Genomic DNA, 57,671 nt, shown 5'->3' on the forward strand with positions numbered 1-57,671 from the left:
GCCGAACGGGTGGATCCTCTGCCAGGTGTACCGGGGATTGCTGTAACCGGAGAGGAAATTCCTTTTCTTCCAGGTAAAGAGGCGCGTTTTAAAGTCGGAAAAAATGTAGTGATCCATCCAGAAGGTGTTGCGATGTATGCGGCTATTGACGGACTGGTGACTACGACTGAAAAGGGCAAACTTAATGTATTCCCCGTATATGAAGTGAACGGGGACGTCGATTATAGTGTCGGTAACATTGATTTTGTTGGAACCGTCGTCATTCGTGGGAATGTTTTGACAGGTTTTCGCGTTCGGGCGGCTGGTGACATTCGTGTCATCGGTGGTGTGGAAGGCGCTGAAATTGAGGCGGAAGGTTCAGTGGAAATCACTGGCGGTATTATCGGATATCATAAGGGGTTCGTGAAAGCTGCACAAAATGTCAAATGCTCATTCATACAAGATGGTAACGTGATTGCCGGAGGCGATATACTTGTATCCCAGAGCATCATGCATTCCCAGATTAAAGCGAGTGTAAATGTACTCTGCGAGGGGACCAAAGGGCTTATCGTAGGTGGCAGTGTACAAGCTGGTAAAAAGGTAGTGGCTCGTACCATCGGTAATACGATGTCCACAGCTACTGTTATCGAAGTGGGTGTGCTTCCTGAACTGCGCGATGAACTGACAGAACTCCGCGCACGTTTGAAGCAGCAGACAGACAGCCAGGATAAAACGAATAAGGCCCTTACCATATTGGATCAGCTTGCCGCCGCCGGACAGCTTGCACCTGAAAGAATGGCTATGCGAATCAAGCTGACATCTACTAAAAAATCTAATGAACAGGAGCTTTTGGAAACCAAGTCCAGAATGCTTGAAATTGAACGAACATTAGAGGATACAAGCCGGGCACGGGTAGAAGTGAAAAATGTGATTTACGGTGGTTCTAAAATAGTTATCGGCAGATATACAAAATTTATTAAAGATTCAGTGGAAAGAATGGCGTTTTATTATCATGAGGGAGACATCAGCATGTCCTCCTACGTGTAATTCGGCACACTGATAAACAACATTCAACATTGTATTCCTTGGAAGACAGATACGGATGCCCAATCGGAAAGGGTGTGGTCCAATGAGCTTGAAGGCTGTTGAATTGCAAATTGCCGTACCTCGCACCAGCGAAGCAGGAAAATACCAAAGTGAGTCCCAACAGCGGCCGATGAATGATCAAGCATTGCTTGGACAAAAGGCCGCGCTGGAGACGGAGAACATGCGTCAGCGAAGCAGTGCCGTAGATCAGTCTGCGGAAACATTCGTTGGTGAGCGGCAAACAGGAGGGCAGAGCAGAGATTCTTCCCAGCAGAGCCGCTCCCAATCAGATGAGACTGAGGTGTCTAAGGAGCATCCGGCAGAGCATCCGTACAAGGGACACCATATTGATTTTTCGCTCTGATCCGACAGGTGGAGAAGCGTTATTAAAGGAGACGATGGGCAGTGGATCAACCATGGATTTATATTGTTCTGCTGGGCGCTGCAGCTGTTGTCTACGCCTGGCTTCTGCCAAAGCGCCAGCCAGGCCGGGGAACAGAAGGGGCCGTCGTTCAAAAGGTCGAGGCCACATTGGAGCAGTATATGGCCGATATTGAAAACGACAATGACGAGCTGATTGAGCTCGTATCTGGTATGAAGCAGGAGCATACAGTTAAGCAGGCGGCATTACAGGAACAAGTAGCTGAGCTTCGGAGCCGTATTATGGAGCTTGAGCGCCAGGCTATGTTTGCTACTGTCTCTATGCAAACCGAGCCTGTATCTAAGGAAATACAACATACAGCTACTTCTCATCAGGCAGCGGTTGCATACGGTCAATTTCAAAGTCCGCAACCTGGAATGTCTGTGCAGGAAGGCTACTCTGGTTCAGAAGCTCCCCTCATAACTATAGAGGAGCAGACGGCATTACAAGACGCTGAAACTGAGCAGGAAGCAGAGTCCATCCGTGATCGTTATCAAGAGTTGTTTGCGCTGCATGAGCAAGGCAAGTCGGTGGACTATATAGCCAAGCAATCAGGCATTCAACGGGGTGAAGTACAGCTTATATTGCAACTCGCGGAGCGGGAGGATGTAACGTGATCAAAAACCGTTCATTTATGCTAGGCATGGGTACTGGTCTTATAACTGGGGCATTGCTGTTGCAACTGGCAATGATCGGTCAGGGACAATCACAGCAATCTTCCACAGACCCGAAAAACATGACGCGAGAGCAATTAGAAAAGGCTGCAGCCGAATTAAATCTTCAGATCAGTGACAGCTCTGATCCGAAAATGACAGAAGAGGAATGGCGTAATAAGGTGATCAAGGAAGGTAATAAAACTCCAGTTGCACCCCAAAAGGCTAAACCAGCTCAAACGCCGGCAACACCAAAGGCACCTACAAACAGCACATCCTCGGATGCTTCTAAACCTTCGACCAGCGCATCGGTTCCACAAAGTCCGAATAAGCCGCAAACTCAAAAGTCTGGCACTACAACGACTCCCAATATCCCCAAACAGCCTGCCACCCCACAAGTGCAGTATAGCATTGCATCGGGAAGCAATTTGAGAAGTGTGGCATCAGGATTGCAACGGGCAGGGGTTGTATCGGATGCTAGTGCATTTGAGGCAGCAGCTAAGGCCCAAAAAATCAATACCAAAATTCGTACCGGTACCTATCAGTTTGCTAAAGGTGAGGATTTCAGCTCTATCATTACTAAAATTACGAAAAAGCCGTCCAACTGACCAGACCGGGAAGTGGACGGCTTTTATTCATGCTGACAAGTTCGATAAGAGGCGTAAAACGTCACATTTTGCGTTGTTCCAACTATTGTCGAAAAGTTGGTTGCAACGATGCAAGTGTTATGGTATATTAATTGACGGTGTTAAAAACGCACGTCGGTTAATTTTATAGAGGGTGCTTTCCCGTGGAAAGTCTTTATGAAAAATGATGTCGGCGGAGGACACACAAAAAACCAAACTTAGGAGGTGCGTGAAGATGGCAGTAATCTCCATGAAACAGCTTTTGGAAGCTGGGGTTCACTTTGGTCACCAAACACGTCGCTGGAACCCGAAAATGGATCGTTATATCTTCACTGAAAGAAACGGTATTTACATCATTGACTTGCAAAAGACAGTGAAAAAGGTTGAGGAAGCTTACAACTTCGTAAAAAGCATTGCAGCTGAGAATGGTACAATTCTGTTCGTAGGCACGAAGAAACAAGCACAAGATTCCGTTAAAGAAGAAGCAGCACGCGCTGGTCAATTCTACATTAACCAACGTTGGTTGGGTGGTACGCTGACTAACTTCCAAACGATTCAAAAACGTATTGACCGTTTGAAACAACTGGAAGCTTGGGAAGAAGACGGTACATTCGCTGTTCTTCCTAAAAAAGAAGTTATCATTCTTCGCAAAGAAAAAGATCGTCTTGAAAAATTCTTGGGCGGTATCAAAAACATGAAGGGCCTTCCAAGTGCTCTGTTCATCATTGATCCACGCAAAGAACGTATCGCGGTTGCTGAAGCTCGCAAATTGGGTATCCCAATCGTAGGTATCGTTGATACAAACTGCGATCCAGACGAAATCGACTATGTTATCCCAGGTAATGACGACGCAATCCGCGCTGTTAAATTGCTGACAGGTAAAATGGCTGATGCAGTTATGGAAGCAAACCAAGGCGAAGAAACTACAGCATAATATTTCCATTAGGAAATACCTATATGAATTAAATGAAAAGGGTGGTTGGCAGGTGTATAACCTCTCACTACCCTTTTTTTAAGGAATAAAGCATGGTATACCACTGAAAATCAAATTTGGAGGGAAATAATATGGCAGTTAATGCTAGCGCAGTAAAAGAGCTTCGTGAAAAAACAGGCGCAGGAATGCTGGATTGTAAAAAAGCGCTTGAAGAAGCAAACGGTGATTTGACAAAAGCGGTTGAAGTTCTGCGCGAAAAAGGACTTGCAGCTGCAGCCAACAAAGCAGGTCGTATTGCTACTGAAGGTGTTGTTGAATCCTACATTCATGCTGGCGGCCGTATCGGCGTACTGGTAGAAGTAAACTGCGAAACAGACTTCGTAGCTAAAACAGACCAGTTCAGAGATTTTGTACGCGACATTGCAATGCATATCGCTGCATCGAACCCTCGTTATGTTCGTCGTGAAGAAGTGCCACAGGAAGAGATCGAAAAAGAAAAAGAAATCCTGAAAGCACAAGCTCTGAACGAAGGTAAACCAGAAAAAATCGTTGAGAAAATGGTTGAAGGCCGCATTGGTAAGTTCTATGAAGAGTTCTGTTTGCTGGAGCAATCTTTCATCAAAGATCCGGACAAAACAATCTCCACGCTTATCAACGAAAAAATCAGTACAATTGGCGAAAACATCTCCCTGCGTCGCTTTGTTCGTTTTGAACTGGGTGAAGGTCTGGAGAAAAAAGAAGACAACTTCTACGAAGAAGTTATGTCTCAAGTGAAACAATAATTACCAACGAACGGTAATTGCATATGGAAAAACGGAAATGGAACACATCAGTGTTCCTTTTCTTGCAACAGGACACCTATCCTGTTACATAAAGTATAAATGATATTGGAGGGTGATCATTTGGAAAAACCTGTGTTTAAGCGTGTTGTCCTGAAAGTTAGTGGTGAATCGCTGTCAGGTCCTAACGGCTACGGTATTGATGCGGATACGATTGCGTCCATTGCCGAACAAGTCAAAGACGTAGTGGAACTGGGAGTAGAAGTTGCTATTGTGTGTGGAGGCGGTAACATCTGGCGTGGTATTGCTGGAAGTGCCAACGGAATTGACCGGGCCACAGCGGATTACATGGGTATGCTGGCAACGGTAATGAACTCACTGGCCTTACAGGATGCTTTGGAACAGATTGAAGTACCTACGCGTGTACAAACATCCATTGCGATGCAACAGATTGCAGAACCTTACATCCGCCGTAGAGCTATCCGTCATTTGGAAAAAGGTCGGGTTGTTATTTTTGCAGCAGGTACAGGTAATCCGTTCTTCTCGACTGATACTACTGCTGCACTACGTGCCGCTGAGATTGAAGCGGAAGTGATTCTGATGGCTAAAAATAAAGTGGATGGCGTATATTCTGCTGATCCGTTTAAAGATAGCACAGCCGAGAAATATGAGCAGCTTACGTATTTGGATGTGCTCAACAAAAACCTCGGTGTCATGGATTCTACTGCTTCCTCGTTGTGCATGGATAACAATATTCCGTTGATTGTCTTTGCTATTACAGAGCAAGGTAACATTAAACGTGTCGTGCTGGGTGAGAAAATTGGTACGATCGTCAAAGGGAGTGTAAATTAATGCCACAATCTGTGAAAAAGAGTGCTGAGGAACGCATGCAAAAAGCAATCCAAGCATTGCAACGTGATCTTGCATCTTTGCGTGCAGGACGGGCGACACCAGCTTTACTGGACCGTGTACAGGTAGAGTATTATGGTGCAATGACTCCAGTCAACCAGCTGGCGAATATCAATACACCTGACAGCCGGACCTTGATGATTCAGCCTTGGGACAAATCTTCCTTGGCCGATATCGAGCGCGCTATACAAAAATCCGATTTAGGCTTGACACCTTCGAATGATGGTAACACCATTCGTCTGAGCATTCCTGCTTTGACGGAGGAACGCAGAACTGACTTGGTGAAGTTGACGAAGAAGAACGGTGAAGAAGCGAAGATCGCTATTCGTAACATTCGTCGTGATGCCAATGATGACATCAAAAAATTGGAGAAAAGTGATATTTCCGAGGATGAATCACGCAAACATCAGGAAGATATCCAGAAAACAACTGATAAGTTTATCGCTGAAGTGGATAAAGTTTTAGCTGCAAAAGAAAAAGAAATTATGGAAGTTTAAAAGATTGGCAGCCCCTCCCTTACGGTGGGGTTTGTCTCTTTTCAAGCCTGAGGCACATTTTCAGAGAATGCTGGAGGAACTGGAATGATCAAACGGGTTCGGTCTTGGTGGAACGGGGAACAAAAACAGCAAACACCGGCCATTTCAAAAGACAATATTCCGCAGCATGTTGCTGTCATCATGGATGGGAACGGCAGATGGGCCAAACGGATTGGAATGCCGCGGATTGTAGGGCACCAAAATGGAATGAAGGCAGTGAAACGCACAGCAATTGCGGCGGATGAACTGGGTATTAAGTATTTGACTTTGTTTGCATTTTCAACTGAAAATTGGACGCGTCCAAAGGACGAAGTTGATTTTCTAATGCGCTTACCGCAGGAATTTCTGGCTATTGAGCTAGATGAGCTGATTGAAAAAAATGTGCAAGTGCGTATGATGGGAAATAAGGAACATTTACCTTCCCATACCGTTGAGGCGCTGACTGAAGCGACTCGACGAACTGAAAATAATACCGGACTTGTTCTTAATTTTGCATTAAATTATGGAAGTCGGTTGGAAATCACAGAATGCATGCAAACATTGGGCCGTCAAATTGCGGATGGGAAGCTTAAAACAGAAGATATAACATCTGAGCTGATCGGTAATACGTTGCTTTCTAGTGGGATGCCAGACCCTGATTTACTGATTCGAACAAGTGGTGAGCTTAGACTTAGTAATTTTATGCTCTGGCAGCTTGCCTACAGTGAGTTGTGGTTTACTGATATTTATTGGCCTGAGTTTAAGAAAGAACACTTATACGAAGCAGTGATCGAATATCAGCAAAGAACACGGCGGTATGGCGGACTGAAGTAAATGGAGGATGAAAGCCGTTGAGACAGAGATTAATTACCGGTATTCTGGCAGGCATATTCTTTTTGGCGATGGTCCTGTGGGGCGGCTTGGCCTACCATTTGCTTATATTGGCGATGGCCCTAATCGGATTTTATGAGTTCGCACGAATGACGCAGGTATCGCCTTTTGGAGGTACAGCAATACTTGGATACGTAAGCATATTAGCTTTTGTATTCCCGTATGAACCTTTAGGTTTGCACTCCCCCTTACCCTTTGCCAGTATGCTTTGGCTGGTAATGATAGCTTTTATGATCATCACGGTAGGAACAAAAAATAAAATCCCGATTCAAACGGTAGCTATATTGTTTCTTGGTACCGTTTATATAGGGTTTGGATTTTCGTATATTGCGGAATCACGTCATATGGAACATGGGCTGTTGTGGACATTTTTATTATTGGCTTGTATTTGGGCAAGTGATGCAGGGGCATATTTTGTAGGCAAAATGGCAGGAAAGACGAAATTGTGGCCTGCGATCAGTCCGAACAAAACGGTCGAAGGATCCATTGGCGGCATCGTTTTAGCGTTGGTTATAGCTTTGGTATTCGCTGGATTATCAGGTGGACTGCTGCCATGGGACAAAGCCATAGGCATCGGTTTGTCATGTGCAGTTGTGGGACAACTGGGTGATTTGGTACAATCTGCATACAAACGAGTGTACGGCATCAAAGATTCCGGTAATCTGCTGCCAGGGCACGGTGGTATACTAGACCGCTGCGACAGCTGGATTGTCGTTTTTCCATTTGTACATATGCTGATGCTGCTTCCATGAGTCTATTGATTACAGTTTATGCTCAGGCTAATCTCTATGCTGCTCACTCTGCGCTACTAGAAGGTTGGAACCAGTATCATAGCTGCCTGAATAACAATCAATGAGCTCCTGGATAAAAGTGATTTTCAGGATAGGAAGGTGCATCATGAAAAGAATTACGGTACTTGGTTCAACCGGATCTATTGGAACTCAAACGCTGGATGTAGTGTCCATGCACCCGGATCAGTTTACTATTGAGGCTTTAGCAGGTGGTTCTAATATAAAGTTACTTGCTGAGCAGGCGCATCTTTATAAACCCAAAAAAGTGTCTGTGGCTACTCGGCAGTTGGCGGATGAAATTCGTCCTTTACTGCCTTCTGGAATGGAACTGTATTGGGGAAATGAAGGACTCGTTGAGCTTGCTGCGAATACAGAGGCGGATATGGTTGTGACGGCTGTAATGGGCAGTGTCGGATTGCACTCCACGCTGGCCGCGATTGAGGCTGGAAAACAGATCGGTTTGGCCAATAAGGAAACACTGGTTACTGCTGGTCATCTGGTCACAGCGCGGGCTCGGGCGAAAGGAGTGCCGTTGCTGCCGATTGACAGTGAGCATTCAGCTATTTTCCAATGCTTGAATGGTGAGCGTATGAAAGATGTGGCACATATTACTCTCACAGCATCAGGGGGTTCTTTTCGAGATTTGACAAGAGAACAGTTGCGTGAAGTTACAGTGGAAGATGCACTCAAGCATCCCAATTGGTCAATGGGGGCCAAAATTACAATTGATTCAGCAACGATGGTAAACAAGGGGCTGGAAGTCATTGAGGCGCATTGGCTATTCGGACTTGATTATGAGCAGATTCATGTGTTGCTTCATCCGGAAAGCATTATTCATTCCTATGTTGAGTTTCAGGATACAAGCATTGTTGCTCAACTTGGGAATCCGGACATGAGAGTACCCATTCAATATGCATTGACTTATCCTGAGCGTATGAAGTCCCCGGCGAAGCCGTTGTCACTGGCTGAAGTGGGCAGACTCCATTTTAAGGAAATGGATTATAATCGTTTTCCTTGTTTAAGGCTTGCCTTCGAATGTGGTAAAATGGGTGGTACAGCACCGACCGCATTTAATGCAGCTAATGAGATTGCTGTTGCCCGTTTCCTGCGTGGAGAAATTTCTTTTCTGCATATTGAAGCTATTATTGAACGTGTGCTGGAGCGGCATGTCAATGTGGCTAATCCTGATCTGTCTGCGATTGAAGCATGTGACGGAGAGACTCGTAGCATAGCTGAGGGGTTGTAGGCTAATGTTGGGTTAGAAACGAAATGTGATTCTCTTGTGCGGGATCGGAGAATAATGATAATCTAGGAAGACAAACTCGATCTCATTGAAAGGGGAACGGAAACGATTGGAAACGATTCAAATAGTGTTGATGACGGTGCTCATGTTTTTCGTCATAGTGACGGTGCATGAATGGGGGCATTATTATTTTGCCAAGCGCGCCGGGATTCTGGTACGGGAGTTTGCGATCGGTTTCGGTCCGAAACTGTTTTCTTATAAAAGAAACGAGACGCGATTTACGTTGCGTTTGTTGCCGTTCGGTGGCTTTGCCCGCATGGCGGGAGAGGATCCGGAGGTCAATGAAATTGAGACCGGACAAACGATTGCTGTACGCGTAACGGATGACGTTGTGAAGACCATCTATCTGGATCAACTGGATAATCGCAAGAATGTGGTGCGCGGCGAAGTGTTGGATATTGATCTGGAACAGTCGTTAACTTTAAAATTGGATGTAGATGGCGAAGATCAGCAATACACTGTGCACCCGCAAGCGATGATGGTAACCAAAGGACAATCCATACAGATTGCACCCAAGGATCGGCAGTATGGGAGTAAAACAGTAGGACAGCGTGCGTTGGCTATTTTTGCTGGACCACTGATGAATTTTATTCTTGCCTTTATTTTGTTTGGTCTGCATATTCAGATGGTCGGCATACAAGTGGACAACCCGACTTATGTCCAAATTAGTGAAATTACAGCAGGTATGCCTGCTGCTGAAGCTGATTTGCATAAGGGAGATATCATCGAATCGGTGAATGGAGTAGCCATTGGTGCGAATGTTGAAAACATGATCAAATTGATTGCGGATTCTCAAGACAAGCCGATGAAGTGGACGGTTCGCCGTGATAATAAGACCTTTGATCTTACTATTACACCTCGCGCAATGGAAGGACAAAAGGGTGGCAAGGTGGGCATTGTGCCTGAACTTCCAAAACGTCAAGCAGGTGTGGGGGAAACGTTCAAATTTGCCGGACAATCCATGGTCAGAACGACTGATATTATTTTCCAAGGATTCAGTCAGCTCATTCAACGTTTTTCTATCAATGACCTGGGAGGCCCGGTACGTACTTTTGAAGTGACGGGGCAAATTGCCAAGCAGGGGATTGAGCAGTTGACGTATTGGACTGCTATAATGAGTCTTTACTTGGGGATATTTAATTTATTGCCTATTCCGGCGCTGGATGGAAGCAGACTTGTTTTCCTTGGTGTGGAGGCGGTAAGAGGACGTCCCGTTGATCCGAGCAGGGAAGGTATGGTCCATTTCGTTGGTTTTGCTATGCTATTCCTGCTTATGATTGCGGTCACGTATAACGATATTTTACGCTTAATTAATGGTTAATTAGAGACGGACTTATATAAAAATGGTCTGTATGGGAGGACATGCATTTCTATGTCGAACGATAAACAGTTTGTCGAGGAAATTACGCCGCAGAGCGAAGATTTTTCCCGATGGTATATTGATGTTATTAAAAAAGCAGAACTGATGGATTATTCCCCTGTTCGCGGATGTATTGTATTCCGCCCCGATGGTTTTGAAATTTGGGAGCATATCAAAGAAGCTATGGATGTGCGCTTCAGAGAAACAGGTCACCGTAATGCCTATTTTCCAATGTTCATTCCAGAAAGCTTTTTTCAAAAGGAAAAAGAGCATGTTGAAGGGTTTAATCCTGAACTGCCTTGGGTAACCGAGGCTGGCGGGGAAAAGCTGGAAGAGCGTCTTGCAATTCGTCCGACTTCGGAAACCATGATTGGTCATATGTACTCCAAATGGATTCAATCCTATCGTGATCTACCCGTGCTTATTAACCAATGGGCTAATGTAGTGCGTTGGGAAAAACGCACGCTGCCTTTCTTGCGCACAAGTGAATTTTTGTGGCAAGAAGGTCACACGGCCCATGAAACAGAAGAAGAAGCACGTGAAGAAACGATGAAAATGCTGGAAGTATACCGTGAGGTTATTGAGGAAGTTCTGGCTATTCCGGTTATTACTGGACAGAAAACACCTTCTGAAAAGTTTGCAGGTGCGAAGGATACATTTTCACTGGAAGCGATGATGAAGGATGGACGGGCGGTACAAGCTGGGACCTCCCACTATATGGGAACTAATTTTGCCGTTGCATTTGACATTAAATATTTGAGTCGTGAAAACAACTTGGAATTCGCGCATACGACTTCATGGGGAACAAGTACACGTTTGATCGGTGCACTGATTATGGTCCATGGAGATGACCGTGGTCTGGCATTGCCTCCTAAAGTTGCGCCTACGCAGGTTATTATGGTTCCAATTGGACCACCTAAGAAGCGTGATGCCGTTATCGCTCGTGCAGATGAACTATTTGCTGAGTTGAAACAAGCGGGAGTGCGTGTTAAAATGGACGACCGCAGCGATGTAAGTCCAGGTTGGAAATTTAATGAATATGAAATGCGTGGTGTGCCGGTTCGTCTGGAAATCGGGCCTCGTGATATGGAAAACGGTGTCTGTGTGCTCGTATCTCGTATCAGCGGTGAGAAAAAAATCGTGCAGCAGGATAATCTGGTTGAGGAAGTACACGCGATGCTCGCACAGGTACAGCAGGAGATGTTTGATCGTGCGAAAAATTTCATGGAAGAAAACTTCTATTCCGTCGATACGCTGGATGAAATGAAGACTCTCATGGAAGAAAAACGAGGCTTTACTTTGGCAGGCTGGTGCGGATCTGAAGAATGTGAAGACAAAGTTAAAGAAGTAACAGGTGCTACAAGCCGTAACATACCGTTTAAAACAACCGAGCAAAAGTCCACATGTTTGTGCTGTGGCAAACCTGCCAAGCACACAGTAGTGTTCGCACGGGCGTACTAATATAGAAGTAGGGCAATATCACTATACTCACTTCATTCTTTTCGCTGACATGGTAGCTGTTACGGGACAATGTTCCGAAGGATCTATGTCGTTGTGAGAAGGATTGAAGAGGGCTACGAAAAGCTTTTGCGGTCGGAGATGTTTTTGACGCAGAAGCTTTTCATGTTTTCAAATTGGTAAATTTAAAACTGGGGGGAGAGCCATGGGCGGAGCTGAAGAAAAGAGAAAGCGGCTGGAACTGCTGATGAAGCAAGTTGGGATGCCAGCGGGAGTGGTTGAACCTTATTTTTTGGACGGTTGGATTGATCAAGTGGAGATTAGCCGTACCAATAAGGATTGGAATATCACCATTGCCAAGGAGACACTGGTCCCCGCTCAGGTGTATCGTACGTTCTGTATTCAAGTACAGGAAAAAATGAGTCACATCGCAAAAATTACGTTCCGTTTTCAGTATAGTGAGCAGATTCAGCCTGGTGATATCATCAGTGAATACTGGAAACTTTTTCTAGAGTGGGTGCATCGTGAGATCCCATCTGTTAACGGTTGGATGAGTCGGGCTGTGCATGAGTGGGAAGACGGTCTTTTATTGCTGACGATGAGCGACAGTATGTCATTGGAACTGGCGCGTAAAAAACAGATAGATCAAGCTATCATCAAATTTTACGATAAATATTTTGGCCTCTCTATGCGTATTAAAGTCCAGGTGGGTGAAAGTAACCAGGAGGCATTACAGCAATTCCAAGAAAAGAAGATGCAGGAAGAACGCGAAGTTATTCAGCAGATGATGGAAAGTATGGAATCCGAAATGCCGCCTTTGGATGAAGAAGAAGGAGATGTACGCCTTCAATTTGGTTATGACATCAAAGAACCGGCTGTTCCGATGCAAGATATTCAGGACGAAGAGAAAAAAGTCACCTTACAAGGAACAATCTTCGGTTTGGATAGTAAAGAATTGCGCAATGGCAGTACGTTGTTTACGTATTATTTGACCGACTTTAGTGATTCCCTGCAAATGAAAATGTTTGCTAAAACTAAAGAAGATCTGAAGATCCTCAGTTTGTTGGCTAACGGGAAATGGGTCAAAGTGCGGGGGCGAGTTGAATATGATCGTTTTATGCAAATTCCGGAGCTGGTTATGATTCCTTCTGATCTAGTTGAAGTACAGGCTCCACCCACACGTAAGGATAATGCAGAGGAAAAACGGGTTGAGTTCCATCTCCATACAAAGATGAGTGCAATGGATGCTGTTGCCTCGATTGATCAATACGTTAAAACAGCCGCCAAATGGGGGCACAAGGCGATTGCAGTCACCGATCATGGCGGTGTGCAGTGCTACCCTGATGCCGCTAAGGCTGCAAAGAAAAACGGCATTAAAATGATCTACGGTGTTGAGGCCAATGTGGTTAATGATGCCGTTGAGGTTGTAATGCAGGCACAGCCATTAAATTTGAAAACAGCGACTTATGTCGTTTTTGATATTGAAACCACCGGTTTATCGGTTACACAGAATAAAATCATTGAGATTGCGGCTGTAAAAATGCATGATGGCAAAGAAGTTGATCGTTATGCTACCTTTGTTAATCCGCATGAGCGCATACCATACAATATCCAGCAACTGACCAACATTAACGACGAAATGGTCAAGGACGCGCCGGATGTAGAACCTGTTATGAAGGAGTTTGTAGCTTTTGCTGGCGATGCTGTATTGGTTGCCCATAATGCGCGGTTTGATGTCGGCTTTATCCAGGCCACCCTTCGAAATATGGGTTTGCCTGAAATGACCAATCCGGTACTGGATACGCTAGAATTGGCTCGTTTACTGTTTCCAACAATGAAAAACCATCGTCTAAATACGCTGACGACTAAATATAAAGTGGCGCTCGAAAGCCATCACCGAGCCATTGACGATACAGTCGCACTGACTGAAGTGCTGAATGGCTTGCTGAATGATGCAGAACAAATTAAGGGTTTAAAAATGCTCGATCGTCTGAATGATTATGTGGGTAAGGATTTATCGACCGTACGTCCTTTTCACTGCTGTATTTATGCCCTCAATCCGATTGGTAAAAAAAATCTGTACAAGCTGGTTTCGATGTCTCATACCGAATATTTCAAGCGTGTGCCTTGTATTCCTAAATCAAAATTGTCAGAAATGAGAGACGGACTGCTTATTATTTCTGGCTGCGAAAAAGGAGAGTTCTTCGAGGCTGTGTTGAACAAGTCCGAGGAAGAGGCCGAGGAAATTGCACAGTTTTATGATGTGTTGGAGATTCAACCTTTGACGATGTATATGCATTTAGTAGAAAAACAATTGGTAAGCGGGCCTGATGCTCTGAAAACGGCAATACGCAAAGTATGCGAAATTGGACGGCGACTTGATAAGCCCGTGATTGCCACAGGTAATGTTCACTATTTGGAAACTCGAGATAAGTTGTACCGTGATATTACGATACACGGCATTACGGGATTTAGCCCGCTAAAAGATATTCGTAAGCCAGATGCGCATTTACGCACCACAGACGAAATGTTGGCAGAATTCGAGTTTTTGGGCGAGGAAAAAGCCTATGAAGTCGTTGTGAAGAATACCAGTGAGCTGGCGGATCGATTTGAGGAGCTGGAGCTGTTCCCTGACAAACTGTTTACACCTTTGCTGGATGGGGCGGACGAGGAAATCCGCAACACTTGCTACGAGACGGCTAAATCCATCTATGGTGAGGAATTGCCCGAAGTGGTCGTAGCCCGCCTTGAAAAAGAACTGGAGCCGATTATTAAATACGGTTTCTCTGCCAACTATCTCATTTCCGAGCGTCTGGTTAAAAAGTCAAATAAGGATGGATATCTGGTAGGTTCACGGGGTTCTGTTGGATCTTCTGTGGTCGCTACCTTCCTCGGTATTTCCGAGGTTAATCCACTGCCTGCACATTATATCTGCGGTAATCCTGAATGCAGACATAGCGAATGGATTTTGGACGGTAGTGTGCCGAGCGGATTTGACTTGCCGGACAAAAACTGTCCGAAATGCGGTGGCAAACTGAAGGGTGAGGGACAGGATATTCCGTTTGAAACGTTCCTTGGGTTTAAAGGAGATAAAGTTCCCGATATTGACTTGAACTTCTCTGGCGAATATCAGCCTGTCGCACATAACTATACGAAAGTACTGTTTGGTGAGAAAAGTGTATTCCGTGCTGGAACCATCGGTACCGTTGCCGAGAAAACAGCCTTTGGCTTTGCAAAGAAATATGAAGAGGCGCATCATAAAAAATGGCGTGGGGCTGAGTTGAACAGGCTGGCTTCGGGCTGTACAGGGGTCAAACGCAGTACCGGGCAACATCCAGGCGGAATTGTCGTTGTTCCCGATTATATTGAGGTCGAGGATATTACGCCGGTACAGTACCCCGCCGATGATACAAGCTCGGAATGGAAAACAACGCATTTTGATTATCACGCTTTTGATGCGAATCTACTCAAACTCGATATTCTGGGTCATGATGATCCGACCATGATGAGGATGCTTCAGGATTTGACTGGTGTCGATCCTACGACCATTCCAATGAATGATCCTAAGGTGATGAGCATGTTCAACTCCACGGAGGCGCTCGGTGTAACACCCCAGCAAATCCGCACGCCTGTAGCTACCTATGGTGTACCAGAGATGGGGACGAAGTTTGTACGCCAAATGCTAGTAGAGTCGCAGCCAAGTTCTTTTGCCGATTTACTGCAAATATCCGGACTGTCTCACGGCACGGGCGTATGGCTGGGGAACGCACAGGAACTGATTAAGAATAATACCTGTAACATCAAGACTGTAATTGGTTGCCGTGATGACATCATGCTGTTTTTGATTTACAAGGCAGGCATGGACGCAGGTCTGGCCTTTAAAATTACGGAGAGCGTACGTAAAGGTAAGGGGCTTAGTGCTGAATGGATTGAGGAAATGAAAAAATGCAAGGTGCCACAGTGGTACATTGATTCCTGTCTGAAAATTCAGTACATGTTTCCGAAGGCGCATGCTGCAGCCTATGTTATTTCAGCAGTGCGCACAGCCTACTTTAAGCTGTATCATCCGATTGAATATTATGCGACTTACTTTTCAGTACGTGCAGCCGATTTTGATATTGAGCTGTGCTGTCAGGGATATGATGCAATCGCACGGAAGATTGTCGAAATCGAGCAACTCGGCTTTCAGGCACCTCCCAAAGAAAAAGGGATGCTTCCGATCCTGGAAATGGCTCTGGAAATGACGGCTCGCGGGTTTAGTTTTAAATCCATTGATTTGTACCGCTCCGAAGCTACACGCTTCAAGGTGGATGGAGATTCACTCATTCCGCCATTCGGAGCTCTTCAGGGAATTGGAGACAATGCAGCACGTAACATCGCCGCCTCCCGTGAACATGGTGAATTTTTGTCTGTCGAGGATTTTCAACAAAAATCGAAGGCTAGTAAAACCATTGTCGAAATGCTGTCTCAGATGGGTTGCTTTCGAGGTCTGCCAGAGAGTAATCAGCTGTCTCTGTTTTAATCGGAACCACAGTAGTCAAGCTCTGGCACTTGTCACATAACTATGGTTATGTTATAATTTTTTTGGTAATCATGGAGATAAAACCGTTGCTAAAAGAGTGGGGAAACCCACTCTTTACTGTTTGATATACAGTTACAACGTGAAAAGGTTATTTTTGGGCACGAAACCGGTACGCCGGTTTATTTGCAGTGAGCCCGAAATGAACATTACATCAAATGAAAATGAAAATGCCGGTGATGGAGAAGCAATGTCCATGGTAATAGGGCGTCTTTTTTTCACCACAGGAAAGTTCACTTTTGGAGGTTATAATCTTTGAGCACACCAAAGATCAAATCAGTAGTAGAAGAAATGGCCCAACCTTACCTCGATGAGCATGGTTTTGAACTGGTCGATGTCGAGTATGTCAAAGAGGGCAGCAATTGGTTTCTTCGCGTTTTTGTGGACAAAGACGGAGGAATTGATCTGGACGACTGCAGTATGATCAGTGAATATCTGGGTCAAAGGTTGGATGAAAATGACCCTGTTTCTACAGCATATTTTCTGGAAGTGTCTTCACCAGGCGCCGAAAGACCGCTGAAAAAAGCGGAGGACGTTACTAAAGCGGTAGGCAAAAACGTATTCGTTACTACATACGAGCCGATCAACGGCCTGAAGGAATTCGAAGGTCGTTTGCTTTCTTTTGAAGATGGGGAACTCACCGTTCAAAGCGGACAAAAGAAGCACGCCATACCTTATGACAAGGTAGCTGGTGCAAGGCTCGCGATCATATTTTAATTCAGATTTGACTGTTGCTGTTTGACATGTACTACATGTTTTTTTGCCTCGTGTGCCGACCAGTACGCAGGTGCATCATTTGAAAGGGGGAGCAGTAATCCATGAGTATGGATTTTATTGAAGCAATGAACGAGTTGGAAAGAGAAAAGGGGATCAGCAAGGATGTGCTGTTTGAGGCCATTGAAGCAGCCTTGATTTCCAGTTACAAACGGAATTTCAATACCGCACAAAACGTGCGTGTTGATATGAACCGCAACTCGGGAGTCATTAAGGTATATGCCCGCAAGCTGATCGTTGAGGAGGTATTGGATCCTCGCACCGAGATTTCGTTGCCTGCGGCCCGTGAGATTAACCCGCATTTTCAGTTGGAAGATATCGCTGAAATCGAAGTCACACCACGTGATTTTGGACGGATTGCTGCACAAACTGCGAAGCAAGTCGTGACCCAGCGTATCCGCGAAGCGGAACGGGGACTGATCTACAACAAGTTTGTGGACAAGGAAGAAGATATTGTAACAGGAACTGTACAGCGCCAAGACCCACGTAACATTTATATTGATCTTGGTAAGGTGGAAGCGGTTCTCCCGTTAGGTGAATTGATGCCTAATGAGAAATTTAGCCATCTGGATCGAATTAAGGCTTATATTACCAAAGTAGAAAACACAACCAAAGGACCGCAAATTATGCTGTCCCGATCACATCCGGGTCTGCTTAAGCGTTTGTTCGAACTCGAAGTGCCTGAAATTTTTGATGGTGTTGTAGAGATTCGTTCCGTAGCGCGTGAAGCAGGCTTCCGTTCTAAAATCGCGGTTCATTCCCGTAACGCCGAGGTTGATCCGGTTGGCTCTTGTGTGGGTCCTAGAGGAACACGTGTACAGACCATTGTAAATGAGCTGCGTGGCGAAAAAATCGACATTGTACGGTATTCCGATAATGTTGATGAATACGTGGCTAATGCGCTGAGTCCATCCAAGGTGCTCGAAGTGCAAGTATTTGAAGAAGAGAAAATGGCGCGTGTTATTGTGCCTGATTATCAGCTTTCTCTTGCTATTGGTATCAAAGGACAAAATGCTCGCCTTGCTGCTAAGCTTACGGGCTGGAAAATTGATATTAAGAGTGAAACACAGGCGGAGGAAGAACTCGGCAGACCGAGAACATCCACCGATGAAATGCATCAGGATTCCGTTTCTGTAGATTAAGCGGAGTGTAGGGGGGTTAATGCATGAAACAGAGAAAGATACCTTTGCGCAAATGTGTGGCCTGTCATGAAATGATGCCAAAGAAGCAGTTGATCCGTGTCGTCAAAACCCCTGAAGACGAAGTGTTGATTGACTTGACTGGAAAAAAGTCGGGACGCGGCGCTTACTTGTGCGGCAAAGCCGCCTGCTTCAAGCTGGCTCAAAAGAGCAAGGCACTGGATCGAGCCTTGAAGCACTCGGTTCATCCTGATATTTATGAGCAGCTAAGTCGTGATTTTGCTGCCGTCGAGGAAGAATTCCTGGCGGCACAAGGCAGCGTGCAGGATGAATAAGGCGCTGTCTGGATTGGGTCTTGCCATGAGAGCTGGCAAGCTGCTAACAGGTGATGAGATCGTTTTTAAAGCGATCAGGTCTTCAGAAGCCAAGCTGGTCATTCTTGCGAAAGATGCTTCAATGAATACTCAAAAGAAATTCCGCGACAAATGCGGGACGTACAAAATCCCCTTATTGATAGGATTTGACCGGGAAAGCTTGGGAAGCAGTATCGGCAAACCTGAACGGGTTGTGCTGGCTGTGACGGATCAAGGATTCGCGAAATTGATCAAGAAACATGCGGGGATAATGTCGGAGGTGGAGTATATTGAGTAAACAAGAAAGCAAAGACAAAGTGCGGGTATACGAATACGCCAAATCGTTGAACATGAGCAGCAAAGAAATTATCACCATTCTTAAACGGCTGGATATTCCCGTGAACAACCATATGAGCGTCATGGAACATGATGCCGTAGGTAAAGTGGAAAGTTTTTTTAAGAATATTAAATCCAATGCTGCGGCCAAGCAAGGCGGAGCAGGTACGGCGCAAGTAAGCTCGAATCAGGCCGGTTCAAGCCAGAATAGTAATCATTCAACTGAGCAAACCAAAAATCAACAGGAAAAGCAGGTAAGTATGAATAGGACAAACAACAACCAAAACAGTAACCGAAGCAGCGCTCCAAAAGCGCAAAGTAGTCAGCAGGGCGGTCAAAACCGCAGTCAACAAAGTACTAGCAGACCCACTGGCCAGCAAAGTACACAAAACCGCAGTAATGGTCAACAACAGGGAGGACAACAGCGTCCTAGTGGCAACACAGGTTCGCGTCCTCAAGGTAACCAAAGCACTAACTCACGCCCTCAGGGAAGTAGTCAGGGTGGTACAGCTGTAAGAACATCATCCTCCACAGGTAGCAACAATGCGAACCGTAGTGGTGGCAACCGTACAGGCAGCAACTCCAACAACGGTGGCAACCGTCCCGGTCAAGGACGTTTTGATGATAACCGTCAAGGCGGCGGACGCGGTGGTAACGGTGGTCGTGGAGGCAATAATCGCGGTGGCAGTAATCGTGGCGGGAAATTTAACAATCGTGGTAAAGGTCAACAACAGGAACGTCGCGAGAAAATCGACAACACGCCTAAGAAAATTATTGTGCGTGGTGAGATGACCGTAGGCGAAACAGCCAAGCTTCTTCATAAGGATGCGTCAGAAGTCATCAAAAAGCTGATTATGCTCGGAACGATGGCGACCATTAACCAGGAACTGGATATGGATACCATCCTCTTGCTTGCCGGAGACTTTGGCGTCGAGGTAGAAGTGAAAATTCCGGTCGAAGAAGATCGTTTTGAAACCGTGGAAGAAAATGATGATCCTGCGGATCTGAAAACACGTCCACCAGTTGTAACGATTATGGGTCACGTCGATCATGGTAAAACAACTTTGTTGGATGCCATTCGCTCGACTAATGTAACCGGTGGCGAAGCTGGCGGTATTACACAGCATATTGGTGCATACCAAGTTGAAATTAATAGCAAAAAAATCACTTTCCTGGATACACCGGGTCACGAAGCCTTTACCGCTATGCGTGCACGTGGTGCTCAAGTGACAGATATGACGATTATCGTGGTTGCAGCTGACGACGGTGTTATGCCACAGACGGTCGAAGCTATTAACCATGCGAAAGCGGCAGGTCTGCCAATTATCGTAGCTGTGAACAAGATCGACAAACCGGATGCCAACCCGGATAAAGTGAAGCAAGAACTCACTGAATATGAATTGGTACCTGAAGAGTGGGGCGGCGATACGATTTTCGTCAACGTTTCCGCGAAACAAAGAATGGGTCTGGAAGACCTGCTCGAAATGATTCTGCTCGTAGCTGAAGTGAATGAGTACAAAGCGAACCCGAACAAACGGGCACGTGGTACCATCATTGAGGCAGAACTGGATAAAGGCCGCGGTTCTGTAGCCCGTATCCTCGTTCAGAACGGTACACTGAAAGTCGGCGATGCTTTCGTAGCGGGTAACTGCTTCGGACGTGTGCGTGCCATGGTCAACGATAAAGGTCGTCGTCTTAAAGAAGCGGGTCCTTCCACTCCAGTTGAAATTACTGGTTTGACAGAGGTTCCACTTGCTGGCGATCCATTCATGGTGTTTGAGGATGAGCGCAAAGCTCGTGCTATTGCTGACAGACGTGCAATCACGCAACGCCAATCTGATCTGGGCAGTAATACCCGCGTAACACTGGATGACCTGTTCCAACACATCAAGGATGGCGAAATGAAGGATCTGAACGTCATTATTAAAGGTGACGTACAAGGTTCCGTCGAGGCGTTGAAAGGTTCCTTGAACAAGATTGAAGTAGAAGGTGTGCGCGTTAAAATTCTTCACAGTGGTGCAGGAGCAATCACCGAATCCGATATTATTTTGGCAGCAGCTTCCAATGCTATTGTTATTGGTTTTAATGTTCGTCCGGATAACCAGGCGAAATCTACAGCGGAAGCTGAAAAAGTGGACATTCGTCTACACCGTGTCATTTACAATGTCATTGAAGAAATAGAGCAAGCCATGAAGGGCATGCTGGATCCTGAATATAAAGAAAATGTGATTGGGCATGCTGAAGTACGTAACGTATTCAAAGTTACTAAAGTCGGTACGATCGCTGGTTGTATGGTGACATCCGGTAAAATTACCCGTTCAGCAGAAGCACGCCTGATTCGTGATGGCATCGTCATTTTTGAAGGTAAAATCGACTCACTGAAACGCTTTAAGGACGACGCAAAAGAAGTTGCCCAAGGTTACGAATGCGGTATTACCCTTGATGGCTATAATGATGTTAAGGAACTCGACATTATTGAAGCGTTCGTCATGGAAACAGTGGAGCGCTAACGGCAGAGAGGTGAGCATCCATGGCTAAAATACGTACAGGTCGGGTTGGCGAGCAGATCAAGAAGGAGCTAAGCCAACTCATACAAACTGAATTAAAAGACCCCCGCATCGGTTTTATCACCGTAACGGGTGTCGATCTTACAAATGATTTGTCCCAAGCGAAAATATACTTGAGCGTGCTCGGGGATGAAGAACAAAAAAATTCTTCCCTGAAGGCATTGGACAAAGCGAACGGTTATCTTCGTTCTGAACTCGGCAAACGGATACGGCTGCGCCATATTCCTGAGTTGATTTTCAAAATTGACGAATCTATTGCTTACGGCAGTCGAATTGAAAAACTGTTGAGTGATATCGACAAGGACGAAAAATAAAACTTTTAGTTTGTCTGAAGGAACCATGAACTGAATGTAAAGGAGAAGGCAATGCATACCTATGAACAGGCGCTTCAACAAGCGAAGGAATTTATTCTGGAGCATGATGATTACCTGATCGTATCGCATGTACAGCCGGACGGAGACGCAGTCAGCTCCACCGTAACGGTGGGCTGGCTTCTCTCATGTCTGGGGAAGAAATTTACCATGCTGAATGAGGGGCCTATTCCCAAACGTATGGATTTTTTATGGCATGCCGATGAGATTATGGATATGAGCCAGCAACCGCCAGAACGGAAATACAACCGGATCATTTGTGTAGATTGTGCGGATTACCGTCGTGTTGGTTTGACAGAGCAGTTTTTTTCGGAAGATGCCATTATCCTGAATATTGATCATCATCCAACGAATGATGCTTATGGTACAGTTAATGTGATTAAGCCGGATGCTGCGGCAACAGCAGAAATTCTTTTTGACCTACTGAAAGAGTTTGCAGTAACCTGGGATGTCGAAATAGCAACGGCTTTATATACAGGGTTGCTAACGGATACAGGAGGTTTCCGTTATTCCAACACTTCACCGAAAGTGATGTCTACTGTGTCACAGCTACTTGCTTACGGTGTAGATGGTCCATCTTTATCCGAGAAATTGCTCGAGGAAATGACCTTTCCACAAATGAAGGTGCTGACAAAAGCATTGCAAACGCTCACGATGTCGGAGGATGGAAAAGTTGCTTGGGTCGTAGTATCACCTGACGACATGACAGAATGTGGCGCTGTAAATGAGGACTTGGAAGGCATTGTGAATTATCCAAGAAATATTCGTGGAGTTGAAGTGGGTATTTTCTTTAAGGTTATTAATGATCAAGCGGTCAAGGCCAGCTTGAGATCGGCAGGAAATGTTGATGTAGCTGCGCTGGCTCAATCATTTGGGGGCGGTGGACATGTACGTGCAGCTGGCTGCCGGCTAGAGGGTAAGCTGGGAGATATCATTGAGACAGTTGTAGGGCGGGTGAAATCTGAGCTATGAACCCGATGAAGAAGGAACAGGCAACTTGGGAAGGCATTCTACCTGTCTATAAACCTGCTGGATTTACCTCTCATGATGTGGTGGCCAAGGCTCGCCGTTTATTAGGTATGAAGAGAATCGGACACACTGGAACGCTTGATCCGCAGGTAACCGGTGTTTTGCCCTTGTGTCTGGGACGTGCTACCCGTGTGGTGGAATACATGCAGGAGCGGCCCAAGGAATATCGGGCTACTCTGCGATTAGGAATCGCCACGGATACCGAAGACCTGACTGGGAAAATCACGGAAGAGAGTGAACGTCCAGTAGAGGTGACGGAAGTTGAAGTCAAAGCGGTTCTGAAGCGTTTTGTTGGTGCGATTTCCCAAGTGCCTCCAATGTACTCCGCGCTAAAAGTGGACGGCAAACGTCTATATGAACTGGCTCGAGAAGGCAAAACCGTGGAGCGCAAAAGTCGTGAAGTGAGCATTTACGAGTTGGATATGACGGGATTCGCGGAGACGGGGGCGTATGTGGATATTTCTTTTCGAGCCCTATGCTCCAAAGGTACTTATATCCGTACACTATGTGTTGATATTGGCCGTGAATTAGGATATCCTTCAACGATGGTTAAGCTGGAGCGAACCATGTCTGCGGGAATTCCTGCGGAACGTTGTCTGACATTCGAAGAGATAGAGCGTTTCGTTGCGGATGGCAGTCTTGGAGAGCGACTTATTACAACGGATCAGGCGATTGACTATATGCCTGAGCATATAGTGGCTGAAGCCAAGGTAACTGCGGCTCTTCAAGGCCAACGCCTGTCGCTGAATATGATTTCACCACCTGTGACGGACAACCAGCCCTTCCGTTTGTATAAAGAGGATAAAACGTTTTTAGGCATATATGGTCGGGATGAATCAGACGCGATCGCTCCCATTAAAGTTTTTTTACCTTGAATTGTGCTATAATTTTGACGAAGTTAGTCAAATGATGTGAAATGCAGGTGAATTAATAATGATTACCGTATCGTTATCTTATCCATTGAGTGATGAGCTTTTGCAGCAATGGGGACGTCCACAGGTCACGGCAATCGGTCAGTTTGATGGTCTTCATCTGGGACACGCAAGCGTGATACGGAAGGCCGTTGCGCTGGCTCGTGAACAGCAAGTGCCGGTATCTGTCATGACATTTCATCCTCACCCGAAGGAAGTCATGAAAAAAGGTGATTATGAAGGTTATTTAACACCGCTTGCGGACAAGCAGACTATTCTGTCTGATATGGGTGTGGACGTACTTTATATTTTGAGTTTTAACGAAGAATTTTCCAAGGTCAGCCCTGAGGCGTTTATGAGCGACGTGCTGCTTCCATTACAAATTCAAACAGCGGTAGTAGGCTTTGATTTTCGGTTTGGCCACCGGGGAGCTGGGCATGAGGATACACTTCGCAAGCTGGGAGGAGAGCTGATGTCTGTGCACACCGTACCACCGTTCGAACTGGATGGGGACAAGGTGAGCAGTTCTGGCATTCGCCGTGCTTTACAGGCCGGGGATCTAGCACATGCCTCTCGCTGGTTGGGACGTCCTTATCGTATCCAGGGTACTGTAATGGATGGAGAGAAGCGTGGACGTACGATCGGTTTTCCGACCGCTAATCTCAAATTGGATGATACTTATGTGATTCCGATTAAGGGTGTATACGCTGTACGGGCGCTTGTAGGCGATCGTTGGATAAATGGTGTAATGAATGTAGGTGTTAAGCCTACTTTTCATGAAGGTGTGCTGAATCCGTCGTTTGAGGTACATTTATTTGATTTTAATCAGCAAATTTATGGAGAGTCTGTGCTTGTGGAGCTTCACCACTACATCCGCCCTGAACGCAAATTCTCTTCGGTGGATGAGCTGATCAGCCAAATTGGCAATGACGCACAAACGGCTAAAAAGCTATTAGGCTAATTTATTTACATAAGACAGGCGCTGTGTTATACTGACTTATGTTGTGTAAACAACGATGAACCTTAGCTTGGTTGTCCGCTTTCACCGGCGGCTACGAGGCTAATGGCGATTATAATGAAGGAGGTGAACAGGATGGCATTGACTCAAGAGCGTAAACAGCAATTGATCGAGGAGTACAAAACTCATGAATCCGATACAGGATCACCAGAGGTACAAATCGCTATCCTTACTGAAAACATCGTCAACTTGCAAAGTCACTTTCGTTCGCACAAGAAAGACCATCACTCCCGCCGCGGGTTGTTGAAAATGGTCGGTCAGCGTCGTAAACTTTTGGCTTACCTGAAGAAGACTGATGTTAAACGTTACAGTGCGTTGATCGAGCGTCTCGGACTGCGTCGTTAATTTTCAGACATGTAATGAGAAAAGAAGCCTGGTTGTTCACCGCTTGTCCCTGCTAAGGCGACGGCGGACAGCAGCCGGGTTCTTTTTTGAAATGAGGAATCTTTTTTTGAATTACATATCCTGATTTGTCTGCTAGCTTCTTATGAATAAGACCTGCGCAGGAAATACTGGATATGTATAGAACTTTTACAATGAAATGAAATGGAGGGATACCATGGAGCAACGCGTAGAAATGCAGCTCGGCGGAAGAAAGCTGGTGTTGGAAACAGGACGTCTTGCGAAACAAGCCAATGCGGCAGTTAAAGTGAGCTACGGAGAAACAGTTGTGCTTTGTACCGTGACCGCTTCCCGTGAACCGAAAGATTTGGACTTTTTTCCTCTGACCGTAAACTATGAGGAAAGATTGTATGCTGTGGGGAAAATTCCTGGCGGATTTATTAAACGTGAAGGACGTCCGAGTCAAAAAGCGATTTTGTCCAGCCGTTTGACAGACCGTCCAATTCGCCCATTGTTCCCGGAAGGTTTCCGGAATGATGTACAGGTGTTGAACCTGGTTATGAGTGTCGATCAGGATTGCGAACCTGAAATTGCAGCAATGATCGGAACCTCGGCAGCACTTAGCATTTCGGATGTACCTTTTAATGGGCCAATTGGTGGAGTCGCTGTAGGACGGGTAGACGGGCAATTTGTGATTAACCCGGATATTGCACAGCAGAATGCAAGCGATCTGTACCTGGTTGTAGCCGGAACGAAAGATGCCATCATGATGGTAGAAGCCGAGGGCAATGAGATTCCAGAGGAAGTTATGCTGGAAGCTATTATGTTCGGTCATGATGAGATTAAGAACATTGTGGCAGTCATTGAACAATTGGTGCAAGTAGCAGGTAAAGAGAAAATGCAGGTTAAACTGCATGCTGTTGATGAAAAAGTGAACAGTGAAGTACGTGCTTATGCAGCTGAACGTTTAATGGAAGCTGTTAAAATTGCAGAAAAACATGCCCGTCAAGAGGCAATTGATGCAGTCAACGAAGAGACAGTTGCCCATTTTGAAGCACAATACATAGAGACACCTGAGCTTTTGAGCGACGTGAGCGAAGTTCTCTATGATATCGTTAAGGAAGAAGTACGTCGTCTGATCACGCATGATAAAGTGCGTCCTGATGGTCGTAAGCTTGACGAAATTCGTCCGATTGAAAGCGACACTAGCATTTTGCCGCGTACTCATGGTTCGGGCTTATTTACACGTGGTCAAACGCAAGCGCTTAGCATTTGTACACTTGGTGCATTGGGTGATGTACAAATTTTGGACGGTATTGATCTGGAAGAAACAAAACGCTTCATGCATCATTACAATTTCCCACCATTCAGCGTAGGTGAGGCTCGTCCTTTGCGTGCGCCAGGTCGTCGTGAAATCGGACATGGTGCTCTTGGTGAACGTGCGCTTTCCAAAGTAATTCCTTCCGAAACTGAATTTCCATACACCATCCGTCTGGTTTCCGAGGTACTGGAATCGAATGGTTCGACTTCACAAGCTAGTATTTGTGCAAGTACACTGGCTATGATGGATGCAGGTGTACCGATTAAAGCTCCGGTTGCAGGTGTAGCCATGGGATTGATCAAGGATGGAGAGCATGTTTCCGTATTGACTGATATCCAAGGTATGGAAGATCACCTGGGCGATATGGACTTTAAAGTTGCTGGTACAGCGGAAGGCGTAACTGCCATTCAAATGGATATTAAAATTAACGGTATTGACCGCCAGATTTTACAGGATGCGCTCAAGCAAGCTAAAGAAGGACGCTTGTTCATTCTTAGCAAAATGATGGAAGCGATCCAGAAGCCGCGTGAGCAGTTGTCTCCGTATGCTCCAAAAATTATGACGATGCACATTAACCCGGACAAAATCCGTGATGTTATTGGGGCTGGTGGTAAAATCATCAACAAAATCATCGAAGAAACCGGCGTGAAAATCGATATTGAACAAGATGGTCGTGTGTTCATCGCTTCCACAAATCAAGAGATGAATGAAAAAGCACGTTCCATTATTGAGGGAATCGTAAAGGAAGTCGTGGTCGGTGAGATTTACATCGGTACAGTAAAACGGATTGAGAAATTCGGTGCATTTGTTGAAATTTTACCGGGCAAAGATGGTCTGGTTCATATTTCTCAACTGTCTACTGAGCGTGTAGCCAAAGTTGAAGATGTAATTGCTATTGGGGATACAATTACGGTGAAAGTAACCGAAATTGACCAACAAGGTCGTGTCAATCTGTCCCGTAAGGCTGTTCTGACTGCAGAAGCACCTGCAAAATCCTAGGTATCTGCATGTTGCAGACTAGAAAGGCAGGAGTAGCTTTTCGTATTAACAGTACAAGGGATTTGAATAGCATTGTTTAAGCTTTTGGAAAGAGGCAGAGCTACGTTTCTGGCTCTTTTTTCATACATATGCACAAGCTGCACCCAAGTGAGCTTCTAGAGCTTGCTACGTCATAGTTCTTGTCCTCGCCGCATACAATGTGGACAAACGGGCGGGGGGATGAAGGAATTATGAGTAGGGCAAAACGAGCAGTGTGGGTGGTAGCCAGTTTAGCCATCACACTCGTAATCGGGCAGTTTAGTGGGGTTCGTGACTATGCTAGTCAATTACGCAATGGAGACGTTACAGGGGTTAAAGAGCCAGAGGCTGTAACCACGATGGCGATAGCAGCTTTGCCCGACAATGCGCTTATGCAGCGACTAAGAACAGAAGCAGCACGTCAGCGGCGGGAACCAGTTGATGCCAAGATCGACAGGGTATGGAAGGCTATTCCAGGCTATAACGGACTGGAGGTAGATTTGGATGCTACCTATCGCAAAGCGATTGCATCTCCGGATCGACCCATTCAATATGTATATCGGCAATTGGCACCTAAAATACATTTAAATCAGCTTGGTAATGTTCCAATTTACAGGGGGAACCCCGAAAAGCCGATGGTATCTTTCATGATCAATGTAGCATGGGGGAATGAATTTATCCTGCCGATACTGAACACGCTGGATCAGGAAAAGGTCAAGGCTACATTTTTTCTTGATGGAAGTTGGTTGAAAAAAAATCCTGATCTCGCCAAGGAGATTCAAAAAAGAGGGCATGAGCTTTCGAACCATGCATACTCTCATCCGAATATGAGCCGTCTGAGTCGGGCCAGAGCCACACAAGAAATAGAAAAGACTCAAGTGCTTCTTCAAGAAACTTTGGGTATCAAAAATAACTGGTTTGCCCCTCCATCGGGTGATTTTAATCAGCAAACGGTGGATATAGCAGCAGAACGTGGGCTCAAAACAGTGTTGTGGACATTGGACACTGTAGATTGGAAACATCCGTCACCGGAATCGGTAATTAACAAAATCAGTAGTAAGGTTGAATCAGGCTCCCTGATATTAATGCACCCAACAGATTCTTCAGCGGCTGCTCTCAAAGGCATGATTCATGCCATTCGTAGTAAGGGACTTGTGCTCGGAACTGTCAGTCAGACACTTTCCCCTGATCGGCAACTTCCTGCTCCGGTTGAGTGAACGTCTTTTTTCTGTTAGGATTGAACATTATGGCTAAGTATGCAATTCAGTTTAGGAGGGCCAATCGTGGAAAGAATTCAACTCAAAAACGGCCTAAGAGTGGTCATTGAAAAAATTCCAACCGTGCGTTCAGTTTCTTTCGGTATCTGGGTTAAAACGGGCTCCCGGAATGAAACGTTGGACAATAGCGGTATTTCTCATTTTATCGAACACATGCTTTTCAAAGGAACAGAGCGTTTTAACGCTAAGGAAATCGCTGAGCAATTCGATGCCATCGGAGGCAATGTTAATGCTTTCACTTCGAAGGAATATACATGCTATTATGCCAAAGTGTTGGATGAGCATCTACCGATCGCAGTTGACGTGCTGTCTGATATGTTTTTTAATTCCAAACTAGATCAGGAAGAGTTGGCAAAAGAGAAGAATGTGATTTTGGAGGAAATCTCCATGTACGAGGATACACCGGATGATATGGTGCATGATCTTGTATCTCGCGCGGCCTATGGTGAACATCCACTGGCTTATCCGATTCTCGGAACCGAAGATCACCTGCTTGCTATGGATAGCTCACACCTCAGTCATTATATGAAGGAGCACTATACAATCGACAATACAGTTATCAGTGTGGCTGGTAATGTTGACGATCGCTTGGTAGAATTGTTGGAGCGACATTTTGGACATTTTGATAATCATGGAACCGTTTCGCCGCTGACAGTACCTGTGTTTAACGGCGAGCTGTTGTATCATGAGAAAGCAACGGAGCAAAATCATATTTGTTTATCCCTGCCTGGATTTGCAGTGGGTGACGAGCTCCAGTATGCTATGGTTTTGCTGAATAACGCGATCGGCGGTGGCATGAGTTCGCGTTTATTTCAAGAAATTCGGGAAAAGCGTGGGCTGGCTTATTCGGTCTATTCCTATCATAGCTCCCATGCGGACAGTGGTATGTTCACGATCTATGCAGGTACGGCTCCTAAGCAAACAAAGGACGTGCTGGATTTGACGCTGGAGCTTTTACGAGATGTGGCTGTCAACGGTTTGGACGCTAATGAGCTTCGTAAAGGCAAGGAGCAATTAAAAGGAAGTTTGATTTTAAGCCTTGAAAGTACAGGTAGCCGGATGAATCGGCTTGGAAAAAATGAATTAATGCTTGGTCAGCATTATACGCTGGATCAAATGATCGAACATATCGAACAAGTGACGGCAAATGATGTGAACAAAGTGCTGGATCGGATGTTCTCGGAGCCGTTTGCCCTGTCGATGGTGGGAGCGAGTGATTCAGAGGTAAAGGATATGAGGAGGGACTATTTTGTTAACTTACGTGGAGATTAACAGACTCGCGGGCAATGAAGATATTGAGCTGCCCCGCAAAATGTCAGAGCTTGCATCAGGGTTTGACTTGTATGCAGCAGTACAGGAAAATCTGGTACTGGAACCCGGCAAACGTTGCCTCGTTCCAACTGGATTTGCAATAGCTATGCCAGCGGGATTGGAGGCACAAATCCGTCCGCGAAGTGGACTGGCTCTTAAGCATGGTATTACTTGTCTCAATACACCGGGAACGATTGATGCGGATTATCGTGGGGAGATTAAGGTACTTCTTATTAATTTGGGCGAGGAATCGTTCACGATTACGCGCAATGAGCGAATTGCACAAATGGTATTTCAGGTTGTACCTGAGGTAGAGCTGAAACAAGTAGACCAATTATCTGAAACAGTGCGTGGTGCTGGAGGCTTTGGCCATACAGGACGATGAACTATGGTTGGTTTGCAATGTAGGAATGTCTATTTTGTAAAAGCTTCAAATTTACTTGCTTAAGAGTAAGCGTGCAAATAAAGGTCGCCTCATCAAGAGGCGGCTTTTTTTTGTGTTTTTTCACCCCTCTCCGGGCACTCGCATAGACTAAAAGCATATCGTGTCTCGGAAAGGAGTGATCCGGATGCTAACAGGAATACGCGTCGTTGTTTTGGGTGGCGATGCGAGGCAGCTTGAGGTAATCCGCAAATGTGTGGACATGGATGCTACCGTCAGTGTGGTCGGTTTTGACAAGCTTGAAGTACCACTCAAAGGAGTGACACTAGAACCAATGTCTGTCAAGCTGCTGGAATCGTCAGACGCACTGATTTTGCCGGTGGTGGGATGCGATGAGGAAGGCAACGTAAATGCACTTTTTGGAGCACAGAAGCTCCAGTTTCTGAATGAGCATGCTGCTGCTCTTCCACCGCATTGTGTTGTATATACAGGCATGGCGCGGGCGTACTTAAAAGAAATTTGTACCAGACATGAGTTGAAGCTGGTAGAGCTGCTGGAGAGAGATGATGTGGCCATATACAACTCTATACCTACGGCCGAAGGCGCACTGATGATGGCCATTCAGCATACCGATTTTACGATTCACGGTGCAGATTGTATGGTTCTAGGCATGGGACGGACTGGATTTACCATGGCAAGGGCACTACAGGGGTTGGGAGCCAGAGTGAAGGTTGGAGTACGGCGGGTAGAGGATGCAGCGAGAGCCGTGGAAATGGGTTGGAAGCCTTTTATGACAAGGGATTTAGCGCATGAGACAAAGGGAGTTGACTTGATTTTTAATACAATACCCTCTATGATTATCACAGCGCAAATCCTGTCTAAATTGCCATTGAGCACCGTGATTATAGATCTTGCTTCCGCCCCGGGCGGATGTGATTTCCGTTATGCGGAAAAGCGTGGAATCAAGGCTATGCTTGCCCCTGGTCTTCCCGGTATTGTTGCTCCCAAAACTGCTGGTGCCATTATAGCGAATACGCTGGTGCAGTTGTTAATGGAAGATAATCCTGATCGGGGGGATGCACAATGAGTTGGCAAGGGAAAACAGTAGGTTATGCAATTACAGGCTCACATTGCACATTTGAAGAGGTAATGCCTGTTATACAGCGCTTTGTTGATGAGGGTGCGAAGGTCGTTCCTATTATATCCAATACAGTACTAACAACGGATACTCGCTTTGGTACTTCGCAAAGTTGGCAAAAACAGTTGAAAGATATAACAGGGAATGATATCATTTCTACAATTGTGGAGGCTGAGCCACTGGGTCCCTCCCAACTACTTGATGTGCTAGTGATTGCACCTTTGACGGGGAATTCGATGAGTAAGTTAGCGAATGCGATGACAGACAGTCCGGTTTTGATGGCTGCCAAGGCGCAATTGCGCAACGGTCGTCCACTTCTTTTAGCTATATCTACTAATGATGGACTGGGTCTAAATGCTGCCAATATCGCCAAATTACTCGTAGCCAAAAACATCTTTTTTGTGCCGTTCGGACAGGACAATCCAGTTAAAAAGCCGAACTCGCTTGTAGCTAACATGGAGTTGATTCCGGAGGCTGCTTATGAAGCATTGCAGGGCAAACAACTTCAGCCGATGATTGTGGAACGCAAGACCCCATGAAGTATTATAGTTAACTGCTGAGCATCCCTCGCCTAGAAAATGATTCGATATTGTATCGGGTCTAATTTCTTGTTGGCGGTGGATGCTTTCAGAATAAAAAATGGTTTTTTAGTCGAGAAGGGGAGATACACCAGATGAGCAATAGAAAGTTTAATGTAGCTGTCGTTGGAGCGACAGGCGCTGTAGGAGAACAGATCGTAAATCTGCTGGAAAAACGGGATTTTCCTGTGGACAAAATCAAATTTCTTTCTTCGCCTCGTTCTGCCGGCACGTTAATTAGCTTTAAAGGTCAGCAAATTCCAGTAGAGATTGCTACTCCCGACAGCTTTGAAGGAATCGACATTGCTTTGTTTAGTGCAGGTGGAGACGTGAGTAAGGAATTGGCGCCGCATGCTGTTCGTCATGGGGCAGTTTGCATTGACAACACCAACGCATTCCGAATGGATCCGACAGCTCCTCTAGTAGTGCCTGAGGTGAACAGCGACAAAATTGCCGAGCATCAAGGAATTATTGCGAACCCGAACTGCTCCACCATTCAGATGGTAGCTGCTTTGAAACCATTATATGATCAGTATGGCATTTCTCGTATCATAGTATCCACATACCAGGCCGTTTCCGGAGCTGGAAGCCGGGCTATTGATGAATTGAATCGTCAAAGCGCAGCAATTCTGAACGGTGATGAAGTTCAGCCTGATCTGTTGCCAGTAGGCTCGTTGCCAGTAAAGCATCAGATTGCTTTCAATGCTATCCCGCAAATCGATAAATTCCAGGACAATGGTTATACACTGGAAGAAATGAAAATGGTACGTGAAACGAAAAAAATACTGGGTGACGAATCTGTGGACGTAACAGCAACGTGTGTGCGTATTCCTGTTGTATACGGTCACTCGGAATCTGTATATGTAGAACTTAAAAAAGATTATGATTTAGAAGAAATCCGCAATCTGCTGGCTTCGGCACCGGGAGTAACGCTAGTGGACGATCCTGCTGCTCAGCTTTATCCACTGGCATCTGAAGCTGCAGGAAAGCCTGACGTATTTGTGGGGCGTGTACGCCGTGATTTGGGTAATAGCCGTGGATTGAATTTGTGGGTCGTATCCGACAATCTGCTCAAAGGAGCAGCATGGAACGCGGTACAAATCGCGGAAATTATTGCTGCAAACGCGGAGTAACGTTCCGATATGGGGGAAGAATAATGGGTATTTTGGTGCAAAAATTTGGGGGAACCTCGCTGTCCACACCTGAAGCACGTCAACTTGTGCTGGCACATGTGAAGCGGGAGCTGGAACAAAATCTTCAATTGGTTGTTGTTGTGTCGGCCATGGGGAGAAAAGGAGAGCCTTATGCCACCGATACGCTGCTGGATTGGGCGGCGTCTAACGGCGACAGTCTTCCGAAGCGCGAGCGAGATTTACTGCTGTGCTGTGGTGAAATCATTTCTGCTGCTACATTATGCAGCCTGATGGAGAAGGAAGGTATTCCTGCTACGGTGCTAACTGGGGCACAGGCGGGCTTTATTACGGATGATCAATACGGCAATGCTCGTATTTTGGATATAAAGCCAGACCGTGTTGTTGAAGAGTTGAACCAAGGCAGAGTTGTCATAGTGACAGGTTTTCAGGGACAAACAGCAGACGGTGATATGACTACCTTGGGTCGGGGAGGCAGCGATACGTCAGCTACTGCTCTGGGTGCTGCTCTACATGCGGATATGGTTGATATTTATACGGATGTGAATGGTATATTGACTGCCGATCCGCGCATTGTGGAAAACGCAAAGCCACTTACACATGTTAGCTATACGGAGATTTGTAATATGGCTCATCAGGGAGCAAAGGTTATCCATCCTCGTGCTGTTGAAATTGCCATGCAGGCTAATATCCCGGTCCGTGTTCGCTCTACCTTCTCCGAAGGAGAAGGTACGTTAGTTACCCACCCGGAAGGCTTTAAAGACGTGCAGGCAGACATCGTAGACCGTTTCGTGACCGGTATTGCGTATGTCGGCAATGTCACTCAGATTAATGTTGAATTAAAGCCGGGTTTGGAGCACTTGCAATTACAAGTATTCAAATCTATGGCTGAACATGGAATTAGCGTTGACTTTATTAACGTAACGCCATCGGGGGCAGTTTATACTGTGTTCGATCATGATGGAAGCAAAGCGGTTGAAGTATTGAACGGTTTGGGTCTAGAACCTAAGATACTGGCCGGGTGTGCTAAAGTTTCTGTCATAGGCGGTGGTATCAACGGGGTACCAGGCATTATGGCGACGATTGTGGAGGCATTGGCAGAATCAGACGTACAGATCCTTCAATCCGCAGATTCCAATACGACGATCTGGGTACTTGTTAAAAAAGAAGATATGGTGCAGGCTGTACGCGCATTGCATAATAAATTTGAACTCCATCAATAGGTGTATGGTCCGTGCTCGGACTTGCAAAAAGGAGGCAGCATGGTGAACTTCGGCAGATTGATTACCGCAATGGTGACACCTTTTGATCAGCAAGGAGAGATTGATTGGACTGCATTGTCCTCGTTGATTGATTACTTAATAGAAGAACAGCACTCAGAGTCGCTTGTTGTATCTGGAACAACAGGGGAGTCTCCTACCCTGAGCGATGATGAAAAAATCAAGTTGTTTGCATTTGTTGTAGAAAAAGCAGCTGGACGATGTAAAATTATTGCCGGGACTGGAAGCAACAATACGCGTCACTCCGTTCATCTAACCCGTGCCGCGGAGCAGGCAGGAGCAGATGGTGTTCTACTGGTAGTGCCATATTATAATAAACCGAATCAGGAAGGGATGTATCAACACTTCGAAAGTATTGCAAACTCCACATCCCTTCCAGCTATATTATATAATGTTCCAAGCCGTACTGGAGCGAGTCTAACAGCTGAAACAACGCTGCGTCTTGCACAAATTCCGAATATTGTGGGAACTAAAGAATGTGCATCACTTGCGCAGGTCACACAGATTGCAGCGGCAGCGCCAGAAGGTTTTCTGGTTTATTCCGGGGATGATGCTTCTGGGTTGCCTGCTATAGCTGTAGGTGCTTATGGTATTATCAGCGTAGCGAGTCATGTGGTAGGTGCTGAAATGAAGCAGATGATCGATTCACTTGTAGGAGGACACTCGCAGGAGGCAGCCAAGTTGCATCAGCAGTTGTTCCCGATTTTCAAGGGTTTGTTTGGCTGTCCTCATCCTCTGCCTAATCCGGTGGCAGTAAAATATGCATTGGAATTACGGGGGATTAAGGTAGGTTCGGTTCGGTTGCCACTCATTCCTCCAACTGAGGATGAAGCGGAATTTATTAAGAAATTATTTACCCGCTAAAGAGAAATAGGAATGTAAGCTGTTAATTAATACTAAGGAGTATCCTTGTTAAGGGCAGTCGGTAGGTACAAAACCGATAGGGTTTATTGTCTGACAAGGTTCTCCAGCGTGAAGGGCGTTCTTATAGGACGTCCTTTTTGCTGTGCTTTTAACCATGCATGTAGATAAAATGACAGATACTAATGGTTTCAGACGGCAATGGGAAACCTAGCGTAACGAACAGGATGACTTGTTTTTTCTTATTTTAATCATGTATAATGGGGTCAAGTGACTGGGTGCGGTATTTTTTTGAAAATTAAATAAACAAATCAAGGTACGACGTCCAACTACCATAGGAGGTTTAGATTCATTTGTCTAAAAAAACAAACAACGATAAATTGATGATTTTCGCTTTGGGCGGCGTCGGTGAAATCGGGAAAAATATGTATGTGGTTCAATACGGCAATGACATTGTCGTGGTGGATTCCGGTCTGAAATTCCCGGAAGAGGACATGCTGGGCATTGATATCGTTATTCCTGATATTTCCTACCTTACAGAGAACCGCGACAAAGTAAGAGGCATTGTGCTGACTCATGGTCACGAGGACCATATCGGCGGTTTGCCTTACGTGTTGAAACATTTGAATGTACCAGTATATGGTACCAAATTGACGCTGGGATTGGTGGAAAACAAGCTGAAGGAAGCGAATCTGCTTGGTGAAACCAAACGTATTTTGATCAATGCTGATTCCGAAATCAAGTTGGGTTCCACATTAAAAGCAACCTTCTTCAGAACCAACCATAGTATTCCGGATTCTGTAGGTGTATGTATTGATACTCCTGAAGGCGCTGTTGTTCATACAGGTGACTTCAAATTTGACCATACTCCGGTGAACGGACAATATGCAGATTTGCAGCGTATGGCTGAAATTGGCACACGTGGCGTACTGGCTCTTTTGTCAGACAGTACGAATGCCGAAAAACCGGGCTTTACACCTTCGGAAAAGAGCGTTGGTATTGTGCTGGAAGACATTTTCCGCAAGTCGAGACAGCGTGTGGTCGTAGCCACTTTTGCTTCTAACGTACATCGTATTCAGCAGGTAATTAATGCTGCTGAAGCAACGGGACGTAAAGTAACAGTGATTGGTCGAAGCATGGTTAATGTCGTAGGTATTGCTTCGGACTTGGGCTATTTGGAAATTCCGGATGGAATGCTGATTGAGCCTGAAGAAGTTGGCAAAATGTCAGCCGACCGTGTAGTTATTCTCTGCACAGGCAGTCAGGGCGAACCGATGTCCGCTTTGACAAGAATGGCTCGTTCCACACATCGAAAGGTGGACATTCTTCCAGGGGATTCAGTCATCATCGCAGCTACTCCGGTACCGGGTAATGAAAAATACGTTGGACGCACAATTGATGAACTGTTCCGTCTGGGTGCCAATGTATATTACAGCGCAGCTAATCCAGGTATCCACGTTTCTGGACACGGAAGCCAGGAAGAACTTAAGCTGATGCTGAATCTGATGAAACCAAAGTTCTTCTTGCCAATTCATGGTGAGTTCAGAATGCAACGTCGTCACGCCCTTCTTGCTGAAGGCGTGGGTATTGAGCCTGAGAATATCTTCATCACGGATATCGGTGAAGTCATTGAAATTCAGAATGGCGGAGCACGCAGAGCTGGTAAAGTTACAGCAGGTAACGTACTGATCGATGGACTAGGCGTAGGGGATGTAGGAAATATCGTATTGCGCGACCGCAAATTGCTGTCACAGGACGGTATTTTGGTGGTTGTTGTTACGCTGAGCAAGCAAGACGGAACGATTAAATCGGGACCAGATATCATTTCCCGAGGTTTCGTATATGTCCGTGAATCTGAAGGTTTGCTGGATGAAGCGAATCGTATTGTCTCAAGTACACTGCATAAGCTCATGAGTGAAAATGTAAATGAATGGGCTTCCCTCAAGACAAATGTCAAGGATGCACTAGGTCGCTTCTTGTATGAGCAAACTCGTCGGAGACCGATGATCCTGCCAATTATAATGGAAGTGTGATTCAATTGAAATTTGTTCAAAAACCTGATTTAAAAACTTAAGTCACAGGCACACAGTCGCCTCTCTTCCCGCAGGAAATATTGGACGGTTTCCGCGGGAGGAGAGGCTTTTTGATTTTCCGGGACAAGGAAAGACATGGGGGCGGGTATAAAATATTCCATTTCCATCCCATACTATAGGGTGAATACGGGTCATATAGATGCGTAAAGCGAAAGGAAGATCACCCATATGGAACAATACAGCAATCTATCATCTGGCAACGAGGAAACGGAAGCGCCAGATCAATCAGAAATTGGGCAAAGACCCCCTTTACCTGCTATGGAGGCTTTGCAGCAACTGGGTCAAACCTCCATGCCTGGAAGCGAGTCCAATATTTTTTGCATGACGATTATCGGTCAGATTGAAGGGCATCTCATTTTACCGCCTCAAAACAAAACAACAAAATATGAGCACATTATTCCCCAGTTGGTAGCGGCAGAACAAAATCCTCGTATCGAAGGATTAATGATTTTGCTGAATACAGTTGGTGGTGATGTAGAGGCAGGACTGGCTATTGCCGAAATGATCGCATCGATGAGTAAACCAACGGTGACCATTGTCATAGGTGGGGGGCATAGCATCGGTGTGCCGATTGCTGTGTCCTCCACTTATTCCTACATTGCGGAGAGTGCGACGATGACCATTCATCCCATTCGTATGAACGGTCTGTTCATTGGAGTACCACAAACTTTTGAATACATGGAAAAAATGCAGGAACGTGTTGTACGCTTCGTCGTTTCTCATTCTCGTATTACAGAAGAGCAGTTTAAGGAATTAATGTTTAAAACCGGTGAGTTAAACCGCGATATTGGTACAGCGGTTGGGGGAGCCGATGCAGTGAAGTATGGATTGATGGACGCGGTTGGAGGCATCGGAGAGGCTTTAAAACAGCTGAACACCATTATTGAAACGCGGCGTCAGCAAAACGGGACCGCTGGGATTCAACAGCAGGCTCCGTATGCTCCTTTTTCTCCTAGTGCCACAGGAACTCCTACAGAGACACTGTCAGGGGAGCTACCACAATGACACTATATACTGTAATGCCAATGGAAATGGTATGGCAAGGGATGTGGAAAGAATCTGAGGAGTTTGCAGAGGTTCGGGTAGACGGTCTACTTATGCAAGTACAGCCGATTGAAAGTCGTCGGGGGATCATTGTACGGTTGTTGGACTGTCCGCTGGAAGCCTACCTGAATCCGCGTTATGGACCAGGTCAAGTCATCGAGTGGTCGTAGAAGGTGTCGAATAGTATAGAAACAGGTCATTTACTGTTGAAAAAGAACATATGTGCGGATACCGGGTGACGTGGTATAATATTCTTCTGGGGGGTGACCTTGTATGTCCAGAAGAAGAAAAAGAAAAAAGAAAGCCGCATTTGGCGGAGTTCTAAAATTTGAAATTTACGGCATTGTGCTGATTACATTAGCGGTCATTGCGTTGTCGGGTGAAGCGGCGGTTGGTCGGTCGCTATCCAAGATGTTTGGGCTCGTACTGGGGAAATTCTATTTTGTTATTCCTCTGATTGGCATTTATTATGGTCTGATGGTGATGATTCACCGCAAGTGGCCTAACCAGTGGAACTCGCGTAAAACGGGTTTGCTCCTGTTGGTATTTGCCTTTACACTTATGAGTTCTATTTCATCTATGGAGCAGCGTTTGGGACCGATCAACGCGCTTCAGCCGGGCGGAGTGATGACCCAGATACATATAGATATGCGTGAGCAGTTGCTGTCGCCTGACCAGCAGGGCCATACCTCAATGCTGAACAAGGATATTAGCGGGGGTTACGTAGGCGCATTGCAGCTTACTGTTCTGTTATGGTTGTTTGGTCTCACAGGAGCTAAACTGATCATGATTGTTATGTTCGTCATTTGTTTCATGCTGATGACCCAACTGTCTTATGTGGATTTGGTACGGATTGTAAAGACCAAGCTGCTGACAGCCGGGGGAAGCGTGCGCAAAAAATGGGCGGGTAAAGCTACTCCGCTTTCAGCATCTAGCAAAGGTAGTGGAAATAGAAAAATCAAGTCGGAGCCCATTCCTGCCTATGAGGAAGACATGGATGATGACTTTGACGAAATGCAGCCTCCTGCACGCAAACAACCGATTTTCTTTCAGTTGTTTGGTCTCAAAAATTCAGATAAAGCGGACAAGGAGGAGCATTCCGTTCATACGGATGAGGATGATCATGATCTTCCATATGAAGCTGAGGACGCGCAGGCCCAGTGGAGAAACGGCAACCTGAGTGAAGAGAAGTCTGACGTAGTCGAACACGCTGAGCAGGAAGCTGCTACTCCGGTAAAAAGGTCGCCGATTATTAGGGATTTCTTCGAACAAGTAAAGCATGAGGAAAGAAGACCGGAAGCTGAATTTGGAGAGTCCCTGACAGGGGCAGAGCAGACAACTTCCATTATTGACGAATCCCTGGATGATGACTTTGTGAATGCCAATGCGAATACGGATATGGATGATTCGACAACGATCCAGGGGACATTAGAAAGTGCTCAGGGACAAGCTCAGACCATTGCAACTGGGGTGGCAGGCGAGGAGGCTGAAGGTAACCATACAGCTATTCCGGCTCCGCCGCCGCCTAAACCGTACAAGCTCCCATCGTTTCGTTTGCTTGCTAAACCACAAAACGCAGGCAAAGGTATAGGACAAAAGGATTACATGCAAACGGCACGCAAGCTGGAGGCAACGCTGGAAAGCTTCGGTGTGCGGGCGAAGGTGCTGGAGGTTGTCCGTGGCCCTGCCGTAACGCGTTATGAAATTCAGCCGGACATTGGAGTAAAGGTCAGCCGCATTGTGAGTCTGACGGATGATATTGCGCTTGCGCTTGCTGCCAAAGATATCCGTATGGAGGCTCCGATTCCTGGCAAATCTGCTATCGGAATTGAGGTTCCGAATAATGAAGTTTCCATTGTAACGATGCGTGAGGTAATGGAGACAACTGTTTTCCAGGAGTCGGCTTCCAATTTATCCATTGCATTCGGACGTGATATCGCAGGACAGACGATTGTTGGTAATTTGGCCAAGATGCCCCATCTGCTTGTAGCTGGGGCAACAGGTTCGGGTAAATCAGTGTGTATCAATGGGATCATTACGAGTATTTTGTACAAAGCAAAGCCGGATGAGGTCAAATTTTTGATGGTCGATCCTAAAATGGTGGAGTTGAACGTGTACAACGGAATCCCGCATTTGTTGGCTCCGGTCGTGACTGATCCAAAGCGTGCCTCACTTGCATTGAAGAAAATTGTAGTTGAAATGGAAAAAAGATATGAGTTATTTTCCAAATCAGGAACCCGTAATATTGAGGGCTATAATAATCTGATGAAAGATAATCCAGATGCATTTCTGCCTTACATTGTCGTTATTGTGGACGAGTTGGCAGATTTAATGATGGTAGCTGCGGGAGATGTGGAGGATGCGATTGCACGACTTGCCCAAATGGCGCGTGCAGCAGGTATCCACCTTATCATTGCAACGCAAAGACCTTCGGTTGACGTAATTACTGGGGTGATTAAAGCCAATATTCCTTCACGTATTGCCTTTGGCGTTTCCTCGCAGGTAGACTCACGTACCATATTGGACATGGGCGGAGCCGAGAAGCTACTCGGACGTGGTGATATGCTGTTCATGCCGATGGGAGCTTCCAAACCAGTCCGCGTTCAGGGAGCGTTCATGAGCGATCAAGAAGTCGAAAATATTGTTAGCTATGTACGTGAACAGGGTGAAGCGCAGTATGATGAAACGCTAGTGCCGGAGGTGGAAGAGGTATCGGCTGATGCAGATGAAATGCTGGATGAGCTGTACGATCAGGCTGTCAACATCATTTTAGAGGCTAAACAAGCTTCCGTTTCGCTCCTTCAGCGCCGCATGCGGATCGGTTATACACGTGCTGCTCGACTGATTGACTCCATGGAAGCTCGCGGAGTCATCGGCCCTTACGAGGGTAGCAAGCCCCGTGAGGTCCTTATCTCAATGGAGCAATATCAGCAAAATAAAGTTAGTTCTTAAGCATGATCTCTATCCAGTACTACATTAAAACGCTGTTTGTTCGCATGGTGGTTGTTCTAATATGACAACTCCAAGTGAACAAACAGCGTTTTTTTGTGATGTTTTTGAGGTGTGGCGACTACCTGCTGAAAGAAGATTAAAAGGGTGAATAGCTTTAAGCGGAGCTTGTCATAATAAACGTAGCCATCCTGTTAATCCCACAAAAGAAAGGTAGAGCGCAGCATATGAAAAAGACAATGGTCTGGATTTGCACGGGTATCCTCGCAGCCTCGGCTATTACGTACACAGGACTTTTTAAAAGTGACTCTGCACATCAGCAAGCAGAGCCGCTGAGCACACAGCAGAAAGTACAAGCGGTGCAACCTTCCCAGCCGACATTCAGCTCGGGAGCGGTTGATTTTGGATCTTACGGTCAGGATGTATATGAGTTGCAATCACGTTTGAAGTTGCTGGGCTTTTTTGGCGGGAAAGTGGACAGCCATTTTGGCAGCAGTACACTAAAAGCTGTCAAGGGTTTTCAAAAGGAATTTGGCATCCGTCCCGATGGAGTGGTCGGAGCAAAGACGAAATTAAAGCTGGTGAATGCTACTCCTAACTGGAAGCCAACGGAAACTCCTATGCATCGTAACAATCAAGGTTCCGCTCAGGGACAGACAGCGGACAATAACGATAAAGCAGATCAAAATGATGAAACGATGGGATCGGCCAACACCATGGGACTATCTGAAAATGATCTTAAAATTATGGCCAACGCTGTCTACGGTGAATCCCGCGGCGAGCCATTTGAAGGACAAGTTGCCGTCGCGGCTGTTATTTTGAACAGGGTTAAGTCACCCAGCTTTCCCAATTCACCATCTGGAGTGATCTTTCAACCAGGAGCTTTCACAGCTGTAGCAGACGGCCAAATCTGGCTCACACCGAATGAGACTGCACAAAAGGCGGTACGTCAAGCCCTGAACGGCTGGGACCCAAGCGGGGGATGTCTTTATTATTTTAACCCCAAAACAGCCACCTCCAAATGGATTTGGTCCCGTCCGCAGGTGAAAACCATCGGGGAGCATATTTTCTGCATGTAAAATGCCGAAGCAGCCGGGAGCTTGTCTCCGGTTGCTTCTTGGCTTTTGCATGGTTAGAATAAAGATTGGTACACTTTACCTCTTTACAGGAGGATGATTTACAGCAGCTAATGCTAATCAAAGGCTAGACGCAAATTGACGTCACAAAGGAGTTTTGGACTTGAACAAAACAGGTTTCGAGCGTGGCACACGCAGACAACTGAGGATTCATGTACTGCCGACCAAGCGCTTTAAGACGTTTGCTATATCATTGTATGTAGGTACTCCGCTACGGGAGGACACCGTAACCCGAGTGGGGCTGGTACCTTTCGTTCTGCGACGGGGGACAGAATCGTATCCGCAGACTACACAATTCAGAGAACAGTTAGAGCAATTGTATGGCGCGGGTTTCGGATTCGATGTATACAAACGTGGAGATTATCAGATCGTGCAATTTCGCATGGATACGATTAATGACAGCTTTGTAAATAGTCCAGATAGTTTACTGGATCGTTCGTTTTCTTTTCTCGGAGAAGTGCTAACGAAGCCTGCATTGGAAAATGGTGCATTTCAAACGGGATACGTCCAGCAGGAACGAGAAAATGTGCGTAAGAAGCTGGAATCTATAGTTAACGATAAAATACGTTATGCTGGTGAGCGCTGTATGGAGGAAATGTGCAAAGATGAGCCTTATCGTCTGCACCCTCTGGGTCAACGATCTGATCTGGACAGTATAGATGCACAGAGCTTGTATAAGGCTTATGGAGAATGGCTGAATCATGCCAGCATGGATTTATACGTTGTGGGAGATACGACGCTAGAAGAAGTTGAGAAGTTTGTTGATCGCTATTTTCAATTGAACCGTTCAGCGGAAGCAGGGTATGTTCCAGAACAGCCCAAGTCAGTAGAGCGTGATGTTCAAACCGTTGTAGAGCGTCTTGATGTGAACCAGGGCAAGCTCAACATGGGGTTGCGCACCCCTATTACGTATGGAGACGATCGCTATGCTTCCGCTCTGATGTACAACGGCATTCTAGGTGGGTATCCGCATTCAAAGCTGTTCGTTAATGTAAGGGAAAAGGAAAGTTTGGCGTATTACGCTTCATCGCGGTATGACGGGCATAAAGGGATTGGTACGATTCAATCTGGTATTGAAATTCCTAATTATGAAAAAGCGGTTACTATTATCCGCAAGCAACTGGAAGATACGCAAAACGGAGCGATTACTGAGCTGGAAATGACCCAAACGCAGGCGATGATTCGCAACTTGCTGAAGGAGATGCAAGATTCCGCTTTTGAAATGATCGCCTATGATTTTAACAGACAGCTTTCCGGTAAAGAGCGGACAGTAGATGAGCTGCTGAGTCAGGTGGAGGCAGTCAAGGTGCAGGATGTTCAGGATGCCGCCCGGACGTTCCGACTGGACACTATTTATTTCTTGAGAGACCAGAAGGGGGAATAGCGGTGGAGCATATACCTTATGAGCATTTGCAGGAAACGCTGTACTATGAAGTAATGGATAACGGTTTACACGTTTATGTGTTGCCCAAACCGGGTTTTCAGAAGACATACGCCACATTTGCAACTAAATACGGCTCAGTTGATAATCATTTCCGCGTAGAAGGTCGACAGCCCGTAAAGGTGCCGGATGGCATAGCCCATTTTTTGGAGCATAAAATGTTTGAAGAGCCTGAAGGCGATATTTTTGCTACCTTTTCCTCTAATGGGGCATCGGCGAACGCATTTACGAGCTTTGATCAAACAGTATATCTGTTTTCGGCAACAGAGCGTATTCAAGAAAATTTGACCACGCTGGTCAATTTTGTGCAGCATCCTTACTTTACAGATGAAAATGTAGAGAAGGAAAAAGGCATTATCGGCCAGGAAATCAATATGTATGAAGATAACCCCGATTGGCGGAGTTACTTTGGTCTGATCGAGGCGTTGTACAAGGTCCATCCGGTGCATATTGATATCGCAGGTACTGTTCAATCCATCAGTACGATTACAAAGGAAACGTTGTACAGTTGCTATGAAGCTTTCTACCATCCAAGCAATATGATTCTTTTTGTAGTGGGCGGAGTGGATCCAGCTGAAGTAATAGAGCTGGTACGTAACAATCAGGCCAAAAAGGACTATAAGCCGCAGGGAGAGATTGAGCGGATTTTCGACGTTGAACCCACTACAGTTGCAGAACCACGTCGTGAGGTGAAGCTGGCCGTTTCTCTGCCAAAGCTACTGTTTGGATTCAAGGAGGCGGAAGTAGGCCTAACGGGTGAAGAATTACTTCGTCATGATCTGGAAACCAAGCTGATGCTTGATCTCCTGTTTGGTTCCAGTACACAACTATATCAAAAGCTTTACGATGAGGATCTGATTTCGGACAGTTTTGGTCATGAGTACAATAGTACGCAGCAATATGCATTCTCTGCAATCGGCGGGGATACCAAAGACCCGGATCGGCTGTTGGCGAGAATACGTGAAGAGGTGGAGTCCATTCAGAAGCAGGGCTTTGCAGCAGAACATTTTGAGCGGGCACGCAAAAAGAAAATCGGTGGTTATCTGCGTACACTTAATTCACCAGAAAATATTGCACATGAATTTACAAGACATCGCTTCCGGGGCAGTGATTTTTTCCAACTGCTTCCTATTTATGAGAGTATCACGCTTGAGGATGTAAATCGCCGTCTGAAAGACCATATCCAGTGGGATCAACTTGCAATATCACTAGTGGTGAGTCCGTAATGTCCAGGGAGAGGGAAACGATGACCACCGAGGGCGGAGAATTAAAAGCGATTGGCGATACTACCGTGCTGATTACAGGAGCGAGTGGCGGAATTGGTGCTGCTATTGCTGAGCGTTTTGCAGCTGTAGGGATGAATGTTGTCATTCACTACATGAAGTCCCATGAAAAAGCAAATGAAGTTGCCCGTCGTTGCATGGCTTATTCAGGCAAGGTAATGACCGTGTCAGCGGATCTGCGGAGCAAGGAGCAGATCGAACGCATGCGGGAAAAGCTGGATAATCACGGGATGAAGCCGGATATTCTTGTGAACAACGCCGGATTATCTCATTATGGGCTGTTGACAGATGTTTCGGAAGAGGAATGGGACGAAGTGATGGCCGTCAACGTTAAGGGAACCTTTCTGTGCACGCAGGTTTTTATGCCACATATGATTTCCCAACGCTATGGCCGCATTGTGAATGTTTCCTCCGTGTGGGGGATATGTGGCGCATCGTGCGAGGTGTTGTATTCCACCACCAAGGGAGGCATTAACGCTTTCACTAAAGCGCTGGCTCAAGAGGTAGCACCTTCCGGGGTGACAGTGAATGCTGTAGCTCCAGGTGCAGTGGATACGTCGATGCTGGATCATTTGGATGAAGGCGAAATTACCAGTTTGGAAGAAGAAATTCCTGCCGGACGATTGGCTCGACCTGATGAAATATCGTCCCTGGTTTATTTTCTTGCGCTTCCTGAGTCAGGTTATATTAATGGCCAGGTCATAAGTCCTAATGGAGGATGGGTGACTTAAGGGAAATAGCGCTTGGAGGAATCCACCAGTATAGTAAGCGTCTGAGAAGAGCATATTATAACTGTTGATTTTAAATCTGAATCATCTAAGGAGGATTTAAGTATGTCAACAGTTGTTCAGAATTTTGATGTTTGGAAAAAGTTCCTTGGTCAGCGTGTAGAGCAAGCGGAGAAGCTGGGGATCAGCCAAGATACCATTTCAGAGCTTGCTTATGAAATCGGTGATTTTCTGGATGAGAAGGTCGATCCAGCCAACCACTCCAACCGCGCACTGAAAGAACTGTGGGGAGTTGCCGATGAGGACGAGCGTCACACCATCGCCCGGCTAATGGTTAAATTGGCCAAGAGCAACGCATAAGTAGGAACCAACATGAAAAGCTCCCTTTTGGGGGCTTTTCTGTAATGGTTACAGAGCTGTTCTTGTAATTCCATTGTAATTTATATATCATAAACGTGATTGAGGCTTACAACACAATGTAGCCTATCGAATTTCAATAATTGGTTTTGTCGAAAGATGTTATTTTATGATACAATAATGCTTTGACTTGGAGTTGTTGACGGTTTGAATGTGAATGAGGTGCTAACGTGACGGAAGAAACGAAACAGTGGTACATGGAGTACAAGATACATAAAAATCGACCCGGACTGCTGGGAGACATTGCTTCCATGCTTGGTATTCTGGGGGTTAATATACTGACAATCAACGGTGTTGAAGGCGAAAGACGGGGGATGTTGCTTGAAACGGACGATGACGAGAAGATACGCATTCTCGGAGACACGTTAAAAAAAGCGAGCAACATTACAGTCACGGCCTTACGTGCTCCGAGACTGGTTGATATATTGGCAGTAAGACACGGCCGTTACATCGATCGGGATTCAGATGATCGTAAAACATTTCGCTTTACACGCGACGAGCTTGGGTTGCTGGTCGATTTTTTGGGTGAAGTATTAAAGAGGGACGGCAATCAAGTGATCGGTCTTCGCGGGATGCCACGTGTGGGCAAAACGGAATCCATTATTGCCAGTAGTGTATGCGCAATGAAGCGTTGGACTTTTGTGTCTTCAACGTTACTACGACAGACGGTGCGCAGTCAGCTCTCTGAAGAAGAAATGAACCCAAACAATGTGTTTATTATTGATGGTATTGTGAGTACAATTCGATCAAATGAAAGACATTATCACCTGCTTCAGGAAATCATGAGCATGCCAAGTACTAAAGTGATCGAGCATCCTGATGTATTTGTACGTGAATCGGGATACAGCTTTGACGATTTCAATATCATTATTGAACTTCGCAATAATCCGGCTGAGGAAATTGTTTATGATACCTTTACAGCCAGTTATACAGAAGATCTTTAAATAAGCGTAATTACACAAGGAGATGATGACATGTCAGAACTGGGTCAGCAATTAAAGGAGGCCCGGCTGCAAAAAGGATTGAGCCTTGACGATGTTCAGGAAATGACGAAGATACGCAAACGTTATCTGGAAGCCATTGAGACGGGCGATTACAAAGTGCTGCCGGGAAGCTTTTATGTCAGAGCTTTTATTAAAACATACGCCGAAACGGTCGGGTTGAATCCCGATGAGCTTCTGGAAGGACATCAAAGCAATGTGCCTGAACCTGAACCGGAAGCAGTCATGGAGCCTGTCACACAGAAACGCTCCAGCCGTCCTGCCACGATTGGTAATCTTAAATGGTTGCCTACAGCGTTAATGTGGCTTTTTCTAGTTCTCATTGTTGGGGTTATTTATGCTTATTGGGTGAGTAACAACCATTCAACTCCAAAAACAGTAGAAAACACCACGCCGATTACAACACCAAATACAACACCAAATACAACACCAAGCACGTCTACTCCTGATACCACTACGACACAGCCGAACAATGGACAAACGACGGCTCCAAATGGTGCTGGTGGGCAGACTCCTAATGCGGGGCAAACCGGCCAAACTCAGCCAGATGGTACGGGGAATACGGATGCTACTACTCCAGATACTGGACAGCAGCCGGATACGACCACACCACAACAAGGTGTAACTGTGGCACAGGACGGCAAGCAAGGCAAGACGACGATTTTCAAAGTTTCCAGTGCAACGGGAGCAACGGCCAAGGTTGATATTAAAGCTACGGGTGAAAGCTGGCTTGAAGTGTACAAGGGACAAAATTCCCGTGGAGAAAAGCTGAGCTACGGTATGACTAAAAGTGGAGATGCCATGTCTTTCGATATTGGACCAGAAGGTTTATATATCAAATCAGGACGGTCTTCTGCCACAGATATCTCCGTAGCAGGTCAACCGATAACCGATAATAAATCGACTACTCGTGTACTGATACAGCAAGGAGAAGCCTCTTCGACTGGAACGAGTGCAGGGGTGACGGGCTCACCTGGAGACTCTACGACTGGTAGCAGTACGGATTCAGCACAAAGTGGTACAGATTCTACAACTACTGATGGTGAATAAACGCCTGGGTGCGAGGAAATACTAATGACTGTAATTCCTGGAAAGGCAGTCATTTCATTTTCCGCAAAGTGAGGTGTATACGTTATGACCGTCAGCTGGATTGTGACTGGGCTCGGTATAATTGTCAGTTTACTGGGCTATTATCTGACACCGAATGCATGGGGCTATGGCATACTGGGCTTTGGTCTTGCTCACATTGTGCTTGGACTTTTGGATATGTTCCGAACTCCAACACGAAGCCATAATTAGATATTTTGACCGTAAATTGAAATAAAGGCGTTTTTGTCAGGAAAACTGGCAAGAACGCCTTTTTAGTCAACGGATTATTGGATTTTTGTAAATGACTAGCCTATAATTAGATATTGAACTTTGTTGTGGAAAGGAAAGTGAAACGATGGCTTCAGAAAATTCATTTGATATCGTCTCCAAAATGGATATGCAGGAGTTAACAAATGCGGTTCATCAGACGGAGCGTGAAATTGAAACACGATTTGATTTCAAGGATAGCAAAAGTAGCCTCAAGCTTGAGAAAGAAGCTCTTACGATTGCATCGGAAGACGAGTACAAGCTAAATGCGGTGATTGATATTTTGCAATCTAAAATGGCCAAACGAGGTCTGTCCCTTAAAAATGTGGAGTATGGCAAATTGGAACCCGCTTCTCTAGGTTCAGTGCGTCAGCGCCTTTCGCTTAAGCAGGGAATTGATCAGGATAATGCCAAGAAAATTAACATTCTTATTCGGGACTCCAAGCTAAAAGTCAAAAGTCAGATTCAAGGTGATCAAATCCGAGTGACTGGAAAAAACAGGGATGATTTACAGGCGATCATTCAATTGCTACGTAAAGCTGATTTGCCATTGGAGCTTCAATTTACAAACATGAAATAAAGCCGTTTTCCCTCATATATTTTGCAGGAAAAAACGTTGCTTGATGTGCGGCAGGTTATTTTGACATGCGTTTTGCGCCATATTATACTTGTAACGAAAATGCAGACAATTCAGGTGTATAGCGCTCGTCGAAAGCGATTTACATAGGATTGAATTTAATCCGAAAACTGCCATTTGTAATCAAGTACGATAATCAGGGGAGAGTGTGTTGTGAATTTACCCAACAGAATTACAATAACGCGGATTTGCCTTATCCCGGTGATGATGCTGGCTTTGCTGGTGGACTTTAATTTTTATCCGCCGCCGATTGAGATCGGAGCTTTCAAGCTGCCGTATAATCAGCTGATTGCGGCTATCATTTTCCTTGTAGCAGCCAGCACAGATGGTCTTGACGGATATTTGGCACGTAAAAATAATATGGTCACCAATTTGGGCAAGCTGTTGGACCCCCTTGCTGATAAGCTTTTGGTAACCGCTATTTTGGTTTCCTTGGTAGAAATGGGGAAAATTGATTCATGGATTGTCGTTGTGATTGTTAGCCGTGAATTTGCGGTTACGGGGCTGCGTCAGATTGCCTTACTGGATGGGTCTGTGGTTGCTGCAAGCAATTGGGGCAAATTAAAGACGATCATCCAGATCGTTGCTATTGTAGCGCTGCTCATTAATAATTTCCCGTTTGTTTTTCTTGGTATACCGTTTGATTTAATAGCGATATGGGCAGCAGTGTTGATCACCATTTATTCGGGTATTGATTATTTCGTGAAAAATATCCATTTGCTGAGCTCCTCCAAAGTTTAACAGGATAAATTTTATGGAAACAGCAATAGGGACTAAACTTATTGCTGTTTCTTTATATAATTCCCATAATATTTGCAGTACAGGAGGAAGAATTGATGAAAGCTGAAATAATTGCAGTAGGAACAGAGTTATTGCTCGGACAAATAGTGAATACAAATGCTCAATATTTGTCACAAGAGCTGGCTACAATTGGAATCGATGTATATTTTCAGACTGTGGTTGGCGATAACATAGATCGGCTTCAGGAAGCGATAAGAATTGCTCAGAAGCGTGCGGATATTATTTTGTTTTCCGGCGGTCTGGGGCCGACTCAGGATGATTTGACGAAAGAGGCGATAGCGACTGTATTGGGGCGGAAATTGCACATAGATCGTCTTGCAATGGACAAGCTAGATCAATTTTTCCGTAACCGTGGGGTAGAAATGACCGAGAATAACCGCCGGCAGGCGCTTTCTATTGAAGGTGCTACTCCGCTTGAAAATGAGACAGGGCTAGCTGTGGGCGACGCGATTGCACAGGACGGTAAATTTTATGTAGTTTTGCCTGGACCGCCTAAGGAACTCAAACCTATGTTTGCAAACCAGGCGAAACCTTGGTTGCTTCAGCAGGCATTGAGCGGTGAGGAAATGCCAATTTATTCGAAAATGCTAAAATTTGCAGGGATCGGTGAGTCAGCTCTTGAAACACATTTGTTAGATCTAATCCAATCCCAGACAGATCCCACGATTGCCCCTTATGCCAAGGAAGGGGAAGTCACGATCCGTATATCCACCAAGGCGGCCAGCGAAAGTGAAGCATTAATTAAGCTGACAGCTACGGAAGTAGAAATTCAGCAGCGTCTTTCGGAGTATATGTATGCAAGCGAGGATGTTGCGCTGGAGAAGGTTATCGTAGATCTAATGGCCAAACGCGAACTCACTGTGAGTGCGGCAGAAAGCTGTACAGGTGGAATGCTGATGGAACACATCACTTCTATACCTGGCAGTGCTGTTATGTTTCAAGGTGGCATCGTGTGCTATTCCAATGAAATGAAGATGAAATTACTCAACGTGCCTTATGATTATTTGGAAGGGGATCATGCGCCGGGTGCAGTGAGTAAGGAAGTAGCCCTTGTGCTTGCGGAGCAGGCGAGAATGATCATGGACAGCGATTTTGGACTTTCAGTTACTGGTGTAGCTGGGCCTGGATATACCGAACGGAAGCCAGTCGGTCTGGTGTATATTGGCATTGCTGAACGCGACAAGGAAACGGAAGTACATGAGCTGAGACTGAGTGGCAACCGCGAAACAATCCGACTGCGATCAGTCAAAGCAATCCTGTACAGATTGTGGCGCAGGCTGGTAGAGAACGAGAAGCTCTCTTAAACATCTATGTACAGTGTGGGTCGTAGAGTTGTTTTAGATAGATATTCATGATATAATCATCTTATCGGAAGAACCGTTGCAAAGCCTTTTGCCAGCGGTTCTTTTTTTGTTTTAAGAGACAGGTGTAATTATAGAAGAGAGCTGTGCGAATAAAAAAAACGAATGTATGTTCGAAAAAATGCTTGGCAAGCGTGTCAAAACAAGGTATTATTAAAGTACAAACAATGAAGGATGTGAGTTTATTGTCAGATCGTCGTGCTGCGCTGGATATGGCGCTCCGTCAAATAGAAAAGCAATTTGGTAAAGGTTCCATTATGAAGTTGGGTGAGTCTACCCACATGCAAGTGGAAACGATCCCCAGTGGTTCGATTGCTTTGGATATTGCGTTAGGAACGGGCGGCTTTCCAAGAGGCCGGGTTATTGAAATATACGGACCGGAATCATCCGGTAAAACGACAGTAGCTCTTCACGCTATCGCAGAGGTGCAAAAAACAGGCGGACAAGCCGCTTTTATCGACGCCGAGCATGCGCTTGATCCGTCGTATGCAAGCAAGCTGGGTGTCAATATTGATGAGTTGTTACTATCGCAACCAGATACAGGAGAGCAGGCGCTTGAGATTGCCGAAGCCCTTGTACGTAGTGGAGCAGTAGACATTGTAGTTGTTGACTCCGTAGCGGCACTTGTGCCCAAGGCAGAGATTGAAGGCGAAATGGGAGATTCCCACGTTGGTCTTCAAGCACGTTTGATGTCTCAGGCATTGCGTAAGCTTTCTGGAGCCATTAATAAGTCGAAAACCATTGCTATTTTTATTAACCAGCTACGTGAAAAAGTAGGTGTTATGTTCGGTAATCCTGAAACAACACCAGGTGGACGTGCCTTGAAGTTTTACTCTACGGTACGTTTGGATGTTCGTCGTATTGAAAGTTTGAAAATGGGTAACGACATTGTGGGTAACCGCACACGTATTAAAGTCGTGAAGAACAAAGTTGCCCCTCCTTTCCGTCAGGCTGAGGTGGATATTATGTACGGTGAGGGTATTTCCAAAGAAGGTAGCTTGATCGATATCGGTACGGAGCATGACATTGTCGACAAGAGCGGAGCCTGGTATTCCTACGAAGGTGAGCGCCTTGGTCAAGGACGTGAGAATGCTAAACAATTTTTGAAGGAAAATCCGAATATTGCTAGTACGATCGAACAAAAAATTCGGGTGGCCAGCAATTTGATTACGACGGTTGCTCCGCCTACAGAAGAAGAGTTGGCACAGCAAGCGAAGGAAGAACAGGAATTGTTAGAGCTTGAATAAAGCTTGGTGAATCCTGGTTTGTGAACTGGGGCCAGGGTTATGGCACCGTCCGTTTGAATAGCATGATTCTGATGCCCTGCACAGTTGTGCAGGGCATTTTTGCATCAACTAAAGTCTGCTTTGTCAGCGGAATCTAACTTTTGCGTAGCAGGTGTTCAAAGGCTGCTTTCGTGAATTTCAAAGTGAGGGAAATATATTGCAGTTGGACGATGAAGATGATTACACTTCGGAAGCAAATAAGCAACAAGGGATTTCTCTTTTTCCGGATCATGAGGAATTGATGATTACTAGGGTGGAGCAGGGACAGGGACGCAAACGTGGAAGGTATATCATTCATTTTGGTCCGTATTCGCTGTCTGTATTAGAAGATGTAATGATCAAGTACAATATGTTCAAAGGAACGTCATTTGATAAAAAAGAACTGGAAGATATCGTTCTGGCAGATGAAAAACAACAGGCTTATGTACTTGCGCTTCGCTATTTGGGGCGAAAGCCTCGCACACGTCAGGAAATTGCCCAGCGTCTGGCGCAAAAAGAACTGGATCAGTCTGTTATTGGCGAAGTAATGGTCCGACTGCAAAGGGAACAACTCGTAGATGATGATTTATACGCCCGTCAATGGGCAAGACAGCGCATAACAAGCCAACGCAAGGGGAAGATGTGGGTTAGGCAAGAACTTCGTCAGAAGGGCATCTCTAAAGCCTCTATTGGCGAAGCGTTAGGTGAGATCACCGATAATGAGGAGTGGGAGAGCGCTTTGACGGTTGGACGTAAGAAATGGAATCAGATACGTGGTGATATAATGGAGAAAAAAAGGAAAACCTACCCTTTTCTCATGAGACGTGGATATTCGGGGGATATGACACGCCGAGTGGTCAATCATCTCACTGCGGCCGAGCATGACGCTGCTTCAGATGACGAGGAATTGTTGCAGTGGGAGGAATAGTTGCCAAACGGCTGCTGAACCTTTGGCTAGTATGAACGGATAGGATGAGCTAGTTATTACATGGAAAGCTGCATGGTAGTCTACTAATGTTTGCATTCCCTTGACAATGCCATTTGTCAAATAATAAAATATATATGAAACGATACTTGTGGAACGCCCTTTTTCCTTCCAAAAAAGCGGAATCCACGGGTGAGTTCTCATCGCCAAATAACAAGTGATGCCGCTATGCCAGGCGGAATTGTACATGTGAAAGCATGTGCATATGAAATGAAACGACCTTGTGTCGTTGTCTTAGTTTGACGATCAAAGTAAATGTGACAATTGCAAAAAGTCCCAAGGAATGCCTTGGAGGAACCAACGGGGAGGTGAACAGTATGATGACTGCGATCTGGTTCGTTCTCGTTGCTGTAGCCGCGTTATTCTTTGGGTTCGGGATTGGTTATTTTATTCGCAAATCTATTGCAGAAGCTAAGATCTCCAGTGCGGAAGAAGCTGCCGCGCAAATCGTGGAGAACGCGAAAAAAGAGGCAGAAGCGCTGAAGAAGGAAACGGTATTGGAAGCGAAAGATGAAATCCACCGCATTCGTGCCGAAGCTGAAAAAGAAACTCGTGAACGTCGCAATGAAATTCAACGACAGGAACGAAGATTGCTGCAAAAAGAAGAATCGCTGGATAAAAAATTGGAATCGCTGGAACGCAAAGAAGAACAAGTGGCCAACAAAGAGAAACGAATCGATGAAACCCAGCAGCAAATTGATTTGATTTACAAGAGTCAGGTAACTGAGTTGGAGCGTATTTCCAATCTGACGATGGAGGATGCAAGAAGTATTATTCTGACCAACGTAGAGCAGGAAGTTCGTCATGAATCAGCTCAGATGATTAAAGAAATTGAACAGCAGGCCAAAGAAGAAGCGGACAAAAAGTCTCGTGAAATCATCACACTGGCCATCCAACGCTGTGCGGCAGATCATGTAGCAGAAACGACGGTTTCTGTTGTCACATTGCCGAACGAAGAAATGAAAGGCCGGATTATCGGGCGCGAAGGCCGTAATATCCGTGCACTTGAAACCCTTACAGGAATTGACCTCATTATTGATGATACGCCGGAAGCTGTTATTTTGTCCGGATTTGATCCGATTCGTAGAGAGATTGCGCGTACTGCGCTTGAAAAGCTCGTAGCGGACGGACGGATACATCCGGCTCGTATTGAAGAGATGGTGGAAAAATCCCGTAAAGAGGTGGACGAACGAATCCGTGAGTATGGTGAACAGGCCACCTTTGAGGTGGGCGTGCATAGCTTGCATCCGGATTTGATCAAGATCTTGGGACGTCTCAAGTTCCGTACGAGTTACGGACAGAACGTATTGAAGCACTCGATGGAAGTTGCATACTTGACAGGTCTGATGGCCGGGGAACTGGGCGAAGACGTTGTACTGGCAAGACGGGCAGGATTGCTGCATGACATCGGGAAGGCGCTGGATCACGAAGTGGAAGGATCACACGTTGAAATTGGCGTGGAACTGGCGAAGAAGTACAAGGAACACCCGGTCGTCATCAACAGCATTGCTTCACATCACGGCGACTGCGAAGCGACTTCAGTGATCGCCATGCTGGTTGGAGCGGCAGATGCCCTGTCAGCAGCAAGACCGGGAGCGCGGCGTGAAACGCTAGAGACGTACATCCGTCGTCTTGAGAAGCTGGAACGCATCTCCGAATCTTTTGAAGGCGTTGAAAAATCATACGCGATTCAAGCCGGACGCGAAGTTCGTGTCATGGTACAGCCAGAGAAAATTGATGATGCGGAAGCATTCCGACTGGCCCGCGATATTACGAAAACGATTGAGAATGAACTGGACTATCCGGGACATATCAAGGTTACCGTCATACGCGAGACCCGTGCGGTAGAATACGCAAAATAAAAGCATTTCAATGAAAAGTGGCCGCTGCTTGTAGGGCCACTTTTCATTATGTAAGGCAGACTAGGGAGGGCTTTCTATCAACGTATTATTTATTGGAGACATCGTCGGCAGTGTAGGCAGAAAGGCACTGAGGGAGAATCTCCCTTCGCTAAAATCAAAATACAATCCGCATGTTATTATTGTGAACGGAGAAAATGCGGCTTCGGGAAGAGGAATTACCCCAGCCATCGCCAGAGAGTTTTTTGATTGGGGCGTTCATGGGATTACGATGGGAAATCATACTTGGGACAATAAGGAAATATTTGATTTTATAGATGATGAGCCGCGGATCATCCGCCCGGCTAACTTTCCACCAGGAACACCGGGCCGGGGTTATACCGTTGTAAAAGGTGGAGGTAAGGAGCTGGCTATTGTTAATCTGCAAGGTAGAACCTTTTTGCCAGCTATTGACGATCCATTCCGTGCAGCAGATGAAATTGTCGATGAGCTGCGCAAAAAACATAAACATATCCTAGTTGATTTCCACGCCGAAGCAACCTCGGAAAAAATCGCTATGGGTTGGCATTTGGATGGACGTGCTTCAATCGTGGTAGGTACGCACACACATGTACAGAGCAATGACGATACGATTTTGCCACAAGGAACTGCGTATCAGACAGATGCGGGGATGGTAGGTCCTTATGAGGGAGTGCTTGGGATGCAGAAAGAGGCTGTGTTACAGAAATTCCAGACCCAGCTTCCGGTACGTTTTCAAGTGGACATGGGCAAATGGCATTTTCATGCCATCAGCGTAGAACTGAATGATAACGATGGAAAAGCCCGCAAAATTCAGAAAATCAGACTCAAAGAAGATGAATGGCGGATGGATTAACCTTTTTGTGAGCTACTTAAGGAAAGAATAAGGAAAACTGTCACCAAAAAGCAGGAATTTTTTGCTGACCCTCGAATAACATCTAATAGTGGAATCAAACCATCATCATTCCCAGGGGAGGTACTTACTATGGATGTATTAAAAGTATCAGCAAAATCCAATCCCAATTCAGTTGCAGGCGCACTCGCAGGAGTACTGCGTGAACGCGGAAATGCAGAATTACAGGCGATTGGAGCGGGTGCACTAAACCAAGCCATTAAAGCGGTAGCCATTGCCCGGGGATTTGTCGCACCAAGCGGAGTGGATTTGATTTGTATTCCTGCTTTCACAGACATTGTTATTGATGGAGAAGATCGGACTGCGATCAAATTGATTGTAGAGCCAAGATAATAAATGTAAGTTGCCTGAGCCTGTTTACGATTTGTAAACGGGCTTTTTTGCATTGTGAGTCTGTTACTATGATTTTCAAAATAAATTTGTGGTGCTTCAATCTATAAATGGAGGTAAGGTGCATGAATAATAAGTTAAAAGTGAACTGGCCAGTTGTCGACTTTCATTGTGATGTGTTATGTAAAATGCAACTCAATACGCAGATTGATTTCAGTCATCCATCGCTTGATGTCACAAAAGAACGTTTGCTAGAAGGTAACGTGCGGTTGCAAACTTTCGCTATATATATTTCACAGGTATTGGGCACGCCAAGATTTGAGCATGTGGTTCGTCAAATTGAGCTGTTCAGGCAGCATGTTACCTCTATCTCCGGTGGGTTGAGACCATTGCTGTGGAAGGAAGACTTGGCAATGTGTAAAAATACGTTCGCAGTGCATCAGGAGCAGCAAGTAAAGCAGGTAGGAGAAGAGAAACGCACGGAAAAGATAACGTATTTGGATGGTAATGGAACGGATCATACATGGGCACCTTGGGCTTTGCTCTCACTGGAGGGGGTAGATGCGCTGGAAGGGAACCCGTTTTATGCAGAATTGTGCTATGCCATGGGAATA

General features: G+C 45.7%; 54 protein-coding genes (2 of these 54 cut by a window edge). All 54 read left to right on the forward strand.

All coding sequences use genetic code 11. The features are described 5' to 3' along the window. On the forward strand, positions 1-1,026 hold the 3' portion of the coding sequence (locus T3H97_RS10065) for a flagellar assembly protein A (protein ID WP_328802428.1). 384 nt of this gene lie to the left of the window's left edge; the window shows 1,026 of its 1,410 coding nt (coding positions 385-1,410); the start codon falls outside the window, past its left edge; it ends in the stop codon at positions 1,024-1,026. Between the two features lie 82 nt (positions 1,027-1,108). After that, positions 1,109-1,429, forward strand: a complete 321-nt coding sequence (locus T3H97_RS10070; RefSeq protein ID WP_328802430.1) for a hypothetical protein — start codon at positions 1,109-1,111, stop codon at positions 1,427-1,429. Positions 1,430-1,470: 41 nt separating this feature from the next. Beyond that, on the forward strand, positions 1,471-2,103 hold the full coding sequence (locus T3H97_RS10075) for a hypothetical protein (protein WP_328802431.1): 633 nt from the start codon (positions 1,471-1,473) through the stop codon (positions 2,101-2,103). Beyond that, complete coding sequence (locus T3H97_RS10080; RefSeq protein WP_328802432.1) at positions 2,100-2,747, forward strand: endolytic transglycosylase MltG; 648 nt, start codon at positions 2,100-2,102, stop codon at positions 2,745-2,747. The genes T3H97_RS10075 and T3H97_RS10080 overlap by 4 nt, the downstream gene beginning before the upstream one ends. 253 nt (positions 2,748-3,000) lie before the next feature. Then, positions 3,001-3,699: a 30S ribosomal protein S2 gene (rpsB, locus tag T3H97_RS10085; RefSeq protein WP_013309916.1), complete on the forward strand. Its 699-nt coding sequence runs from the start codon at positions 3,001-3,003 to the stop codon at positions 3,697-3,699. Between the two features lie 131 nt (positions 3,700-3,830). Beyond that, the gene (gene tsf / locus T3H97_RS10090) at positions 3,831-4,481 is read left to right on the forward strand and encodes a translation elongation factor Ts (protein WP_013309917.1); all 651 of its coding nucleotides are present in this window, start codon (positions 3,831-3,833) and stop codon (positions 4,479-4,481) included. A 120-nt stretch (positions 4,482-4,601) separates the two neighbouring features. Next, complete coding sequence (pyrH, locus tag T3H97_RS10095; RefSeq protein WP_013309918.1) at positions 4,602-5,330, forward strand: UMP kinase; 729 nt, start codon at positions 4,602-4,604, stop codon at positions 5,328-5,330. Then, positions 5,330-5,884 carry a ribosome recycling factor gene (gene frr, locus T3H97_RS10100; protein ID WP_029517013.1) on the forward strand — a complete coding sequence of 185 codons (555 nt, stop codon included), beginning with the start codon at positions 5,330-5,332 and terminating at the stop codon, positions 5,882-5,884. Before pyrH ends, frr begins: the two co-directional genes overlap by 1 nt. A gap of 84 nt (positions 5,885-5,968) precedes the next feature. After that, positions 5,969-6,736, forward strand: a complete 768-nt coding sequence (locus T3H97_RS10105; RefSeq protein ID WP_023988210.1) for an undecaprenyl pyrophosphate synthase — start codon at positions 5,969-5,971, stop codon at positions 6,734-6,736. Between the two features lie 17 nt (positions 6,737-6,753). Then, complete coding sequence (locus T3H97_RS10110) at positions 6,754-7,545, forward strand: phosphatidate cytidylyltransferase (RefSeq protein ID WP_328802434.1); 792 nt, start codon at positions 6,754-6,756, stop codon at positions 7,543-7,545. A gap of 145 nt (positions 7,546-7,690) precedes the next feature. Then, positions 7,691-8,830, forward strand: a complete 1,140-nt coding sequence (locus T3H97_RS10115; RefSeq protein ID WP_328802435.1) for a 1-deoxy-D-xylulose-5-phosphate reductoisomerase — start codon at positions 7,691-7,693, stop codon at positions 8,828-8,830. Between the two features lie 106 nt (positions 8,831-8,936). Further along, the gene (gene rseP / locus T3H97_RS10120; protein ID WP_328802436.1) at positions 8,937-10,208 is read left to right on the forward strand and encodes an RIP metalloprotease RseP; all 1,272 of its coding nucleotides are present in this window, start codon (positions 8,937-8,939) and stop codon (positions 10,206-10,208) included. A gap of 51 nt (positions 10,209-10,259) precedes the next feature. Then, positions 10,260-11,708, forward strand: coding sequence for a proline--tRNA ligase (gene proS, locus T3H97_RS10125; RefSeq protein WP_103047860.1), 1,449 nt, complete (start codon positions 10,260-10,262; stop codon positions 11,706-11,708). Positions 11,709-11,910: 202 nt separating this feature from the next. Next, the gene (locus T3H97_RS10130; protein ID WP_328802437.1) at positions 11,911-16,227 is read left to right on the forward strand and encodes a PolC-type DNA polymerase III; all 4,317 of its coding nucleotides are present in this window, start codon (positions 11,911-11,913) and stop codon (positions 16,225-16,227) included. A 312-nt stretch (positions 16,228-16,539) separates the two neighbouring features. Then, positions 16,540-17,001, forward strand: coding sequence for a ribosome maturation factor RimP (rimP, locus tag T3H97_RS10135; RefSeq protein ID WP_250244741.1), 462 nt, complete (start codon positions 16,540-16,542; stop codon positions 16,999-17,001). A 101-nt stretch (positions 17,002-17,102) separates the two neighbouring features. Next, the gene (gene nusA, locus T3H97_RS10140) at positions 17,103-18,200 is read left to right on the forward strand and encodes a transcription termination factor NusA (RefSeq protein ID WP_013309927.1); all 1,098 of its coding nucleotides are present in this window, start codon (positions 17,103-17,105) and stop codon (positions 18,198-18,200) included. A gap of 23 nt (positions 18,201-18,223) precedes the next feature. After that, a complete protein-coding gene (gene rnpM / locus T3H97_RS10145) occupies positions 18,224-18,532 on the forward strand; it encodes an RNase P modulator RnpM (protein WP_007430067.1) in 309 nt (102 codons plus the stop codon). Further along, positions 18,525-18,848: a L7Ae/L30e/S12e/Gadd45 family ribosomal protein gene (locus T3H97_RS10150; protein WP_025720915.1), complete on the forward strand. Its 324-nt coding sequence runs from the start codon at positions 18,525-18,527 to the stop codon at positions 18,846-18,848. The genes rnpM and T3H97_RS10150 overlap by 8 nt, the downstream gene beginning before the upstream one ends. Next, positions 18,841-21,396: a translation initiation factor IF-2 gene (gene infB / locus T3H97_RS10155; protein WP_250244746.1), complete on the forward strand. Its 2,556-nt coding sequence runs from the start codon at positions 18,841-18,843 to the stop codon at positions 21,394-21,396. Before T3H97_RS10150 ends, infB begins: the two co-directional genes overlap by 8 nt. A 20-nt stretch (positions 21,397-21,416) precedes the next feature. After that, the gene (gene rbfA, locus T3H97_RS10160; RefSeq protein ID WP_010346342.1) at positions 21,417-21,767 is read left to right on the forward strand and encodes a 30S ribosome-binding factor RbfA; all 351 of its coding nucleotides are present in this window, start codon (positions 21,417-21,419) and stop codon (positions 21,765-21,767) included. 51 nt (positions 21,768-21,818) lie between these two features. Then, positions 21,819-22,796, forward strand: coding sequence for a DHH family phosphoesterase (locus tag T3H97_RS10165; protein ID WP_250244748.1), 978 nt, complete (start codon positions 21,819-21,821; stop codon positions 22,794-22,796). Continuing rightward, positions 22,793-23,728 (forward strand): tRNA pseudouridine(55) synthase TruB, encoded by a 936-nt coding sequence (truB, locus tag T3H97_RS10170; RefSeq protein WP_328802438.1) that lies wholly within the window; start codon positions 22,793-22,795, stop codon positions 23,726-23,728. Before T3H97_RS10165 ends, truB begins: the two co-directional genes overlap by 4 nt. Positions 23,729-23,786: 58 nt before the next feature. After that, the gene (locus T3H97_RS10175) at positions 23,787-24,725 is read left to right on the forward strand and encodes a bifunctional riboflavin kinase/FAD synthetase (RefSeq protein WP_328802439.1); all 939 of its coding nucleotides are present in this window, start codon (positions 23,787-23,789) and stop codon (positions 24,723-24,725) included. 132 nt (positions 24,726-24,857) lie between these two features. Next, entirely contained in the window at positions 24,858-25,127 is a 270-nt protein-coding gene (gene rpsO / locus T3H97_RS10180; RefSeq protein ID WP_007430074.1) for a 30S ribosomal protein S15, read from the forward strand. Positions 25,128-25,341: 214 nt separating this feature from the next. Continuing rightward, positions 25,342-27,444, forward strand: coding sequence for a polyribonucleotide nucleotidyltransferase (gene pnp / locus T3H97_RS10185; protein WP_103047854.1), 2,103 nt, complete (start codon positions 25,342-25,344; stop codon positions 27,442-27,444). A gap of 230 nt (positions 27,445-27,674) precedes the next feature. Further along, positions 27,675-28,679, forward strand: a complete 1,005-nt coding sequence (locus T3H97_RS10190; RefSeq protein WP_328802440.1) for a polysaccharide deacetylase family protein — start codon at positions 27,675-27,677, stop codon at positions 28,677-28,679. A 66-nt stretch (positions 28,680-28,745) separates the two neighbouring features. Next, positions 28,746-30,011 (forward strand): M16 family metallopeptidase, encoded by a 1,266-nt coding sequence (locus T3H97_RS10195; RefSeq protein ID WP_328802441.1) that lies wholly within the window; start codon positions 28,746-28,748, stop codon positions 30,009-30,011. After that, positions 29,989-30,435, forward strand: a complete 447-nt coding sequence (dut, locus tag T3H97_RS10200; protein ID WP_013309936.1) for a dUTP diphosphatase — start codon at positions 29,989-29,991, stop codon at positions 30,433-30,435. The genes T3H97_RS10195 and dut overlap by 23 nt, the downstream gene beginning before the upstream one ends. A gap of 184 nt (positions 30,436-30,619) precedes the next feature. Continuing rightward, a complete protein-coding gene (dpsA, locus tag T3H97_RS10205) occupies positions 30,620-31,519 on the forward strand; it encodes a dipicolinate synthase subunit DpsA (RefSeq protein ID WP_025720898.1) in 900 nt (299 codons plus the stop codon). Beyond that, positions 31,516-32,109, forward strand: coding sequence for a dipicolinate synthase subunit B (locus tag T3H97_RS10210; RefSeq protein ID WP_025720896.1), 594 nt, complete (start codon positions 31,516-31,518; stop codon positions 32,107-32,109). The genes dpsA and T3H97_RS10210 overlap by 4 nt, the downstream gene beginning before the upstream one ends. A 134-nt stretch (positions 32,110-32,243) precedes the next feature. Further along, a complete protein-coding gene (locus T3H97_RS10215) occupies positions 32,244-33,281 on the forward strand; it encodes an aspartate-semialdehyde dehydrogenase (protein ID WP_013309939.1) in 1,038 nt (345 codons plus the stop codon). Between the two features lie 23 nt (positions 33,282-33,304). Then, positions 33,305-34,522 (forward strand): aspartate kinase, encoded by a 1,218-nt coding sequence (gene dapG, locus T3H97_RS10220; protein ID WP_013309940.1) that lies wholly within the window; start codon positions 33,305-33,307, stop codon positions 34,520-34,522. 39 nt (positions 34,523-34,561) lie between these two features. Next, the gene (gene dapA, locus T3H97_RS10225) at positions 34,562-35,443 is read left to right on the forward strand and encodes a 4-hydroxy-tetrahydrodipicolinate synthase (protein ID WP_328802442.1); all 882 of its coding nucleotides are present in this window, start codon (positions 34,562-34,564) and stop codon (positions 35,441-35,443) included. A gap of 350 nt (positions 35,444-35,793) precedes the next feature. Further along, positions 35,794-37,473, forward strand: coding sequence for a ribonuclease J (locus tag T3H97_RS10230; RefSeq protein ID WP_013309942.1), 1,680 nt, complete (start codon positions 35,794-35,796; stop codon positions 37,471-37,473). A 228-nt stretch (positions 37,474-37,701) separates the two neighbouring features. Beyond that, positions 37,702-38,538: a ClpP family protease gene (locus T3H97_RS10235; RefSeq protein ID WP_328802443.1), complete on the forward strand. Its 837-nt coding sequence runs from the start codon at positions 37,702-37,704 to the stop codon at positions 38,536-38,538. Beyond that, the gene (locus T3H97_RS10240; RefSeq protein WP_328802444.1) at positions 38,535-38,747 is read left to right on the forward strand and encodes a YlzJ-like family protein; all 213 of its coding nucleotides are present in this window, start codon (positions 38,535-38,537) and stop codon (positions 38,745-38,747) included. Before T3H97_RS10235 ends, T3H97_RS10240 begins: the two co-directional genes overlap by 4 nt. Before the next feature lie 103 nt (positions 38,748-38,850). Beyond that, complete coding sequence (locus T3H97_RS10245; RefSeq protein WP_328802445.1) at positions 38,851-41,529, forward strand: FtsK/SpoIIIE family DNA translocase; 2,679 nt, start codon at positions 38,851-38,853, stop codon at positions 41,527-41,529. Between the two features lie 224 nt (positions 41,530-41,753). Next, positions 41,754-42,605, forward strand: a complete 852-nt coding sequence (sleB, locus tag T3H97_RS10250; protein ID WP_328802446.1) for a spore cortex-lytic enzyme — start codon at positions 41,754-41,756, stop codon at positions 42,603-42,605. Positions 42,606-42,765: 160 nt separating this feature from the next. Beyond that, a complete protein-coding gene (yfmF, locus tag T3H97_RS10255) occupies positions 42,766-44,046 on the forward strand; it encodes an EF-P 5-aminopentanol modification-associated protein YfmF (RefSeq protein ID WP_103047847.1) in 1,281 nt (426 codons plus the stop codon). A gap of 2 nt (positions 44,047-44,048) precedes the next feature. Further along, positions 44,049-45,329 (forward strand): EF-P 5-aminopentanol modification-associated protein YfmH, encoded by a 1,281-nt coding sequence (gene yfmH, locus T3H97_RS10260; protein ID WP_328802447.1) that lies wholly within the window; start codon positions 44,049-44,051, stop codon positions 45,327-45,329. A 20-nt stretch (positions 45,330-45,349) separates the two neighbouring features. Beyond that, positions 45,350-46,117, forward strand: a complete 768-nt coding sequence (gene ymfI / locus T3H97_RS10265) for an elongation factor P 5-aminopentanone reductase (RefSeq protein ID WP_023988234.1) — start codon at positions 45,350-45,352, stop codon at positions 46,115-46,117. A 102-nt stretch (positions 46,118-46,219) separates the two neighbouring features. Continuing rightward, complete coding sequence (locus T3H97_RS10270) at positions 46,220-46,474, forward strand: DUF3243 domain-containing protein (protein ID WP_013309950.1); 255 nt, start codon at positions 46,220-46,222, stop codon at positions 46,472-46,474. 227 nt (positions 46,475-46,701) lie between these two features. After that, a complete protein-coding gene (locus T3H97_RS10275; protein ID WP_250244779.1) occupies positions 46,702-47,475 on the forward strand; it encodes a DUF3388 domain-containing protein in 774 nt (257 codons plus the stop codon). Positions 47,476-47,505: 30 nt separating this feature from the next. Then, positions 47,506-48,582 (forward strand): RodZ family helix-turn-helix domain-containing protein, encoded by a 1,077-nt coding sequence (locus tag T3H97_RS10280; RefSeq protein ID WP_328802448.1) that lies wholly within the window; start codon positions 47,506-47,508, stop codon positions 48,580-48,582. Between the two features lie 84 nt (positions 48,583-48,666). Then, entirely contained in the window at positions 48,667-48,831 is a 165-nt protein-coding gene (locus tag T3H97_RS10285; RefSeq protein ID WP_023988236.1) for a hypothetical protein, read from the forward strand. 145 nt (positions 48,832-48,976) lie between these two features. Beyond that, a complete protein-coding gene (locus tag T3H97_RS10290; protein WP_013309953.1) occupies positions 48,977-49,468 on the forward strand; it encodes a YajQ family cyclic di-GMP-binding protein in 492 nt (163 codons plus the stop codon). A gap of 210 nt (positions 49,469-49,678) precedes the next feature. Next, the gene (gene pgsA / locus T3H97_RS10295) at positions 49,679-50,266 is read left to right on the forward strand and encodes a CDP-diacylglycerol--glycerol-3-phosphate 3-phosphatidyltransferase (RefSeq protein ID WP_103047844.1); all 588 of its coding nucleotides are present in this window, start codon (positions 49,679-49,681) and stop codon (positions 50,264-50,266) included. A gap of 95 nt (positions 50,267-50,361) precedes the next feature. Continuing rightward, on the forward strand, positions 50,362-51,630 hold the full coding sequence (locus T3H97_RS10300) for a competence/damage-inducible protein A (RefSeq protein WP_328802449.1): 1,269 nt from the start codon (positions 50,362-50,364) through the stop codon (positions 51,628-51,630). 242 nt (positions 51,631-51,872) lie between these two features. Next, entirely contained in the window at positions 51,873-52,934 is a 1,062-nt protein-coding gene (gene recA / locus T3H97_RS10305; RefSeq protein WP_023988239.1) for a recombinase RecA, read from the forward strand. A gap of 196 nt (positions 52,935-53,130) precedes the next feature. Continuing rightward, positions 53,131-53,880, forward strand: a complete 750-nt coding sequence (locus T3H97_RS10310) for a regulatory protein RecX (RefSeq protein WP_328802450.1) — start codon at positions 53,131-53,133, stop codon at positions 53,878-53,880. A gap of 374 nt (positions 53,881-54,254) precedes the next feature. Next, positions 54,255-55,799 (forward strand): ribonuclease Y, encoded by a 1,545-nt coding sequence (rny, locus tag T3H97_RS10315; RefSeq protein ID WP_328802451.1) that lies wholly within the window; start codon positions 54,255-54,257, stop codon positions 55,797-55,799. Between the two features lie 76 nt (positions 55,800-55,875). Then, the gene (locus T3H97_RS10320) at positions 55,876-56,670 is read left to right on the forward strand and encodes a TIGR00282 family metallophosphoesterase (RefSeq protein WP_013309959.1); all 795 of its coding nucleotides are present in this window, start codon (positions 55,876-55,878) and stop codon (positions 56,668-56,670) included. A 129-nt stretch (positions 56,671-56,799) separates the two neighbouring features. Beyond that, positions 56,800-57,060 carry a stage V sporulation protein S gene (locus T3H97_RS10325; RefSeq protein ID WP_007430104.1) on the forward strand — a complete coding sequence of 87 codons (261 nt, stop codon included), beginning with the start codon at positions 56,800-56,802 and terminating at the stop codon, positions 57,058-57,060. A gap of 122 nt (positions 57,061-57,182) precedes the next feature. Continuing rightward, on the forward strand, positions 57,183-57,671 hold the 5' portion of the coding sequence (locus T3H97_RS10330) for a dipeptidase (protein ID WP_328802452.1). Its footprint extends 579 nt past the window's final position; 489 of the gene's 1,068 nt are visible here — the first part of the coding sequence; the start codon lies at positions 57,183-57,185; its stop codon lies off the right edge, out of view.

The organism is Paenibacillus sp. LX16 (assembly GCF_036252815.1).
Lineage (GTDB): Bacteria > Bacillota > Bacilli > Paenibacillales > Paenibacillaceae > Paenibacillus > Paenibacillus polymyxa_B.

Coding starts and splice junctions, on each gene's coding strand:
- sleB (WP_328802446.1), top strand. CDS start 41,754: ATGAAAAAGACAATGGTCTGGATTTGCACGGGTATCCTCGCAGCCTCG.
- rbfA (WP_010346342.1), top strand. CDS start 21,417: ATGGCTAAAATACGTACAGGTCGGGTTGGCGAGCAGATCAAGAAGGAG.
- T3H97_RS10285 (WP_023988236.1), top strand. CDS start 48,667: ATGACCGTCAGCTGGATTGTGACTGGGCTCGGTATAATTGTCAGTTTA.
- T3H97_RS10175 (WP_328802439.1), top strand. CDS start 23,787: ATGATTACCGTATCGTTATCTTATCCATTGAGTGATGAGCTTTTGCAG.
- T3H97_RS10190 (WP_328802440.1), top strand. CDS start 27,675: ATGAGTAGGGCAAAACGAGCAGTGTGGGTGGTAGCCAGTTTAGCCATC.
- T3H97_RS10290 (WP_013309953.1), top strand. CDS start 48,977: ATGGCTTCAGAAAATTCATTTGATATCGTCTCCAAAATGGATATGCAG.
- dpsA (WP_025720898.1), top strand. CDS start 30,620: ATGCTAACAGGAATACGCGTCGTTGTTTTGGGTGGCGATGCGAGGCAG.
- nusA (WP_013309927.1), top strand. CDS start 17,103: ATGAGTATGGATTTTATTGAAGCAATGAACGAGTTGGAAAGAGAAAAG.
- T3H97_RS10210 (WP_025720896.1), top strand. CDS start 31,516: ATGAGTTGGCAAGGGAAAACAGTAGGTTATGCAATTACAGGCTCACAT.
- truB (WP_328802438.1), top strand. CDS start 22,793: ATGAACCCGATGAAGAAGGAACAGGCAACTTGGGAAGGCATTCTACCT.
- T3H97_RS10245 (WP_328802445.1), top strand. CDS start 38,851: ATGTCCAGAAGAAGAAAAAGAAAAAAGAAAGCCGCATTTGGCGGAGTT.
- pnp (WP_103047854.1), top strand. CDS start 25,342: ATGGAGCAACGCGTAGAAATGCAGCTCGGCGGAAGAAAGCTGGTGTTG.
- T3H97_RS10165 (WP_250244748.1), top strand. CDS start 21,819: ATGCATACCTATGAACAGGCGCTTCAACAAGCGAAGGAATTTATTCTG.
- T3H97_RS10300 (WP_328802449.1), top strand. CDS start 50,362: ATGAAAGCTGAAATAATTGCAGTAGGAACAGAGTTATTGCTCGGACAA.
- rnpM (WP_007430067.1), top strand. CDS start 18,224: ATGAAACAGAGAAAGATACCTTTGCGCAAATGTGTGGCCTGTCATGAA.
- proS (WP_103047860.1), top strand. CDS start 10,260: ATGTCGAACGATAAACAGTTTGTCGAGGAAATTACGCCGCAGAGCGAA.
- T3H97_RS10105 (WP_023988210.1), top strand. CDS start 5,969: ATGATCAAACGGGTTCGGTCTTGGTGGAACGGGGAACAAAAACAGCAA.
- T3H97_RS10270 (WP_013309950.1), top strand. CDS start 46,220: ATGTCAACAGTTGTTCAGAATTTTGATGTTTGGAAAAAGTTCCTTGGT.
- T3H97_RS10325 (WP_007430104.1), top strand. CDS start 56,800: ATGGATGTATTAAAAGTATCAGCAAAATCCAATCCCAATTCAGTTGCA.
- T3H97_RS10240 (WP_328802444.1), top strand. CDS start 38,535: ATGACACTATATACTGTAATGCCAATGGAAATGGTATGGCAAGGGATG.
- T3H97_RS10235 (WP_328802443.1), top strand. CDS start 37,702: ATGGAACAATACAGCAATCTATCATCTGGCAACGAGGAAACGGAAGCG.
- rpsO (WP_007430074.1), top strand. CDS start 24,858: ATGGCATTGACTCAAGAGCGTAAACAGCAATTGATCGAGGAGTACAAA.
- T3H97_RS10070 (WP_328802430.1), top strand. CDS start 1,109: ATGAGCTTGAAGGCTGTTGAATTGCAAATTGCCGTACCTCGCACCAGC.
- ymfI (WP_023988234.1), top strand. CDS start 45,350: ATGACCACCGAGGGCGGAGAATTAAAAGCGATTGGCGATACTACCGTG.
- rny (WP_328802451.1), top strand. CDS start 54,255: ATGATGACTGCGATCTGGTTCGTTCTCGTTGCTGTAGCCGCGTTATTC.
- T3H97_RS10130 (WP_328802437.1), top strand. CDS start 11,911: ATGGGCGGAGCTGAAGAAAAGAGAAAGCGGCTGGAACTGCTGATGAAG.
- frr (WP_029517013.1), top strand. CDS start 5,330: ATGCCACAATCTGTGAAAAAGAGTGCTGAGGAACGCATGCAAAAAGCA.
- T3H97_RS10115 (WP_328802435.1), top strand. CDS start 7,691: ATGAAAAGAATTACGGTACTTGGTTCAACCGGATCTATTGGAACTCAA.
- T3H97_RS10215 (WP_013309939.1), top strand. CDS start 32,244: ATGAGCAATAGAAAGTTTAATGTAGCTGTCGTTGGAGCGACAGGCGCT.
- dapA (WP_328802442.1), top strand. CDS start 34,562: ATGGTGAACTTCGGCAGATTGATTACCGCAATGGTGACACCTTTTGAT.
- tsf (WP_013309917.1), top strand. CDS start 3,831: ATGGCAGTTAATGCTAGCGCAGTAAAAGAGCTTCGTGAAAAAACAGGC.
- T3H97_RS10280 (WP_328802448.1), top strand. CDS start 47,506: ATGTCAGAACTGGGTCAGCAATTAAAGGAGGCCCGGCTGCAAAAAGGA.
- rpsB (WP_013309916.1), top strand. CDS start 3,001: ATGGCAGTAATCTCCATGAAACAGCTTTTGGAAGCTGGGGTTCACTTT.
- dapG (WP_013309940.1), top strand. CDS start 33,305: ATGGGTATTTTGGTGCAAAAATTTGGGGGAACCTCGCTGTCCACACCT.
- T3H97_RS10150 (WP_025720915.1), top strand. CDS start 18,525: ATGAATAAGGCGCTGTCTGGATTGGGTCTTGCCATGAGAGCTGGCAAG.